The following is a 57,671-nucleotide window of genomic DNA, read 5'->3' as shown; positions in this document are numbered from 1 at the left end:
CTGGTCGTTGACGATGTTCATGCCTTCCCAGGCCACATTGCCTGTGATGCAGCATCGAACAGTGAGATTGTCGTACCGATTATCAAAAACGGCGAACTGTACGGGGTGCTGGATATCGACAGCCCGATCAAAAATCGTTTTGACGACGAAGACCGCGTCTTCCTGGAGAAAGCCGTAAGCCTGCTCACAGAGCAGTTGGAAGCAACCATACCCCTTTAGGAAATGATGAACAAGAGGATCGGAGTCTCATCACACACGATGATGAAGAACCCGTAATAACAAAGAGCGCAGTCCTCTCAGAGGTCTGCGCTCTTTGTTATCCTTTATGATTCACACCCATGTTCTTGCTCGCCCATGTTACTTTATGCATCTAGGATAAATCATGTTCCGCTTTAATCATCATCCCATCCCGCAGGAATTCAGCCAATTTCGGGTGATAACCATCATACATCTGACGGAAATTTTTATGCTCTACATACAGATTGGCCAAATCCCGATAGATCTCAGCGGTGGGTGTATAATAACCTTTGATCCATTCAAGATGCCTGCCAATAATCCGTTGTACTTTTGCACTACCGGGTTCCAATCCATCCTCAATGGCCTGTTGCAAGTCCAGATGAACCTGGTCAATTCTCGCCTGGGAATCCAGATAATCTTCTTTTGACTTCAACTCCTGATGTTCAGGTAATGTGGATGAATTGGAAGATTGGATGTCGGACCTCTGAACACCCTCTGTCTGCACATGGTACATATCATTATTGACTACAGGGTCAGAACCCGATTCATTCAGCAACTGGTGACGCCCCTTATTTACAAAACCGATATACAGCTCATGTTCATCAAGTTCCTGTTCACCTTGCAAATGAGAGATCGTTTTGTCCAGTGTCTGAATCAATCCATGCAGACGGAGTGCCTTCTCCAGCATGTCAATCCGATGCTGCTTCATGATGCGTATGACATCCTGGGGATTATCCCGGAGCATCGGGGCAATCTCATTCTCCTTCATACCCACTTCCTTACAGAAAAGGATTTGCTGGAGTCTTAGCAATTCCTGCTTTTCATAATAGATGTCCTCATCTACATCCCCAAAGGCCGGATTCAGAAGACCTGTCTCTGCATACTGGCTCAGTTCGTTCAGACTTACGCCTGACATTCCCGATACGTCCACCATGGAATACGCCATTTGAATACACCTCCTGCCTGTCCTGCAACTCCAGAGTTCAGGCTTAATTCATACTGCATTTTATTTGAATAGTGAGAGAATATAAGACTTTCGGCAATGCTGTACCGCTTCATTCCGCTCGTGCTCTGGATGGGTACATCATGCTTCGGTGATATGAACGGCGTTTAGTCAGTTATGTTGCGGTATGTTAACTATGTTATACCCGTCTCATCAGATGTGAACCCGCAGTCAGTGAAGAATCCGCATGTATTTTTGAAACTTTTTCCATGATCTTCATATAAAAAAAACCTGTGCCATTATTCTGGCACAGGAGGTGTGTGGTTATGTTTTCATTGGCATACGGTATATTGAGTAAAGAATGGAAGAAAATCACCCTTTATTAAACATAACAAACTTCAATTCCGTCATTTCCTCTACAGCATATTTTACGCCTTCACGCCCAATCCCACTTTGTTTCACCCCGCCATAGGGCATGTGATCCACTCGGAACGTCGGAATATCGTTAATCATAACTCCGCCTGCTTCGATCTGATCGACAGCATGGAGGGCGGTATGGATATCGTTTGTAAATACGCCCGCCTGAAGCCCGTATATCGAATCGTTAACATGTTCAATACCCTCTTCAACGGAATCTATCGTATTGATCACAACGATGGGTGCAAACACTTCCTGACAGGATACCTTGGCATCATGCGGAACGTTAATCAGTACCGTTGGACGCAGAATGCCTCCTTCAGCTTGACCGCCTGCTACCACCTCAGCTCCTGCCTGTTTGGCTTCTTCAATCCAATCGAGTGTACGCTGTACATCCTTGGAAGTAATCAGCGCAGAGACCACCGTATCCGGGCTCAGCGGGTCTCCGACCACCACTTGTTTGGCAGCTTCAGCGAAACGCCGGATGAATTCTTCCGTGATGTCACGATGTACGTAGATTCGCTGTAGCGAGATACATACCTGTCCCTGATACGTGAAAGCTCCGGTCACACATCGAGGAATCACTTTGTCCAGATCTGCGTCCTTATCCACGATCACCGCTGCATTCGACCCTAGCTCCAATGTCACGCGTTTGAGTCCTGCTTTGCTACGAATGCTCGTCCCTACCGCTGGACTGCCTGTAAACGTAATATGAGCAACACGGGGGTGCTCCACAAGCACATCACCAATCGTTTTGCCATCACCGCTCACCACGTTCAGTACACCATCCGGCAACCCGGCTTCCTGAAGCAGATTAGCGATGTAATAGGAAGACAGAGGCGTCTGCTCCGCAGGTTTGAGAACAATCGTATTGCCTGCTGCCAGCGCTGGACCTACCTTGTGGGCTACCAGGTTCATTGGAAAATTAAACGGTGTAATCGCACCGATGACACCTAGAGGTTGCCGCATCGTATATCCGATGCGCCCTTCTCCACCTTTGGCTGCATCCATCGGAACCGTCTCTCCGGTCAGCCGCTTGGCTTCCTCAGCGGCAAAACGATATGTTTCCACCGTCCGGTCAACCTCTGCCAGTGCTGCGGTAATTGGCTTTGCCGCTTCAAGCGCAATGATTCGCGCTGCTTCTTCTTTGCGTTCTTCAAGCATGGAGGACAACTTGTACAGAATATCTGCACGCTGATGTGCAGGCATCTGGCGCATTGCCTTCCCGGCTTGAACCGCAGCTGCAACGGCAGCCTCCGCTTCCTCGGCTGAAGCCGAAGAGACTTCTGCCAGCGTTTCCCCGGAGTATGGTGCTTGAAGTGTTTTATAATCTACGGATTCAGTCGGTTTGCCCCCGATAAACAGATGTTGTTTTTTCATATGCTGCATCCTCCATCCTTTTAGAGCCTATTGAACTTAATCTATTTATACACTATTTCCGTGCCATCAACCCACTACGGTGTTCGGCAATCATAGCTTCTAACGTTCCTGAAGAGCCATTGTGGCGATCTTGAGCTATTGCATTATAATGGATTTCACATCCTATTTAACCATCAGGACGGGGCATTCTGCATGTTTTAACACGCCATGACTGACACTACCCACGATCATCTCTGCGAGCATGCCTTTCCCGCCGGTACCCATCACGATCATTCCACAATCTCGTTCGCGCCCCACACGGCAGATCTCATTAACGGGATCACCTGCGCATGATCCGAACCATCAACAGCAACCAATATATGTTTCAGCATTGCAATTCCTCCTGTGAATTAGTGAGATGTAATGGCGGAATCGATATCCCGCAGATGATGACGGCGTACCAGCAGTACCACGACACCAATCAGAACCATTAATGCGCCAAAATAAAACGGTGTTTCTGGCAGGAACCACTCGGACAATTTACCTGCAAGCCATGGAGCAAGTGCACCACCCAGGAAACGAACAAAGCTGTATGCAGCAGAAGCAACAGAACGCTCCACAGGTGCAGCTTCCATAACAGCCGTTGTAATCAATGTGTTGTTAATTCCAAGGAAAATCCCGGCTACAATAACTGCAACAATAACGGTAGTTGGTGAACCCATCACCGTACCTACTGCCATAACAACCAGATCAATCGCGAACAATGTAAGCATGACACTCATGGACGGTACTGATCCGAATCGACGTTGCAATCTTGGTGCCACGAATACAGACGTAATCGCCAGCATCAGTCCCCAGCCAAAGAATACATATCCCAAGCCGTGCTCATCCAGATTCATGACATATGGTGAATAAGCCATCAAGGTAAAGAAACCAAAGTTATACAGGAATGCGGTAATCGCCAATGTTTTCAATGAAGGATAACTTAATGCTTTGAACGGATCGGACAAAGAACTGCGTGTTTTCGGTTTGGCCATCTTGGGCAACATAAATGTAATGCTGATAAAGGCAATCGCCATCAGGACAGCCACCCCATAGAACGGGCCACGCCAAGAGATGGAACCTAGTTCACCACCAAGCAGCGGTCCAACCGCAATCCCAAGACCAAGTGCTGCTTCGTACAAAATAATCGCTTTGGCTGTCCCCGACGTGGACAGTCCCACAATGGCAGATAACGCCGTTGCGATGAACAAGGCATTACCAAGCCCCCAACCGCCACGGTAACCAACCAGTGCACCTACCGTGTCTGAGGTACCGCCGAGGAATGAGAAGATAATAATCAACAATATACCGCTGAGCAACGTCCACTTCACACCAATCCGGCTGGATACGACACCTGTAATCAGCATCGCTACCCCGGTTACAGCGTTATAACTGGTAAATAGCAGTGACACTTGGCTTTTGGATGCATGCAGCTGATCTGCAATTGCGGGCAGAATCGGGTCAACCAGACCCAGACCCATAAAGGATATGATACATGCAAAGGCAACCGCCCATACCGCTCGCGGCTGGGATAACAGGCCCCCACGTGATGACGGCAATTCGTCCGGTAATGATGGCTCTCTTTTCATACGTAATTCCTCCTGTGAATAATTTATGTGGTGAAACATTTTATTTGAAAATAGCAGTGAAAACGATGAAAATATTGCGTTCATTTTCATGAATATAGGTAACAAAACGGCACAAATGACACCGAAACATCCGGTGTTTGTACAGGATCGCCACAGGTACTATGGTGCTCACTCCATGTAGCGATTATGTGTATACAGTTTTGTTTATTAAATATTGGATGCTAATTGGGTTAGCCGTCTTCATCACCCTGCGGATCATGTGCCTGTAACTTCTGAATACCACTCCGAACGCGTTCACGCAGCTCTTCCAGTTCAGTCTGTACGGCATGTATGCTCTGAAGTTTCTCCTCAATCAGTTGCAACTGACCATCCAGCGTTGTTTCCATCGTGGTAAGCTTCTCGATCCGTTCTCTTACTTCGGTCGTCTGCTGGTAGTCAAAACGTTGTTCATTCAAGGCATCTGCCGTTGCCACATAGGTATGTAGCTCCTGAAGGGAGAATCCAAGTACCTCTTTGGCGCGAACCACCTTCTTCAGATAATCGATATCCTCCCGAGTGTACAACCGCGTACCGCCATCTGTCCGCTGAGGTGAAGGCATGACACCAATCTCTTCATAATACCGAATGGTTCGCTTGGTCAAACCGCATTCCTTGGCTACGTCGTCGATTTTATATAAACTCATTTCCCTCACCTCTTCCATATGTCTATAATGTTATGTACATAATTATATATAATATTAACGTTAACGTCAACGTTAGATTTCAGGTATGAAGCCTTAGCAAGTTAAAATCCTCTTACAATTTTCTATCTCGACAAAAAAAGACCCGCTTCACACGCAGGTCTTCCTCTGTACACTATTCATTCAAATTACCTTAAACGTTCTGCTCATTCTGTTGCTGTTGAGCACGCTGCATTTGCTTCAATCGGCCTTCCACTCTGGTAAACAGTCTGAACGTATAGAACCCTGTAACAACCAGACTCAGTACCAAAGCTCGTACATCTGTAAGCCAGAAACCGATAATGCCGAATATCGTAATAATCACACCAAATTGCATCATCAGATTGGCGCTATAACTTTGTGCTTCGTCCCACAACTCGGGATTACTCATTGCACGCGGAGTCCGATACCCATATATCCCGTTAATCATTTTCGGTGGTTTTTTGAACACCATGAACCCCAGAATGAAATAACACACTCCGATGATGATCCCAACTATTGCTCCTGTCAAAACGTTCTCCCCTTCACTGTTGTCTTCCATAGACCTGCTTACACTGAGACTCCTCCGATAAATAGAATAACCTGCCGATGTAGCTTCACTTCTTCAGGTTATTTCTGTCCTCTCCGTTCTCGTGTACATGTCTGGTTAGACTTATCTACATAAAAATATAAAAACGGCTCTACGTATATACGAAGAGCCGCCTGGATCGTTTCGTAAACTTAGATATTCTTCACTCGAAGTACACGCATGGCGTTCAGTACAGCCAGCACTGTGACACCCACATCGGAGAATACCGCTTCCCACATGGTAGCTATGCCGAACACACCGAGTAGCAGGAAGATCGCTTTAACCCCCAAAGCAAACGCGATATTTTGCCATACAATCATTCGTGTACGCTTAGCAATGCGGATTGCACTCGCTAGTTTCGACGGTTCATCGGTCATGATGACCACATCTGCCGCTTCAATCGCAGCATCTGAACCAAGTCCACCCATGGCCACGCCCACATCGGCGCGCGCCAGTACAGGTGTATCGTTGATGCCGTCACCGACAAACACCATTTTCTCCTTCGGAGATTTGGCAGCTTCCAGTTTCTCCAGCCGCTCCACTTTGTCCTGTGGCAGCAATTCAGCATAGACCTCATCCACACCCAGCTCGCGTCCTACCGCTTCACCTACGGCTTTGGCATCACCTGTCAGCATGACCGTTTTGCGGATGCCGAGTTTCTTCAGCGCCTGAATAGCAGCGGCTGCATCATCCTTCACTTCATCAGCAATAATTAGATGACCAACATACGTGCCAGCTTCAGCCACGTGGACAATCGTTCCGGCTGTTTCTGGTGTGGTATAGGATATACCCGCCTGCTCCATTAATTTGGCGTTGCCTGCAAGCACTTCCCGACCATCCACACTCACCTTGATCCCGTGTCCGGCAACTTCGTCATAACCTTCCACACCTTGCGTGGGAATGCCCTTGGCCCAAGCTGCGCGAATGGATTCAGCGATTGGATGATTGGAATTGGCTTCAGCAATAGCTGCCAGCTTCATCAGTTCATCTTCCGTACGTCCACCTTCGGGACGAATGGCTGTTACTTTGAATACACCTTTGGTTAGTGTACCCGTTTTATCAAAAACAACAATTTTCACATCGTTCAACGCTTCAAGGTAGTTACTGCCTTTAACGAGAATCCCGTTACGTGAAGCTGCTCCGATACCACCAAAGAATCCAAGTGGAATAGAGACCACCAGCGCACAGGGGCATGAGATAACCAGGAAGACCAATGCACGATAGATCCAGTCAGCAAATGTTGCACCACTAAGTATCAACGGCGGAACAAATGCAATCACGGCTGCAAGGATAACAACAACCGGTGTGTAATAACGGGCGAATTTACTAATAAAATGTTCTGTTTTCGCTTTCCGGCTGCTTGCGTTCTGCACCAGGTCCAAAATTTTGGATACCGTTGATTCACCAAACGTTTTGGTCACTTCAATCGTCAACATACCATTCTTGTTCACAAATCCACTCAGTACATCATTTCCGGGCTCCAGCTCACGAGGTACCGATTCACCTGTCAGAGCAGAAGTGTCCACCATGGAGCGGCCAGCTCTAACGATACCATCCAGCGGTACTCGCTCTCCTGCTTTCACGACAATACGATCACCAATCCGTACGTCTTCCGGAGATACACGTTGGGTTTCGTCACCCGAACCCGTCAGGATATTGGCGTAATCCGGGCGAATGTCCATCAGTGACTGAATCGACTTGCGTGACCGATTAACAGCCATACCCTGAAACAGCTCCCCGAGCTGATAAAAGAGCATAACCGCTACCCCTTCCGGATACTCTCCAATCGCAAAGGCACCCAAGGTAGCGACGGACATCAGGAAGTATTCATCGAACACCTGGCCGCGGATGATGTTTTTGGACGCCTGGAGCACAATATCTCCCCCGGCAATCAGATAAGCGAGTGCATAGAGAGCAAATTGCGCCCAGCCCTCCAGCGGCGACCAGATTGCGGCTGCGAGCAGCACAGAACCTGCAGCAAGACGAGCAAGTAATACTTTTGTCTGTCCTGCACCATGTTCATGCGAATGGCCTGCATGGGCATCATCATGCGTATGGCTGTGATCATGTCCAGCATGACTTCCATGCTCATGCACATGACCATGTGTGTGTTCCTCTGAATCTGAGTGATCATGAGTATGCGAGTGTTTGCCATATGAATGTGAATGTCCATGATCATGTCCGGTATGGTCATGACTGTGATTATGCGCACCAGCTGCACTCCCTGTATGGGTGTGCACATGTCCGTTCACGTGTTTTCCTTTTTCCGAAATGCGAATATGCGGCTCCAGCCGAAGCACTTTGCGCTTTGCTTCTTCCACTACCTGTTCATCCATATCGGAAGTGGTGTGTAGCGATAATGTTTTGGTAACAAAATTGACAGAGCATTCGCTAATGCCTTTAATTTTTTTAACGCCATTCTCAATCTTCAAAGCGCAGTTCGCACAATCCAGTCCCTCAAGCAGCAGTTCCCTTTTCACCTGTTCCTGTCCGGTTCCCATGTGAATTCTCCCCTTTGCAGTACAAAAACGATGTTATATTTCAATTACATTCAATATATGAGCACTCATTCATATGTTTGGTTAACCCTATTATATGCACGCCTAAACATGAGTGTCAACAATCGTTGTTGATTTTTCATACAGATTATGCTAATAGTAATCATTTCGCTTTAGGCGGGTTTTGGATATAATAGAGCTATAGTTGTTAACATAGGCGGTGATAGGAAATGGAACAACCGGTTAAAGCACCAAGCGAATGTGATGCAGCCTGCTCAGGCACTGAAGCCGACGTGCAGACGATTCGCACTTCACTCATAGATCGGGAGACGTCTTCCGAGATGGCAGATTGGTTCAAGGCATTCAGCGACCCCACACGTCTACGTATTATTGATGCGCTGTTACAGAAGGAATTATGTGTTCATGACCTGACGGTTCTGCTCGACATGGGACAGTCGGCCATTTCACACCAGCTGCGTTCACTCCGCAACATGCGGATCGTCAAGCGACGCAAGGAAGGCAAGACCGTGTACTACTCTCTGGATGATGCTCATATTGAGCAGATTTTCCTGCAAACGCTCCAACATATTAAACACAGCTAGGCAGCAGCCAAGCTTGTTCATGCAGAAGAACCCCCGCCTCTCGGCTGTATGCCGATGGACGGGGGTTCTTCTTGGTAAGGGTACCGTTTTATACAGGATACAGAGTGACTAGATCTTCTGATTAACTATCCATTGGAGCTTGCCACTTTAGTCATAAAAGATTGTTTTTGTTCGGATCATACAGGCCGGATCTGTCCTTGAACCAGTTGAAGATATGCGATACACATACTTTCAGCACCGCGTATCCTGGAACAGCGAGCAGAATACCCACGACTCCAAACAGATTACCCGAAGTCAGAATGACAAAGATAATCGTGATGGGATGAATCTTCAGCGTTTTGCCCATGATCTGTGGTGAGATGAATTTACCCTCGATTAACTGCACGATTGTCCATACGGCAACCATCTTCAGCAGCATCACCGGCGAAGTAACCAGGGCCACGATCAACGCAGGGGTAATTGCAATTGCTGGTCCCAGATAAGGAACAACACTCGTGAACGATGCGATAATCGCAAGAATCAGTGCATAATCCAGCCCAATGACCATATAACCGATATAGAGCAGAATACCGATGCAGAAGCTGACGATAATCTGTCCACGAATGAATGAACTGATCTGGTGATTGATGTCTTCCAGCACATGCATTGCGCCCGTACGGCTCTTGATCGGCAGGAAAGACAGAATTTTCGCTGGCAGCTTCTTGCCGTCTTTCAGCAGATAGAACAGAATGAACGGAACCGTTACGATGGACAGCACGGTCTCCGTGAAAGCTCCGAGGAATCCGCCCAATTTGGTCCAGGTCGAGTTCAGAATTTCAGTAGCCTTTTGGGAGATTGTTCCCCACCAGTCCTGCGAATTCAGATTCACCGTCTCCTGGAACTGACCGAACAGTTGGCTGCCCGTGAGTTCCTCAAACTGCTGTTTTACCGTCTCGCTGTATGTTGGGAAATTTTCGATCAGCCCCATAATCTGGTTCCGCACAACCGGAATGACTGCCAACACTACAACGGTCAGAATGCCTCCGATGGCAAGATACAGGATCAGAATGGACCAGCCACGCTTGATTTTCCATCTTTCCATCACATCCACAATCGGATTCAGCAGATAGTAGAGTATGCCTGACAGAATAATAGGTAGCACAATGGTTTTGATGAGTACTGCGAGCGGATGAAGAACAAAAGATACTTTGGTCAGAACCATCACGTTCAGTCCCACCAACAGCAGAATCAGCAGAAATAGGACAAACTTGTTGTTAAGAAAAAATCGCTTGAACCGCTCCGGCCAAACGCGGGGTTGCTCAGGTTGCTCCATAGGCGTGTCGTCCTCTCTTATGACCCTTAATCAAAACTTAACTATAAAGCTAGATAAATGCCCATACACACGAATAAAAAAATACCTTGTACAAGCCAACATATGTATAACACTCTGGATTTATACGTATGGTGCTGATTAACCGTTTCAAATTAAACCGGTAAAGTCATTTTACCCCAAAATGAGTCTTCTGCCCCACACGAATCATTTGCAAATTCTCCCTATTCAAAAACGGCTCGCCTCACTGGGAGACGAACCGTAAATTTATAGCTATACCCTACGATTAAGCCAGTTTTAACGCTGAAAATGGAAGATTAAGCTTTTCCCGCCAATTGTGCAATCAACTCATAGGAATGCAGACGTGCCTTATGATCATAGATCATCGACGTAATAATCAGCTCATCTGCCTGTGTCTGCCGAATGAAGGATTCCAACTGCCCACGTACGGTTTCTGGTGAACCATTAACAGCTGCCTTCAGCGTCTGCTCTACACCAGCTTTCTCACGATCCGTCCATTTGCCTTCCATCTCTGCCGGAGGCTGTACCAATCCCGTTGTGCCACGAATAATGTTCAGGAACTGCTGTTGCATCGTTGTACCCAGCCATGCTGCTTCCTCGTCTGTATCCGCAACAACAGCGTTGACACCAACAATCACATGTGGCTCCTTCAAGCTATCAGATGGTTGGAAGTTGTTTCGATACGTCTCTAATGCAATCCGGGTGTAATCGGGCGAGAAGTGGCTGGCAAAAGCAAACGGCAATCCCAGCTGACCTGCCAGACGTGCACTGAAATCACTGGACCCCAAGAGGTAAATTGGAATATTCAATCCTTCTCCAGGAACTGCGCGAACAGGCGCATGATAAGATGTCGCCGAAGCATCAAAGTATGCTCTAAGTTCTGCCAATAACTCAGGGAAATCTTCCCCACTGTTCAGATCTTTGCGTAGTGCAAGCGATGTACGACGGTCACTACCTGGTGCGCGACCCAGTCCCAGGTCAATTCTGCCAGGATACAAGGATTCCAGTGTGCCGAACTGCTCAGCGATGACAAGCGGTGCATGGTTAGGCAACATGATGCCTCCTGAACCCAGACGAATCGTTTTGGTTCCACCAGCCAGATATCCAATAACAACCGAAGTTGCGGATGAAGCAATACCCGGCATGTTGTGATGTTCAGCTACCCAGTAACGGTGATATCCCCAACGCTCAGCATGCTGTGCCAGATCGAGACTGTTGCGCAGTGCATCAGCAGGTGTTGCACCTACTACGACAGGAGCCAGATCCAAGATGGAAAGCTTAACGTCGTTAATGTGTTCTTTATGGGATGAAGCCGTATTTTCTGTAGTCATTATCGTTTAATCTCCTCGATGATTATATTTTTGTATATCCAGATATATAGATTAATTAAATCGCAACTGGATATAGTGATGTGATGATAAACTAGCCGTTTACATCCGGACGGAATCCCTGCGTGCATGTGCATCCTAGCTTCCGTTCCGGCATCCGGCTTATAACTCGTTCTGCACGTACTCGGCAAACTGACGGATTGTCTCCTCGTTGCGCCGATAATACGTCCATTGTCCTCTTCGCTCGGAGAGCAGCAATCCTGCCTTGAGCATAGTCAGCAGATAACTGGATATAACCGACTGAGCCAGTCCAGCCTTCACTTGAATCGTGCCAACACAGATTCCGTTCTTGCCACCATCCGGATGCTGTGATAGTTCCAGCGGTGGAAAGTGTTGCTCCGGGTTTTTGAGCCACAACAAGATTTGTCTACGTGTCTCGTTCGATAATGCTTTGAATATAAGTATAGGTTCCATGGGTACGATTATACCCCCTTTCATCCATTTTGCAAACACATGAACAAACAAACCGACTCTTGATCGAGTCGGTCTGGTATCATATGGAATCCTTATAGGGAACCAACATCTATATTAGAATTTGGTCGTTACCGTCTGTTTAACCTGATCCAACATCGCTTGATATGCGGGTGCATCCAGGTATCCAATACTACCAAAGAGCAGATGATCTACGGTTTCAATACCTACAAAATCGAAGATACCTACGTCTGAAGTTATTTTCAATCCAGCAGTCATGCCGATCTGGTCATATATTTCATTTGGTGTACCATGGGTGTTGATAATGAGGCCTTTTTTGCCTGTCAGCAATTTCTCGATTCCTGCTTCACCTGCTGCATACGCAAAACCATAGGCGAATACACGGTCAACGTACCCTTTCAGAATGGCAGGAAGACCTGTCCACCAGATCGGATAGATGAATGTAATGGCTTCTGCATCTGTAACAAACTGTTGCTCTGTAGCGATATCCTGTGGTGTCTGTCCTGCGCGCATGGAAGCTGTATCTGCTTCAGTCAGTACGGGTTGGAATCCAAGCTTATATAAGTCACGAACGACTACTTCATGGCCTTGAGCTTCGAGAGCTTCTACAGCAGTATTGAGGATTGCGTTATTCAAGCTGTCTGTGTGCGGGTGAGCATATACGATAAGATGTTTCATAGTGTGAATCCCTCCAGGTTTGGTTTGAGTTAGGTTGCGAAAATGGGGTTACATTGATACGTTCCACATACATAGACATCTATGCATTTGGTTAAAAAAATATTTGGGTTCCTCTGCCTCCACCCCATCCAAATCTGGAAGGGTTGCAGACAGAAGAGTTCATTCATTATAACTTTCGGACAATCATGGACAGCAAGCTCTCCAATTGCTCCGACTGTTCATCGGACAAGCCACTATAGATGATGTCATTAATCTGCTCTGATACCTGATGGAAGATCGGTTCAAGACGCTTCCCCTGATCAGTAAGGCGAATCATCGTCACCCGGCTATCTTCGGCACTCTTGCTGCGTTCAACATAGCCAAGCTTCTCCAGCTTGTTGACCAGTACTGTTACCGTTGGTTGCGTGCGTTGGACACGTTCAGCCAACATCTTGATCGACAGCGTCTCTTCCCGGTACAAGAACATTAATACATCCCCATGAGAAGGAACAATCCCTGTTACCTCATGCTGTTCCAATTCGTGTACAATCCGTTTGTTGACATGGTCCCTGATTCTTGCAATCAGTGCAATTGCGTTGTATTTAGGCATGACCTCATTATACATAGACATCTATGTATTTTCAAGTTCTTTTTTATAAAAAGAAAAACAGCCCTTTCCATGCTTCTAACAGGTGGAAAATATCGGGCTGTTTCGATTCTGCTCTGATCCTGATCTGTAATGTAAGATCTTAGATAATCATTTTTGAATTCATGCTGGATTCACGCTGAATTCAGTTAATCCATTGCGTGATTTTCTCAACGGATTGTCGGGACTTCTCACGTTGGGGCTCCTCTACCCGATAACCGAAGGCTGCCATCATAGAGACGCCCCATGCGCCATTTTCCAGCAAACCCTCTTCTTCCATAATACGGTGGACGTCCTCACGGCTGAAACCTTCGATTGGACAAGAATCAATCTCGATCTGAGCTGCCGCCGTCATCATGTTGCCAAGTGCAATATAAGTTTGTTTAGATGCCCAGTCAAATAATGATCTTGGATTATCCAGAATTTTCTGATTATTTTGGAACTTTCCATAAGCCTCACTTGTTAGCTCAAATACGTTATTTGGCATTCCCTTTGTTTCCTTCAACATGTACTCCGCATAAGGAGAATTATAACTGGCATCTGATCGGGCCAAAATAACAACAAAATGGCTTGCTGTAGCCAATTGCTTTTGAGCGCCGGAAGAGACTTCGGACAGACGCTTACGCAGGTTCGGATTTTGTACAATCAGAAACTTCCACGGTTCAAGACCAATGGAACTTGGAGATAATCTGCCTGTTTCCAATATAAATTGGAAATCCTCATCCGAGATTTTACGGGTATCATCAAATATCTTTGTTGCATGCCGGAAATGATATGCCTTTAAGATGTCTTCCTTTGTCTTTGACTTTGTTGTAACTTCCATGCAGCTCCACGTCCTTTTATATATTTTTTTATGTTGAACAATAATGTTAAAGTGACTTCATCTCAAGTATTAGTTTAGGACCTATGCGTATAAATTAAAAGTACGCACATTATTGTTTCTTAGTTTATAAAAGTAAGTATTGGATGAAGACAGCAATAATCCACTAGGCACTTACATGGCGCCTAGTGGATTATCTGCGACTCTCTCCTTTTAAATCTTGAAATCTTGAACCAGCTTATTCAGATTTAATGCACTCTCCTTGACTTGATCAGATTGTTTAACTACTTCCACAGATTGCGCAGCAGAGGCAACCATATGTCCTGCGATTTCCTGACTGGATGCGGCGGATTGTTCACTTGCTGATGCAATCTCATGAATGGAGCCCACTAGTATTTTGATATTGGCAGTCACTTGTTGTGAGGTTGCATTGAGATCTTTAACGGCATTGGCATGATCAAGAGAATCGACATAATACTGTTCAGCTGTATCCTCCAATAATTTATAATCTTTGCCAACCTGATTGAACATAAAGGATAGCAATTCTTTGGCATTCGAGGACAGATTGGTTACAGACTGCATAACTTCTTCCGTGACCTGCTGAATTTGATCGGCAGCCTGTCTGGAATCATCAGCCAACTTTCGAATCTCGCTTGCTACAACCGCAAAACCTCTGCCTGCTTCTCCAGCTCTTGCAGCTTCAATGGATGCATTGAGTGCAAGCAGATTAGTCTGCGCCGTAACATCCAAAATAGATTGAGATAATATACCAATCTGATCTACAGCAGTTGCACGTTCCAGCGCTTCTGACATCTTCTTACTCGTATGATCGTACATGTCTATGGCTGCTCGGCTCGATTCGCGGGCTTCCTGCTTCAACTTTTCAGCCTTCGTGCTGGTCACATACGCGGACTCTGCTTGTTTAGATGTCTGTTCCGATATATATTCGGCTCCCTGTTGCATCTCAGCAGCCGAATGATTCATATTTTCCGTATGGGCTGAAGCCTCTTCCATTGCAGCAGAGAGCTCTTCAACTGTAGCTGATACTTCACGAATTCGTTCATTCAGACCAGCCATATTCTGGTTGGTAAGATCGCTAACCTGGTTGATATGATGAGATTCCTGAACTACACCACGAATGACATTTGTTGTGGAATCGGTCATTGTACGAATAGCTCGTGCGATGACACTTATCTCATTATTTCCCTGTGTTAGGTGCGGATCCAAGGATGCCGTTAAGTTGCCTTTTGTTATTTCTTCACAATAACGGGTAATTGCTTTCATTCGTTGACGTATACTGCGAATCATTACAAATGAAATCAGAATGAGCGCTGCAAGGGAAAGCAAAAGAACCGAACCGAGCACCAATGCTCGCTGCTGAATTACTTCCTGTGTATCCGCATAGAGCTTGGCTGACTCTTCTTCGTTATGCGCACTCAAAAGGGTGATCGTCTCCACAATCGCTGTACTGCTTTTGTTAATTCTTCCTCTCTCTTCACTATCGTAGGTGCCCGACATCTTTTTGCTATCCATGATTTGCTCAATATCCTGATAATATGTATCCATCTTTGCTACCAAATCTGCAAATATCTCTTTTTCTTTGGTATCCAATGTTCTTGCTGAAAATTCATTCAAGCCATCCGTGATACTCTTCTTACCTTTTTGAACCTGATCGTACTGTTTGTCGGTGTACTCTGCATTATCAAGAACCTTTGTATAATTGGCGCGCATATTATAGAAATTACTTTTCAATTCAAGAACATTGGTTTGATGCTGGAAACGGTCATTGTAGAGGATACCTTGTCCCGTTTTTGCTTCGTTCATTCCCAAAATTCCAATCAGAAAGACAGTAAACAAGCCGATTAGACTAATCACAGTCATGATGACCATCGTTGTTGTTAATTTCATATTTTTGAGTTTATTTCCTTTCTTATATTTTGGCTTAGACTGAATTGACATGATTATTCCCCCACTTTAAATAGTAGATAGCCTTATATATCTTATATCTATATCGTATGTATCCATATTGTTTGTTAGCATTTCAGGAAAATTGACTTTATTCTTTTAATGAGAAAAGTAATGGGAGACAACAGAAAAGCCGCCAGAATATAATCCAGCGGCTTTTCTGTGAATATGAAACGATATCTATGCGACCTATAGTTGCTCCATCCACTCATTTTCAGAAATGACGGTATATCCTTCTTGTCTCAACAATGCTGAGGTGACACCTTCTCCAGTTACCTTTTGATTGGCAAAATTCCCATCATAGATCTTCTGTGTACCACAGGACGGACTAAACTCCTTCAGTACCACACACGATACATTCAATTCTCGCGCCCATTCGAGCGTCTGATAGGCTCCCTTGATATACAGCTCTGTGACGTCCTTGCCACTTTTCTCGATCACTTTTGCAGTGCCTGCCAGCACGTCCTTGCCTGTGCCACCGATAATTTCAGCCGGTTCTCGCGGAGTGGAGAATCCACCAAGCAGCTCCGGGCATACCATCTTAGCCTGGTCCTGCTTCACAAGCTCCTGAATCTTCTCATCCAGGCTCGCTGTTCCATTGTAACGGCAAGCTACCCCCGCCAGACATGAACTCACCAAATATTTCATCGTTATCTCCTTATACTCATTCCATCTATGAAGTAAATTGTAACATATAAGATCAAGCCCTATAACTCACCTCTGGTAATCATCTTGATCCGTCCATCTTCCCTGTATTCAACCTGAAAAACATCCGTGCTCGACTCCAGTTCAAATGTGACCATGCCTGGATGGTCAGGATTACGGTGAAGTTTATACGCTTGAAGATCCATTTTAAATATTTTTTTAATTATAGGTTCTACTCCTTCTCTAAGAAGAGACTCCTGTATGTTATATAGTTCCTGATAATAAGCCTCTATTTCTTCCCAGTCTGCAAAGTCTTGCTCATAATGATTAGCATCCCCAACCGTATAACCCAAGCCCTCTTTTCCTTCGGTCATCTGGACAAAGTAGTTATCTTTAAAGGAAAAGGAGACTGTATCTTTGCCGAGTTCATCATCTTTGCTTCGGCTTGCTCTTACCAGATCAAGATTGGCTTTACCAGACAGAGCCTCAATTGCGTTTCTGGCATCCGCCAGCGCTGCCTGTGATATTTGATCAGGTCTAAGGTCGCCTGTGATCGATACAGCCTTGTCCTGCTGCCATACAATCTCCCCATAACCATGGCCAGTCTCATTCTCTAACGCTAATGTCGTATGTGATATCGGCTCCAATTCCCCTTGCTTCATACTCACAAAACGTTTGACTGATGCAGGTTTAAGCGTTGGAGTGCTGCCTATACTTTGCAAAAGCGTTGGAACTTGACGCAGATAACGGTGCTCCAACTCGCTTGGCTGCATCTCACGTCTCATCTGTACTTCACGCAGATTTCCTGTTGTCGCATCGAGCCATATCTGCGCATACTCCTTCTCGCTTTCATTTCCAGCCTCTACATATATTCTGCCGGACACAGGCAGGTCTTCCACTTTCATAATCTTCAGCTGTTTACCCAGATCATCTCGCATCGTAGTCGCAACATTTCTTTTCATTTTGTCGGTTAGCAGATTTGTGTTCAAACCATCGGATAACTGTAACGTTGCTGTCGGATAGACCTGCTCGATTACGGGTTTCACCAGCTGTCCATCATTCCAGATCCATAGGAACAATCCAGCCGCAATAACCAACGCACCTGTGCCGGCAACAAGAGGTCCTTTTCTAGGGCGACGCTTGTGGGACACGTTGTTCACTTTCAGTCTAAACGGCCTGGATGGCCTGGAACTGTCCTCTGACCTATCTCCCTTGCTCCCCTCTTCCGACTTCTTCATCCACTCCACCTGTTGAAGCACCTTTCGCTTGTGATCCTCCGTAAAAGGAGACGAAGCAAACGGTCCCTTCCGGATTTCCTTCTCCCATTGCTCATCCTTGTGTCTCATTTGCTTCGCTCCTCCCATTGTTTCCGTACCTTATCCTTACCTCGGGATAGTCTGGATTTTACTGTGCCTAAGCTGATTTTCAATATCTCAGCAATCTCACTCGTCGTAAGCTCATATTTCAGATTCAGCAAAAGGATCTCCCGGAACTTCTTCGGCAACGCCAGAACAATATCCCAGATTTCATGGATATGCTCCTTACGCATCACTTCCATCTCGGCCGAAGGATGTGCAGGCTGCTCTGCAATCATGACTCTTTGGCTTGAATCCCCACGCTCTGTCTCAATGGGTAACGTCTCTCCCCACAGGCTACTACGAAAAAATCTGGATTTTCGATATGTAAAAGTCGTGTTCCTAGTAATCGTCAACAGCCATGTTTTCAGTGAGCAATCCCCACGATAAAGAGCGATCCCCGAGTACGCCCGAATAAATACCTCCTGTGACAATTCATCTGCCTGTTCGGCACTTTTGGTCAGGAAATAAGCGTAATTCCACACGTCATTTCCGTAGTCATCCATTATGCTGCTAAGTGTGTAATTGTCTATGGTCTGAGCTTGTGCCAGTAATTGATCATCCAACTGTTGTTCACCTCACTTAATATGACTGAGTCTAATGTGATTTGGTTCCCTGTTTTGGACATTATTTCTTATTATTGTAGCAAAATAAAAAACAGCATGTTCAACATCGCTGAACACGCTGATTCCTTCAAGTTTGCTTGTTAGAAATCTCTATCAGGAAGCTTATAAGCGAACGCACCACTTCATCAGTTAATTCTGCCCTCTGGTCTAACGTATCATTTTCTTCGTTATACTTTAACCGCAGCAATCATCAGAAACATCGGTCTCCGATTCTCGTCTCGCATGCCTGGGACCTGTTCAATCATCTCCGGTGATGGTTTGGATTCAGCCACCTTTTGAATAGCAAACCCCGCCTTAATCAGTTCATTGAGATGTGTTGCCAGTGTGCGATGATATTTGACCACATCCTGATTCAGAAAGTTCGCCACACGTTTCCCTTCATCGTGGTAATCATCCACGGGCCAGTGAAGAATCTCACCTGTGGGTCCGTAATGCCAATCCTGGGCAGCACGAGCGGTGAAGATGGGATGTTCGGAAGATAGTACAAATGTGCCCCCTTCTACGAGAAAATCATTGATCTTAGCGTACACCGTGTCTAACCGTTCAATATAATGCAAAGCAAGTGAACTGATCACAACGTCGAATTGTCCCGGTGCAAAATCAATATCTTCAATCGCCAGCTGCTCGTACCGGATCTGTGGATCGTCCGTCATTTCACGAGCACGCTGAAGCATATTTTCAGACAAATCTACTCCGATCACTGAACTCGCTTGCTGCTCCCGCGCATACCGGCAGTGCCAGCCAAAACCACATCCCAAATCCAGCACACGTTTGTCCTTCAAATCAGGCAATAGAGTCTGCAGTTCATGCCACTCCCCCGCTGCATCCAGCCCTTGAACGGAACGTGCCATCTTACTATAGTTATTGAAAAATTCAGATTCATCGTATTTATTTTGTTTCATCAAGAGAATCCTCCCGCTTTATAAATATCAACCTACTCTACCACATAAACGATATTTAAACGCAAAAGTTGCCAAGAGAATTCACGACGTGTTATCATACAGAACGAACGTTCAGTATTTTTAAATACAGAATGAACATTCAGTCTACTAACGGAGGTCATTATGAATACGAATTGGACGCATCCCTTGGAAGGGCAATCTGTAGGTAAAGCTTTTATAAGCTACCTCGTGCCTTCTGTATTGGGGATGCTGGTAGTTGCTTTTAATTTTATTATCGACGGCATTATGGTTGGACACAAACTGGGTTCTACCGCGATGGCGGGAATCGGCATTGCCTCACCTGTTTACACACTTTTTGTTGCTATGTCGCTGTGGATCGGTATGGGCGGGGCAACCTTGTACTCCAACGCTATGGGTAGAAAAGATATCACATCAGCCAAACAAATTTTTACCAAATCCATTATGCTGATTATGCTAGTTACGATAGCCATTGGATATACTGCATTTACGTTCAAAGACAAGCTGGTATACTCCCTCGGTGCTAACGCCGAGACCTTCCCGTTTGCTTCGGATTATATGAATATCATGTTATTGTTCGGATTCGTTTTCACCATTGAGAATGCACTCTCTATCTTTGTACGAAACGATGGTAATCCCAACACGTCCATGTACGCTCAGATTACGTTTGCTATAGCCAATATCATCATCAATTATATAACATTGTATGTACTCGAATGGGGTGTACGCGGTGTGGCCCTCGGTACAATTGTATCAGCGTCTCTTGCGTTACTTGTCCTGTTCACTCACTTTTTCAAAAAAACAAATAATCTCACGTTCACCCGGTTCAAATGGAACAACAAACTGCTGGCTTCCCTGCTGCTCATTGGTTTCCCCAGCTTTCTGGCTGAACTCGGCATGTCGGTCTTCTCTGTCTCTCACAATATCTCCATGGACCGCATTGCGGGCACGGATGGTGTAGCATCCTTTACCGTATTGAACTATATTCATGGTGTGGTACTGTTAGCGTTCCTGGGTCTGGCGTCTGCTGCCCAACCTCTGATCAGCTATTATCACGGTGCCAATCAGATTAAACGGGTACAACAAACAATACGGTTAGCCACCAAAACGGCTCTCGCATGCGGTCTATTGTTACTGGTTGTTGTTCAGATCGGTGCGCCTTATTTCGTGCAAATCTTTGGAAACTTCAGTAGTGGCGTAACGGATAATGCCGTTTACGGATTACGTATATTTACATTTGCCTATGTGTTTATGGGTGTTAACTTTGTCATGAGCACCTATTTCCAATCTGTAGGCAATGCCAAAATGGCCATTTGGATCACAGCTGCGCGTGAAATGATTATCATGATTGCGTTGATTGCGATTCTCCCTTCATTCTTTGGTGTCACGGGTGTGTGGCTTGCCGTACCGCTGTCCGAAATGCTGGTTCTCGCAACCATAGCCGTATACTATAGAAAACGATCCCTTACGGATCGAATAAACGCGCTGCGCCCTGAATAACGTTAACAGATAATAACAGCAACAGATAGCAAATAAATGGAACGTAAATGGAATGTAGGTAGACTTCATAAATAATCTAACAAACAAATAAACAAAGCCCCGCACGATCAATATAGATCGGTCTGGGCTTTTGTTTTATCCTAAATTAGATGTCATTAGATGCGTATATCAAATCGGCCATTACTATCTGTTGTTGCGTTTGCAATCTCCTTAGGGGTAGCTACGCCCATTCCATTGGATGGTGGTTGGGCAGATAGCGCCTCCTTCGTAGCAGTTGTACCGGCTCCTTGAGAGCTTTGCTGTGCAATCTGTGCCTCAATCTGCTTAATTTGCTGTTCAAGCTGTTTGGTCTTTGTCTCCTTGGTTCGCTCATCGTCCTTGCTAGATTGCACTTTCTCCAGTTGAGCCTCAAGCTTCGTCTTTTGTTTCTCCAAGCTACTTGAATTGTCCGAGCTCGAAGATGTCGATATGTATGATGTAGTGGAGCTGGCTGTAGAAGATATATTCATTATGGTTCTCCTCCTCTTTACTTGGCTTCACTATACCCTATCCCACTGAAACGTACGTTAAATTCAACTGAAAGGTTGCTGAACGAGCTAAAAATCTGAAGTTAATCATATGGAAGTATGTATATCAGTATTAATCCGTAGTCTAATTATTAATACTGAGGGTCTTCATATAAATGATTATATTGATGCTGTCTTATCTATATAGTTAGTTTGTTTCTCGGCAGAAAATAGTAACACAAAAAAGACACACTCGATATCATCAAGTGTGTCTTCCTATTGCTTGGCGGCGTCCTACTCTCCCAGGACCCTGCGGTCCAAGTACCATCGGCGCTAGAGGGCTTAACGGTCGTGTTCGGGATGGGTACGTGTGGAACCCCTCCGCCATCGCCACCAAACGCGTAGCTTACATTTCAGAGTGTTGTTCTCTGAAAACTAGATTCGAAACGAAACATGCGATTTACAACTTGCTATTGGATAAGCCCTCGACCGATTAGTACTGGTCAGCTCCATGCATTGCTGCACTTCCACCCCCAGCCTATCTACCTCGTCGTCTTCAAGGGGTCTTACATACTGGGAAATCTCATCTTGAGGGGGGCTTCACGCTTAGATGCTTTCAGCGTTTATCCCGTCCGTACATAGCTACCCAGCGGTGCTCCTGGCGGAACAACTGGTACACCAGCGGTACGTCCATCCCGGTCCTCTCGTACTAAGGACAGCTCCTCTCAAATTTCCTACGCCCACGACAGATAGGGACCGAACTGTCTCACGACGTTCTGAACCCAGCTCGCGTACCGCTTTAATGGGCGAACAGCCCAACCCTTGGGACCTACTTCAGCCCCAGGATGCGATGAGCCGACATCGAGGTGCCAAACCTCCCCGTCGATGTGGACTCTTGGGGGAGATAAGCCTGTTATCCCCAGGGTAGCTTTTATCCGTTGAGCGATGGCCCTTCCATGCGGTACCACCGGATCACTAAGCCCGACTTTCGTCCCTGCTCGACTTGTAGGTCTCGCAGTCAAGCTCCCTTATGCCTTTGCACTCTTCGAATGATTTCCAACCATTCTGAGGGAACCTTTGGGCGCCTCCGTTACTCTTTAGGAGGCGACCGCCCCAGTCAAACTGCCCACCTGACACTGTCCCCGCACCGGATTACGGTACCAGGTTAGAACCTAGATACGATCAGGGTGGTATCCCAACGTTGCCTCCATGCAAGCTGGCGCTCACACTTCAAAGGCTCCCACCTATCCTGTACAGATCGTACCCAAATTCAATATCAAGCTGCAGTAAAGCTCCATGGGGTCTTTCCGTCTTGTCGCGGGTAACCTGCATCTTCACAGGTATTAAAATTTCACCGGATCTCTCGTTGAGACAGCGCCCAAGTCGTTACGCCATTCGTGCGGGTCAGAATTTACCTGACAAGGAATTTCGCTACCTTAGGACCGTTATAGTTACGGCCGCCGTTTACTGGGGCTTCGGTTCACAGCTTCGGGATTACTCCCTAACCACTCCCCTTAACCTTCCAGCACCGGGCAGGCGTCAGCCCGTATACTTCGCCTTACGGCTTCGCACAGACCTGTGTTTTTGCTAAACAGTCGCTTGGGCCTTTTCACTGCGGCCCCCTCGTGCTATTCACACTACCGGGGCACCCCTTCTCCCGAAGTTACGGGGTCATTTTGCCGAGTTCCTTAACGAGAGTTCTTCCGCGCGCCTTAGAATACTCTTCTCGCCTACCTGTGTCGGTTTGCGGTACGGGCACCATCACCTGGCTAGAGGCTTTTCTTGGCAGTGTGAGATCATGACCTTCGCTACTATAATTTTCGCTCCCCATCACAGCTCAGCCTTACAATGTGCGGATTTGCCTACACATCAGCCTCACTGCTTAGACGGACATCCATCAGTCCGCGTCACTACCCTACTGCGTCCCCCCATTGCTCATAACGGCTTACGGTGGTACAGGAATTTCGACCTGTTGTCCTTCGACTACGCCTTTCGGCCTCGCCTTAGGTCCCGACTTACCCTGAGCGGACGAGCCTTCCTCAGGAACCCTTAGGCTTTCGGCGGATCAGATTCTCACTGATCTTTTCGTTACTCATACCGGCATTCTCACTTGTATAATGTCCAGCGCTCCTTACGGTACACCTTCAACCCTTATACAACGCTCCCCTACCCCTGATGCAAAGCATCAAGCCATAGCTTCGGTGGTGTGTTTAGCCCCGTTACATTTTCGGCGCAGAGTCACTCGACCAGTGAGCTATTACGCACTCTTTAAATGATGGCTGCTTCTAAGCCAACATCCTGGTTGTCTGTGCAACTCCACATCCTTTCCCACTTAACACACACTTGGGGACCTTAGCTGATGGTCTGGGCTGTTTCCCTTTTGACAATGGATCTTAGCACTCACTGTCTGACTCCCGGAAGTAAGTCTATGGCATTCGGAGTTTGACTGAGCTTGGTAACCCTTGCGGGCCCCGCACCCAATCAGTGCTCTACCTCCACGACTCTGTTTTCCGAGGCTAGCCCTAAAGCTATTTCGGGGAGAACCAGCTATCTCCGAGTTCGATTGGAATTTCTCCGCTACCCCCACCTCATCCCCGCATTTTTCAACATGCGTGGGTTCGGGCCTCCAGTGCGTGTTACCGCACCTTCACCCTGGACAGGGGTAGATCACCCGGTTTCGGGTCTACGTCCACGTACTAAGTCGCCCTATTCAGACTCGCTTTCGCTGCGGCTCCGGCTCTTCACCTTAACCTTGCACGGGAACGTAACTCGCCGGTTCATTCTACAAAAGGCACGCCATCACCCCTAAAACGGGCTCTGACTTTTTGTAAGCACACGGTTTCAGGTTCTATTTCACTCCCCTTCCGGGGTGCTTTTCACCTTTCCCTCACGGTACTGCTTCACTATCGGTCGCTAGGAAGTATTTAGCCTTGGCAGATGGTCCTGCCGGATTCATACGGGGTTTCACGTGCCCCGCACTACTCGGGATCCGTCTCGGAGGGAACCAACTTTCAACTACAGGGCTTTTACCTTCTTTGGCGGGCCTTTCCAGACCTCTTCGCTTAACCGGTTCCTTTGTAACTCCATGTGAGACGTCCCACAACCCCAAAGAGCAAGCTCTCTGGTTTGGGCTTCTCCGCGTTCGCTCGCCGCTACTGACGGAATCACTATTGTTTTCTCTTCCTCAGGGTACTTAGATGTTTCAGTTCCCCTGGTATGCCTCTACATAACCTATGTATTCAGTTATGAGTAACTGGAAATTACCCCAGCTGGGTTTCCCCATTCGGACACCCCCGGATCAAAGCTTGCTTACAGCTCCCCGAGGCAGTTTCGTTGTTCGCCACGTCCTTCATCGGCTCCTAGCGCCTAGGCATCCTCCGTGTGCTCTTAGTAGCTTAACCATTTTGTTCCGGTTTCGGTCGCTCGCTTCCCTTGTTTTGCTTGCGCAAAGCCAAAAGTCGCTCTCACCCGATACCATCACAAAAGCAATTTAACTACCTTTATACACTTGACTTGTTTGCACAAGTTCAGCTAAAAAGGAATGTTCTAATTCGCGTTTGTTTCGTTTCGATATCTAGTTTTCAAAGAACAAGCTCCATGCAAAAGCAAGCTGTTTTGAGAGTTTGAGCTCTCAAAACTGAGCAACGAGTGAGTGTTTTGCAGCTAAGCTGCAGTTTTGAATGTTTCCACTCGGGAAACGATTCTCCATAGAAAGGAGGTGATCCAGCCGCACCTTCCGATACGGCTACCTTGTTACGACTTCACCCCAATCATCTATCCCACCTTCGGCGGCTGGCTCCTTGCGGTTACCCCACCGACTTCGGGTGTTATAAACTCTCGTGGTGTGACGGGCGGTGTGTACAAGACCCGGGAACGTATTCACCGCGGCATGCTGATCCGCGATTACTAGCAATTCCGACTTCATGCAGGCGAGTTGCAGCCTGCAATCCGAACTGAGACCGGCTTTGTTGGGATTGGCTCCATCTCGCGATTTCGCAGCCCGTTGTACCGGCCATTGTAGTACGTGTGTAGCCCAGGTCATAAGGGGCATGATGATTTGACGTCATCCCCACCTTCCTCCGGTTTGTCACCGGCAGTCTATCTAGAGTGCCCACCCGAAGTGCTGGCAACTAAATATAAGGGTTGCGCTCGTTGCGGGACTTAACCCAACATCTCACGACACGAGCTGACGACAACCATGCACCACCTGTCTCCTCTGTCCCGAAGGAAAGGTACATCTCTGTACCGGTCAGAGGGATGTCAAGACCTGGTAAGGTTCTTCGCGTTGCTTCGAATTAAACCACATACTCCACTGCTTGTGCGGGTCCCCGTCAATTCCTTTGAGTTTCAGTCTTGCGACCGTACTCCCCAGGCGGAGTGCTTAATGTGTTAACTTCGGCACCAAGGGTATCGAAACCCCTAACACCTAGCACTCATCGTTTACGGCGTGGACTACCAGGGTATCTAATCCTGTTTGCTCCCCACGCTTTCGCGCCTCAGCGTCAGTTACAGCCCAGAGAGTCGCCTTCGCCACTGGTGTTCCTCCACATATCTACGCATTTCACCGCTACACGTGGAATTCCACTCTCCTCTTCTGCACTCAAGTCACCCAGTTTCCAGTGCGATCCGGGGTTGAGCCCCGGGATTAAACACCAGACTTAAATGACCGCCTGCGCGCGCTTTACGCCCAATAATTCCGGACAACGCTTGCCCCCTACGTATTACCGCGGCTGCTGGCACGTAGTTAGCCGGGGCTTTCTTCTCAGGTACCGTCACCTTGAGAGCAGTTACTCTCCCAAGCGTTCTTCCCTGGCAACAGAGCTTTACGATCCGAAAACCTTCATCACTCACGCGGCATTGCTCCGTCAGGCTTTCGCCCATTGCGGAAGATTCCCTACTGCTGCCTCCCGTAGGAGTCTGGGCCGTGTCTCAGTCCCAGTGTGGCCGATCACCCTCTCAGGTCGGCTACGCATCGTCGCCTTGGTGAGCCGTTACCCCACCAACTAGCTAATGCGCCGCAGGCCCATCCCCAAGTGACAGATTGCTCCGTCTTTCCAGTTTCCTTCAGGCGAAGAAAACAACTATTCGGTATTAGCTACCGTTTCCGGTAGTTGTCCCAAACTTGAGGGCAGGTTGCCTACGTGTTACTCACCCGTCCGCCGCTAAGTATCAAGGAAGCAAGCTTCCTATCAACTCCGCTCGACTTGCATGTATTAGGCATGCCGCCAGCGTTCGTCCTGAGCCAGGATCAAACTCTCCAATAAAGTATTGAAAAGAGCGATAAGCTCATTTTGAATCTGACGAGATTAAAAATCTCATTTGTGCTCCAGTCGATTCAAGCCAAGGCTTGTCTCTAACTTTCGCGTTCATTCTGCAAGCAGAATGTTTACTCACTCGTTGTTCAGTTTTCAAAGATCAAACTTATTTTTGTTACCGAATGTCGTTCTCTTCAGCAACTCTTATATAATATCATGTCCGAACCAACTTTGCAAGCTCTTTTTTTAAGTTTCTTTCGAAGCTTATTTCATTTGCTTGCCGCACCGTGTATCTCGTGTTTTTTTGGCCGGAAATAGAATATACCATGTAGAACATACACTTGTAAAGAGTTAATTTCAAAACATATCAAATCCACGATCTAACCATATTAAGGACCTTTAATCTAGAATGAACTCTTAAGTTCAATTGTATTATCCTACAGCTTGATCTTCTTTATTTAATCTGTCTTTGTTCTATATATAAGAAGGTAACCCTCTCAACTCTTATATTCGAGACAAAAGGGTTACCTTCTATAGTAATCTATATTTATTTACGTTCTACTTTATATCCTTTATCCTCAAGCAGTTTCACGATACCGTGATCACCCAAGTAATGTGCCGCGCCAACAACAATGAAATATTCCTCACTTTTGCCGTTTTTCAAGTAACCATCGATTTTGTCCGCCATACCAATGTTACGATCAACCAGCATCGCTTTGTTATATTCCTCGTTAGTGGAGAAGCTGTTTGTCAGTTCAAGCAGTTGCTCGTCATTACCCGTTTTCCACATCTCAGCCATTTCTTTCACACTGTTATCCAACACGTCGAAGTTTTCGATTGTCGCTTTCAGTGTTTCCTCTTGTGTTTCTTTGGAAAAGTCGTTAAACATGCCAAGTTGAGATTGATAACTCTCTAACTCAATAACTGGAAGTTTGCGCTCGATCGCTTTCTGGATGAAATACAGATCCACTCCTGCTGACGCTTCGTATCCTGCCGTTGTGGACTTCAAACTTGCAAGTGTGCTCTCTACTACCCAAGGCTTAAATGCATCCAAGGCGTTAGACTCCAGACCATTTTTCTTCAATACATCACCCAGCTTAGTATACGTTTCACTGGAAATGTGGTCTTTCAGTGTTGTTCCATCCTGATACGAACCCAGACTTAGAACCAGCTTTTGCTGCTCTTCGTCAGCGGCTTTGCTAATATCAATCTCTACCCCGAGATAATCAGCTTCCGCAAAGGCTTCTTCAAACTCCGGACGCAATGGATAGAAGCTCTCATCCGCAATATGCATGGACCCTACCAAATAGACCGTGTTGCCATTGCTTTCAACTTCCCACATGAAGCCACGTCCACCAGTTTGCGCAGTTTCAGTTGCTCCCCCTTTGGATACCAACAGCACGGTGCGCGTTGCAGCATCCCAGCGAACTTCATAACCTGCAGCATCGCCGACGATGCGGATTGGCGCATACGTTACACCGTTGATTCGTGTAAGCTTACTTTTGAGTGTAATCGTTTTGCCATCTACTTCAGCCGTGATCGTATCATCTGTCGCAGTTGTTAGCTTCACGTCCATGGCATCCAGCGTAGTCCGCAGTGGAACTAATGTCGTACCTTTATCCAGGATTGGTGCTCCTGTGGCATATTTCACAGCTTGATCATTAACCTTGACGGAAGTTCCTTGTGGAGCAGCCATAGCTGGTACTGAAGATGCGAGCAAACCTACCGAGATTGTGAGAGATAAGAGCATGCGTTTCCAATTCTTCATATTATGTAATCTCCTTTATTGAATATAGTTGCCAATCCAACATTTAATAGAATGGACATACTTAGATACTACGGTTAAAGATGGGAATTGGTGCCACTCCACAAACGGAGCAGCACTTTATCCCTGCATTACACTCATTAGATAAGAAACAATACATACGAAACCGTCATATATGTTCAATGTTAGATATTCGCAAAATCCAAGCTATTCCATGATAAATAGATACTGATCATTGCCAGGAAAAAGAACGCTACAGCAATCTTCCGATTACCCCCCAGCTTCACTCCATATGCAACGAAGAAAATAGCGATAGCTAATTTAGCGATGCTTTGGTAATAGACCTGCTCTGAAAAGGCTGAACTACTGAATACAATGGAAAGTAGCAGTGTAGTCAGGATCAATGCTTTAAACCACAGAGGTTCCCTCAAAAACTGTATATAGAACCCTTTTAACTGCTGCATGATCGTCAACCCTCTCCTGAACTCGATTTAATATAACACCACCGACACAGCACACCACTAACCACCACATCACACACCTTATGTGTGTTGTCATAATTAGTGAGAATAATCAGCAATAAAGGCTTGTACATCAACACATATTTTCATAAAAAAAGAGAAAAATTTACCATTAACTTTTAAATTCTTCAGTAATTTTCACAATTAGTGAGAAAAAACGAAAAAAATTTTCTCTATATTTATGCATACTAATGGATAAAGATTTCAGAAGAATCTTTATCATATTTTAACACAGCAAAAGACTGTTATCTAATATTAGATAACAGTCTCAATTAAGATATTATATTTATTTTTAAGTTTCGCATTCTATATTAGAGTCTACTAATGAATCACAATCTTTGATTCGTAATTCCATTAGAACACTCCAATAATAGACATCCTCTAAATCCTTGAGCCATACAGAATCATTTTGTTCATACATTAATAAAACGATCTATCTTATTAATGCCTCGATAAATGCTCTCAAGGAGGCTATTTAGCTCGGACATGATGCAGATCGGCTGGAATAATAATTTCGGTATGATTCAATAATGATCATTTTCTTGTTAGGAGAAAACATAAAAATTATTCAATCGCTACTACTACATGCTTCGATGAATGCATCACAAAAATATGTTGTAGTAATCCAATCATAATTAGTCCCCAAATAAACCTTTCCATAGTTTTTTCTTAGAAATGTACTCAAATCCTCAGACATTGAATCGTAATTATTTTGCAAATCAGAGATAAGATCCTTTATTTTATCTAATCCTTCTGTTGGCATAATATAATCAACCAGTCCTAACCTGAATAATTTGTTATGTAGAATTAGATGAAATTCTTCCTTTTTTATTAGAGTATGCTCTTCTAAATCTTCATAAAATTCATCTGAACTCATGTCAAAGTATGGATGAATTGGAACACAAACTGATCTGATATATTTGAGAACTTTTGCATCGTTTGGACTCAACTGTTTTAGCACATCAATAAAAGAGGGTATTAACTCATGATTTTTTTCGGAGCTAACTGTATCATTTAGTAGGTTAGACCACATATTTTGTATCGATTCCTCTTCTTCAAGAGAAGCAATCTCAAGTAAAGGAACTATATTTTTCAATGCAACTTGAGTAGGTTTAATATTATGTTTACGGCAATACTCAGCAGCACTATTAAGCATTGTAATTTGTCTATTAAATCTGTAGGATCGAACCTGATCATGTAAGATGCTTCCAGCTTCTAAAGCTGCAGGACTGATGATACTTCCCATAAAAGAGACTGCTTTATTTACTAATTCTAGGGGTAGACCGATAGTATCTGATATTTGTTTCATTAAACCATTATTATTGTTGTTTTCCATTATTACACCTCTTCGTATTTATTCGGATGATGTGGCAACTTGCCAATTTTACATTTCTCAGTCAGCGTATAACCCTCAATTATCAGAGCAAATTTTCATAATTATAGGATTTTTGTAATTTTCACGATTAGTGAAATAATTAAAAAAGCATTTTGGTGTTTAATTGCATTAGGACGAATGCGATTAAGTAAGATTTCTCTGAATATTATCTCTTAATCACGCGCCTACACATCTCAGCCGTAAGATCTGTACTAGCATGGAATGCCTAATTATTTGTTTCTCACAATCATAAAAATGATTTCTCACTAAACAGTTATCTTTGATAATTCCAGTCCTATCCGTTATAAAGATCAAGATCATTGATGAATCTATAAGTTTGGTAACAGCAACAGATCTGATTAAAAGCAAACCAGAACTATCGCCTTTTTTTGTTATACTGCATTCGAATCAATTTTATTTCACTACTTTGAAGTCAATGCCTCAATTCTATACCTAACCTTTGTTTTATCTTCCTGATTTCCACTTGTCATAACGACACTAATCTGATCGCCCTCTTCGAGAACTTCCAACTTCTTTTGAACCTTTTCAACATTTTTAATTGATAGCGGTGGATACACCACTTCTATAGAAATACGTATTCTTATATTAAGAAGGGTAAACTCTAGATGCCCCTCACCTCTTATATTGTTTTCCTTACCAATTGTCTCCTCTAATTTTTCAAGTGTATCATATTTAGCAGAAAACTCTTGAAAATCGATATCTTCTTCAAGATTTTCTAAAGATATTACTTTTTTCAAATATTCGATGTAAAACACATCCTCATCAGAAAACACGTCAGAAAAGAAAAATTTCTCTTCGAGATAATCCTCAATATCACTTAGCATGGACAAAATATTGTACATGCGTTTACTGTTGGTATAGATATTTTGTTCATCAGTGAAGTATGCAGAAAAGACGCCTTCTTCATCTTCAATTGTTACGAGCTCCATCTCTCTCTTTTGTTGGGCAATTCGAAAGAAATTTAAATACATCAAGTGGGATTTAACACAGTTTCCTCGAAAAAGCGGGATTTTCAAATTAAATTGATTAATGGGATTTGTTGTTGAGTAAAAAAAATCATATTCGAGCATCCGATCATTTTGATTCTTATTACTAATTCTGATCTCTGTATCACTTATCACTTCAACGATTTGAATTTTTACATTTTCATCAATACAAATTTTGTCTATCATTAATCTACATTGAAGTACTGGAAATGGGATCGGGTTTACTATCAATGATAAGGATTTATTAGGACCAGATGTCTGCTTCCCTATTTTATTCTCACCTGCAAAATGTTCAAATGTTTCAATTTCAAACTCAAGAGGAGTTTGTTTTAGTGTCCCGTACTGAATTAGATCAACAAAATTCTTAAAGTGCTGATATTCTTTAGGAATTTTAATAAGGACTTCGAGGCGCATTTCTAGCCCAGTTAATACTTCTTGATTTCTTGGTTTCTTAAGTATGATAGCCTCATTGTTGTCAATAATGATTTCATTGGTCCAATCAGGATCCATCGATCCTGTATTAATTACCGACTTTAATGCATTTGTTATCTGTTTTTCTGCAGCTGTAATATTATTATCAAATAAAAGATCTTCAATTTCTCTATTAAACAAAACCCCTGTGCTAGTTTTTTTATTCATCATTTCTTTAACCATATTCTCCAAATTCTTAGAACTGATTTGAGAGTCCTTTTGTAGAGAATGAATCTCATCGAGTTGATGTTCTATCCGTCCTAATTTAGAAATGATCTCTAAATCAGATGCTTCCCAATTCTTAAGTTTATATTCTTCAATTTTTTCGATGAACACCAAAAAAAACAAAGGGATTTTTTCACCTTCACCGCTGTAGCGCTCCATATATGGCTCAAGGTTTAATTTCTTCTTTACCTCAGACAATGGAGGTGTTCCATAAGTAATCCAACTGAATAATTCCTCCCTGTTCCGATGATCTTCAATTAACTCCTTAGTTAAATTATTACTTAACTGAGTAATAGCTTTTGCATCAGTTATCGATGCTTTAAACATATTTTTTACACTTATTTCAAAGTTGTCTTTAACCAGCAAATCCTTCAGATCACGAAAAGACTTTGAATTAGTCACTGCTGATTCTAAATACTTTATATAAGATTTTGCCGCCACTTTAGAAATTAACCCAACAAACTCCATATGATCACCCCAAAATAAAGTTTAATCAATATTTCTTATAGAGTACCATCCTATATATTCACAAATCTCCCATTGGTAAACCTTAGCATTCTATATCGCTTAATCCAATCAATCTGTTTAAAGAAACATTACTTCAGAAGCTACTTAGGTCATGTTCCTAAACCTTCTTTTAACCTGACGGCTAGGTACATCAAGTTTACTTCGGAAGTCCTCAGATCCATTTAACTCTATTTTTAATCTTTCTAAAAATATGATGACATCGTCTACTAATAGTGAACTAGATTCAATTCTACGTAAAAACATTAATGTAAGCTCTCTCACTTCTTTTAAGGCAATATCCTTTCTGTTTTTTGATGCATACTTGCATAGGTAATGTAAATCAACGTTCACCTTAGTTATCTTTATAAAGGAATTGTTACTATTTGCTGTTCTCAAATCTCTCATCATTTTTAAAACAACACCTAGCGAATAATAAATCTCTATGAGTTTCTTTAATCTTTTCTTCTCCCGTTTCTCCCTATAAATTTGTCCTACAGTATCGAATATAATGAAAGTTAAAAATGCTTCCTTGATTTTAGGTAAGAACTCTATGTACATGTTGTATTGATTTAATGTGTATTCCTGACCCATCATCTTACTCACCCAGTGCATAGGGTTATAAAAAACATTTGAAAAGATTCCTGATGTAAAACCATCTAGAATTGAAAATACATACAATATTCCTGCCAACCAATATAACTCTAATCTAAATTGGAAAAGGATATATACAATTATAAATAATATTACTGCTGAAAAGTAAAAGCTACCATTCAAAATTTCATTGCTTAAATTAGAAATCGACTTCATATATGTAATTAATTCTTCTATGGTTAAGTTATTATCAACCAAATAGTCCATATAGGCCGTATTTTCTTCAAGCTTTGAGAGAAATAAAATCTCATCTGTTAAAAGCTCATGAAATATGGCTTGGCCGTTATCTGGCAATCCTTTATCCATAACAATAAACGTTTCTGTGATGGTATCCCCTATCTCTGTTTTAGCATCAATTGCAGGTGAGAAAAAGACATCCTCACTATATTTGTCTTCGGTAGCATATCTGTAAAAGGCACCCGGATCCACTTTGTTAATTATCTCGAATAGTAACACGGATATACCCACACATAATGGAAAGTACAATACAAACATACATAATAGAATTACATTCTTAATCAAAAACGTATTCCTCAAACGTGACTTTTTCATTTAATCCCCTCTCTTTTTTACAATTCATAAATACATTTAAATTTTTTTCACAGGGATGAACCTTTTATTTAAAGCTGCTACTTGAATACCATTTTTCATCCATCCCCGCTCGCCCTGCATACTCTTTAACAATATTTTCAACACTTTTTCCGGATGATGGGGAATTACTGATATGCCCATGCTTATTTATAGACCGAAATAAAGGCCCTGTAAGGAGCCCCGATATCTCCAACCACTCCTTGAGAGCTAACACAGGACATTTCCTCTTTTCCATGGATAGAATCACATATTCTTGTTTAAGATCATATGTCCGACTGTTCCCTCTTTTTCGTTTGTAGTGAACCTTCGCATATTTTTTAGAAGAAACTAAATCTAAATTCTCCACATTAAGTGAGACCATTTCCTCCCTAAACAATTTACCATGATAACCCAAAAGCAATAAAGCCTTATCTCGCACTCCTTTCAAGCTATCCGGAATTCTATCGAGCATTTTATTAAGATCATTTTTGCTAATACGCTTTTTGCTCTCCTTATCGGTATTATAAGCAATTTTGGCTCCTTCAATAAGAGGCTGGACCAGTTTTGTATCAGGTGGAAGATAACCTTTCGCCAGATGAGCATATCTAATAGCATCGATTCTCCTATTAATCGTACTAGCTTTATATCCTTCCAAAACCATTGTCGCAATATAAATAGACAACACCTTCTCATTGGAAGGATACGCGTTATATCCATAGGTAGAGCACCATGTAAGAAGCGGCTCTCGTCAAAGATTTAACGATCTCATCATTGAAATGAGACCTTGGAAAATGATGCGTCTCTTTTTTCTCACTAAGATATAATTCAATTTCACCTCTGACTGAATCGAAACACCTCATGTTTAGATCTTCTTTCAGTCTGAATTTTTTGTCACTAAAAATGGATTGGTCTACACTGAAAAGTAACTCATTAAGCTGTCTATCCCTACTAGACATGAAGGAGTAGACTTTCTCTAATGAGTGTCTGAATCCTTCCTCGTTCCGTTGATTTCCTTTCAAATAAGAGAGATTTTGAAATTTATTTTGATAATCGATATTAACGAGCCTAAAAAATAATTCTACAAACTCTCTATAATGAAACGGAATACGTATTTATTAAAGTTTAGATATTTTGATATTTGCTTCGTAAACATAGCTTGAAAGAAAACATTATGATTATCCTTCGGTTGTTCGATAACGGTATAAGGTAGCATTTTCAATTCCATTCCGCATTTACATTGTCCTATTCCAGGAGATAAACTTATAATTTTCCTTCCACAATAGCATTGTTGTTGCATGATGCAATGATGAATATGACAAATTGTATATCCCACACACCTCCAGACACATTTATAGTACATATTATCTGATAAGCATTGCGGGCACACCTTTGGATAAACCGAAGGAAAATATACTATTGGAAAAGCATTACAAAATAAAACGATTTATAGTGTCATGCCCTTTAGCAAATAATATTTATTTGAAGCACTTGCTGTTGTTTAGAATCTATGTAAACAACAGTACGATTACTAAAAACGTTTTTTTATCTTCGCCCTCAACTTCAACTAGTTGAAATTTAATTATGAATCAATGTAATCTTACGTTCGAAAATTTAACTAACAACATCCTATTGAGGTCTCTAACTAACTTCAAAATTTACACTTCTTATTATCCACTACCGATATATCACCTTTTTCACACAACAAGACATCACACCTAATAATGCAAAAAGAAACCCAATCCTTTATTAAAATGTACCCTATAAGATGGACACTTTGAAAAAAGCCCATCTTATAGGGTATTTTGTTTATAATGAAAAAAAAGAGGTTGGAGCGGAAATGTTATGACGAAAAGATTGCTGACAAAGAAAGAACAAGAACTGCTAAAACGGAATCCAAATGTAATTGCTGTTAGTGAAAAGGCGATTACGTACACAGATGAATTTAAGCGCCATTTCATTGCTCAAAATGAACAGGGGAAACTGCCACGAGATATTTTTGAGGCAGCGGGCTTAGATGCCCTATGTATTGGTTTGGAGCGTGTTCGTTCTTGCGCAAAACGTTGGCGTGCTTCGTATCGTGAAGCAGGTGTAGAGGGCTTACAGGATACACGTAAAACGAATTCAGGTCGCCCTTCGGAACGTGAATTAACATTAGAACAAAAGATTGAACGATTAGAAGCAAAAAATCAATTGTTACGAGCGGAAAATGAACTGCTAAAAAAACTCGATCTACTCGAAAGGCAGATGTTGAAGAAGAAATAAAAGTGGCACCAGAGCTGAAGTTTGAACTCATTTATCGGACGAGCAGAACGTATAAAATGAAACGGTTAATCAGCTATCTATGCGCTGTTATGGAAGTATCACGTTCTGGATACTACAATTACTTCTCTAAAAAATCAGTGCAGAAGCGTGTAGCTAAAGCCAAAACAGATGAGATTGTAAAGGGAATTATTTTAAAGGCGTATCATTTTCGTGGACGAAAAAAAGGAGCACGCCAAATCAAAATGACGTTAGAAAATCAGTACAAAGTGACGTACAACTTGAAGCGGATTCGCCGGATCATGAAGAAATTTGAGATCATCTGTCCCATTCGAAAGGCTAATCCAGCCCGTAGAATGGCAAAAGCAACGAAAGAACATCGCACATGTCCAAACGAATTACAGCGCAATTTTAAGCCAGGCGAGGCGGGAAAGGTGTTATTAACCGATATCACATATTTAACGTACAAAGGCAATAAACGTGCGTATTTATCGACGATTAAAGACGCACAGACGAATGAAATTTTAGCGTATGAAGTTTCTTCTTCGTTAAGTATAGGAATTGCGCTAAACACGCTTCGTAAATTACAGAAGCATCGCCATTTAACCAAAGATGCGTTGATCCATTCCGATCAAGGCTTTCATTATACGAATCCACAATTCCAATCCGTAGTGAAGAAAATGGGATTAAGACAATCCATGTCACGTCGAGGAAATTGTTGGGATAATGCTCCCCAAGAATCGTTCTTTGGGCATTTTAAGGATGAAACGAATATCAAAGAATGCGAAACATTAGAAGAAGTAAAACGAGAAATTAAGAGTTATATGACGTACTACAATCATTATCGAGGGCAATGGAATTTGAAAAAGCTGCCGCCTGTAAAATACAGACAGCAGCTTCAACAAGTTGCCTAGTTTTTTTCAAAATGTCCTTTACAAAGGGTACACTTTATATCAGAACAGGCTTCTTATTGCGTTTCCCGGCAAAGTCTCATGCTCAGTTGATGCCATCGTGCTTTATTGAGAAGTTTGGTGCGTTCTTTTCGTTTTTCTTGGCTGCCCTTTCCAGGACAAATATGTCCCAATCCGTAGGACGTACTCGACTGGCCCGGTGCTAAATTTTTTTAGATATAGCGGACTAAACCATAATTGAATACCGTACACAGAAAGCGCAATAATCGCTCCGAAGAACACTCCAGCGTGGCCAAACAGCCCCAATCCGTATCCGTAATAAATCGTTGTACAGATTACACTCTGCATTAGGTAATTCGTCAATGAGAGACGACCAACCGCCTCAAACTTAACGAACAGGCTGGCGCGGCTGTTTACCGTATAAAGCAGAGCAAATACGTAAATGTAGCCTAGTGCAAGCAATGTCCCTCCGAGAGTCGTTCCAATGCCGATGCCGGGCCATTCTTTCGCACCGAGTTGCGGTCCCAGCACACCGTAAGCTTTGAGCATCAAACCTACTGGAATCAGAAACGAGGCACGACGAATATACATAGGTCGCATCGCTTGTGGATCATTAAACGTGCCGATTCTGGCAGCACGCATGCCAAGCAGGAACATTGGTATTGTCATAAGAGGAGCTAACATCAAAGCCAACAGTAGGTATACTGCATCCAACTCCCCACCGAATGGATCGGCGTTATTACTAAAATCCCTAATCTCTGCGTAGCTACCATTTCCATAAACATCCTGACTCTGTTTGATGTAATTCTCCATATGTGTGGATAAATTAGCAAGCGGGTCCATCGGATTGGAAGCCGGAAGGCCCAGCAACCCAACTCCAGTGAGTAGCATTAACGCCCAGATTAATAGCGTTTTCGGTTTCCTATTAAGGAATATAAGCAAGAAGAAACCGAGTACACCGTAAATCGTCAGGATGTCCCCTTCCCAAAGATATGTTATGTGCAGTATTCCAATACCCAACAACAGTAGGAATCGGCGGGCCAAATGACATTTTGGTCGTAACTCTCGTGATTTTAGACTTTCCGATAGCTTAATCATTCCAAAGCCAAACATAAATGCAAAAATCGGCATAAAACTACCCACCACAGTGATAAGAAGGAACGAGTGAACCGCACGGTCTGCTCCAACGATCTCTAACAGTTGGGGTTCACTCTGGCCGAACATTCCATATTGGAAAGCCAGCATATTCGCCAACACGATGCCGGCCAGACTAAATCCGCGCAGCCCATCAATTAGTTGGACGCGCTTTTTTGATGTGTTCAATTAATCACCTCTGTCTTTAGCATAATACTAAGTCCTAAATATAGCATTTTGCTGAATGTAGATTTTTTAAATCCTAATGGATTAAGAGTAAGGATTTAACTCTTCAACGCAAAAACTCGATCTTAAACGATCGAGTAGGATACTTTAAGCTAGCATTTCTTTGTATAAGAAGCATTTGAGGAGTAATCCTAGTATAAAGTCAGGTTGCTCCTACATTTCGGTTAATTTAGAAATGACTTAAGTTCCTTTTCGAACTGATTTCCAAATTCCCTAATCGCTTCTTTAGATGCTTTCAATGTGAATAATTGACCCAAATCCATAAAGATAATTAAATACAAATCTGTTTTATATTCATGCATCCATTTCATTTCCATATTCTCTTCAAAATGACTAAAGTAACCCTTCCACTTTTCTTCAGGAAACTCCTTCAGCATAGGAAGAAAACTATTTAGGACCATGTTGGTCCAACCAAATTTTACTTCTCTAATCAACTCAGAGTTAATGTAGTACTTATAATTAAAATAACTACCTTCACCTGGGAGCGGATTATGTTTAACAATAGATAATTCAATAAAGTTACCAGGATAATTCTGATCTTTTAATATAGGCATGTTTACCTCCATAATTATAAAAGTGGAGAGAGAATTATCTCCTCTCTCCACTTTTCTTTTTATTATAACTTATATTATTTAAACTTAAAACCGCCTTTGATCCAACGGCCTTCTGTAATACGATTTTGAACTGTACTAACACTATCTAATTTATAAGTAGTGATAATTGTATTCAATGCGTTATCAATAACAATTACCACTTTATTATTTCTATCTAGCATAATACGAGAGTTGGAGTAGTTAGTATCATAATATTTCTCTACTGCAAACATTCCCGATGATTTTTCAGACAATACATTATCCATTTGCAAACCAGATATACCACGCTCAATTGCTCGCTCAACTGCATGTGCACTTACCTCGGTAACAACGTTTCTAACAGTTGCTTTAACTGTTACCTTAGCTCCTTTGGCAACATTCTTAAATATTAAAGTAGCCAGTCTTACAATTCCTCCAACTATAAAAGGTTGTGCATTGAAAGAGTCTGGTCGTACAATTTCACCTCTAGAAATTGCCTCAAAAGCTGCACGCATCTCCTGATCATGTTGATCTTCAACGTAATTACTCTCTACTGTTTGTCCAAAGTTAATTTGCTCTTCTACAGTAGAGTTATCTGCAGATGCTGCACCAATTGTTACTGTATTGATCGCTATTACCATAGAAAGAACAGCAGCTATTCGTTTTGTCCACTTCATTCTCTTCTCACTCTTCTCTTTATAATTTTACTTACAATCCATTATATGTATACTGGCCAGCAACAAAATTTATTTTAAATTTTTCCAAATAAATTGTCAATATGTGTATTGATTTACATGTATTAATTTCAATAAATAATATTATAAAAATTATTGATTTTATACATATAACACTCTTCATAGTACCCTCAGCAAGGTCCTATTCCATAGGTCCGTTGAAAGCCCCTAAAAATAAAATTTTCCAAAGCCATTGATAGCTTCAACAGGAGAAACTTTAGTGATCTTACTTTCATTCAGTCGAAACAGAAAACAAAGGAACAAAGGTTTTATACTCTGCAAAAGTCAATACTGCCGTAGCAGAGGATCCTACTAATGCAACTGCGTGTAAAGTCTTACTCAAAAAATTCTCTCTTCTGCACATGGTGTAATGCATCTGTCTATTTTGCTCGCCTTTTTTTTAAAGTTCTTTCACTTGCTTTGGGAATGGTTTTGTTCTTCCAGAGTAATTCGAAAAGTCCGGAGTTCCTTTCGGAGAAATATTGGGATGGAGGATCAATTGATTTTCAATGAGAAAATTGGTCACTTTTTCTATCTGATCTTCAGATATACTGAATATTTTCATTACTTCACTCCTTCCATTGGACTACAACTTCTAACGAATTCATAAATGACAATAAAGCTCACCACAAAATAATTGGGTGAGCATATTAATAACAGTTTAAACCTCTACTATTTCCCAACCACTGCGTTCTAATTTGGCTATTTGCTCTACACTTACATTAGTTTTATTGAATGCTACCCCAACGAAGTATCTAGGTCTGCTAAAGGCCACGTATGCAAGTTTTAACGACTTATTTATATTCGGATCAGTACACAATACCTGATCAAACTCCCCTGCCATATAATCTAAGACATCAGTTACATCTGTACCAGGTAGCCCATCTCTATGGAAGCTAGATTCAAGTAACAAAGTTGCACAATGAGTTTCGCCTTTAACACCATGTATAGTGTTTAAGTTGATCTGAATACCATCATAATCATAAGTATTGTCTTGAACACCTGCAGTACTTGTTTCAAAACTCAGAATTTTTTGGATTTGCTTTTCTAGTCCACTTATTCTAGACAACACATCCTCGCTAGACACTTCGATTGAGTACCTTTCCTGAAACCAATTAATTAACTCTTTTTCAAAATCATTAAAATTCATAGATTGGAAATTCTTTATATTCTTCATCCATACTACCAAAAAAGTGCGTAAGTTTAAGTTAGACGAAAGCGACCTTTTATCTTCAAATTCTTTAATAAATTCCTTTAAACTATGCGCCCCAGAAGAGGATCTATTATTTATTATCTTTTCGTATAACATGCTGTATAACATTTTTTGAAATTCGTATAAACATTGTTTTTGTAGAGATATTTTAGAGCTTAGTTTGAGTCCTTTTTCATACCCCGCATAAAATTGATTTAAAGCAACATGATGACTAGAAACAGCGCAGATTTTCCCACTATCTAAGGGTATCTCTGAATTTTTTTTACTAATTTGCTTAAGGGTCTCCGCATATTTTGAAAGAACCTGATTACGTCTCTCTTCAGAATATACGAAAGCATGAGGTTTTTGAGAAAATATAGAAGGATTCCCTTGCAATATTGGATAAGGAGCAACGCATGTAGTTCTCAAAACTGCAGCTATTCGATCTCCAAAACGGTTACTTAAAGATATCTGAGGTGACGTTTCCTCATCTGGTTTCCACGCATCAGGTGAATCACCATCTAGGTTATATAGTGATTGATACGGATCACCATAACTTTGTACTGTTATTTCTGAGTTATCTTCAGTGATTTTTGAGATGACCTTCATCTGTGGATCACTTGTATCTTGAGCCTCATCAATAAACATATACTTAAATCTCTGACTGAAAGCGGACCTTATTTTAAGTAAGTTTTCATTTACATACCAATCAGCCAAAGTTACTGTATCCTCATGACGCAAGTTTCCGTTATTAAACATGTCAGCTAATGTTTTCAAGAGACTATCTCTATAGTCGTCACTTTTAGTTTCCAATCCAATTAAATTCAAATCTCCACCCTGTATGATTTCTAACATGATTTTAGAGAGTGTTGCTTTACCTGGTGGGTTGTTTCCAGCTTTGTACCAAATAGGCCTATGCACTTCCATGAAACGCTTTCCGAATCTGTCTCTATAGTCTTCATCTTCCAATAAATTAAACTTTCTATCCTTAATAAGTAAACCGTATGCCTTAATTGAAAAGAAACGATTAAAAAATTCATGAATAGTGCCAATAAAATGAGGATATTCAACATCAGAGATTCCTGTTTTTTTTAAACTAGAACGTATTTCATCTACACCAACATTTGTATGTGTAATTATACAAATACCTTGATTAGGACTTTCTTGTTTCAGTTTCTTCATAATGATAGCCAGCTTAGCTATCAGCACAGTTGTCTTCCCACTTCCTGGACAAGCAATAAAATCATTATTGCCTTGAAATCTAATAACATTTTTCTGCTGATCATTAAACTCAAAGCCAGAGCCAAGTAACTGTTCTTGAACCAGCAAAATTTCTTCATCACTTATCCTCATTGGTTATGCTCTCCTTCAGTCACATGATAGATCGCATTTCTAAGATAAGCTAAGTGGCTGTCTTTCAAGAAAATTTCCTTTATCGCTGCATCTCTTTTTAAAATCCGTGCTAAAGCTTGTGCGGTCGAGGCTTTGGATATATTCTTTTTTAATAATGGCTTATATATCTCAAATGCTTTCGACTCTTCATCTTCCAATTCTTCGATGCTTTCAATCAACGCACTTAATTTTCTTTGATTTAAACTTGAATCTGGTTCTTTATATCTGATCTGATGCATTGCTTCAAGTAACTGATTACGTAAGCCACTCAGGGCAACTTCATATTCTAATGTCCAATTTGGAGCAACATATGTTTTAATGTTAGCCTGTAAATTTTCATATTCTTCTGAAATGCTCTTAATTCTTGCTTCTCTAAGAGAAACAATAGTATCTACGTTAACCACTTTAGTAGTAGTTCCCACTATTTCATTAAAATCATCACTTGAAATTTTAGGCTTGTAAACTTGTAATTGTTCCTTTAAAGCTCCTTTGGTTTCATACACATGATTAATAAGTCCTTCTAATTCGCTTGATTCTACATCAAGTTTCTCAGAGATAGTTAAATAATTAACATCATCTATTATATAGATCTGTTTGTCTTTAAACTCTTTATCACTATCTTGTTGCCTGTCAGTATAATAAGCCATTGGCCTAACATCTACATCAGTAACTATAGAAACGGGAATCCGGAGTTCTAATTCTGGAAACTCAGTAAACCATTTTTCTGATCTAGAAAAGATTTTTGCATATCTTTTGAAAGCAGTATTTCCTATATTTACTACAGAAACTCCGTATTTATGTAGTGGCCTATCTATAAGTTCAGCCATTACAGGTAATAGTAAGTTCTCTGCGTCACCTTCAACAAATATTATACCTTTTGCAAAGAATAGATTAGCTTTGGTTGAATCCAAAAAACGCTCCAAGAACTCATAATCGTCTTTATCCAAGCTTGTATTTTCTGAATTCATTGGATAAGCTACACCATCATAAAGTAACAAAGTATGCTCTAGTTGAGTGGAAGCTGCCAAAGAAGTACTGTGGGTAGTAAGGAAAAACTGCCCCCCTGTATCTCCATCCTCTGCGAGTTTTGTTTGTAAGTACTTTACGAGTCTTAATTGTGCTTGTGGGTGAAGGTGAGCCTCAATTTCTTCAATGAGCGTGATGTTAGGGCCAATTAAAGAGATATCCTCATGTAAAAGTAATTCTGCAGCGATAAACAATAAATTTAAGCTCCCTAACCCTGATGGAATCTCATCAAGCAAAAGACTTAGTTTTTTTAGAATTTCGTTTAGTTTTACTGGTGAAATTTTAAACTTAGAATCATACTTTTTGTCATCCCCCGTGGGAATATGAAAAAATTCATCTAAATAATTTTTAAGTTGACTTTTAATAGTTTGATCCGGATTTTCCGTATAAGGAAGTGCAAAATAATCTTCAACTTCTTTATTTGCTTTTTCAAAAGAAAGTTCTAATTGATGTTTCTCTGTAGCGTCTACTTTCCTGAATGCCTGATGATTCTTCAAAATTTGAGCTAACCTAGATCGCATTCCTGGTTTTAACTCATTCTCGGCATCTCTCAAAGGTTTTAAATATGTAGTCTTAAGCAGCTCACGTGCAATACCTTCCAATCTACTTGAAACATTCTCTGATCCTGCTTTAACACTTCTCTCAATTCTTTCTGATCTTCCTAGTTCGCTAGGTATTTTAACAGCGGTAAGTCTGATCTGAAGTTCATATTCTCCGTTAGCATCAAAAGACAACCATTCAAGATATACACCAGCCTCTTCTTCTTTTAAATCTGAAAAAATACAATCAATCTTTAGTTCTGTCGCACTAATACCGTCTCTATTCACATGGAAATCTTCATCTGAAATTCTATAGTTATCGTCGCTTGATGTTCCTAATGTTAATTTAATCGCATCAATAATTGCACTTTTACCAGAATCGTTTTCTCCTATGAGCAAATTAAAGTTTCTATTGAATTGAACAATGATTCCTGGGTCACTATTGGAACCTACCCCATACTTCCTAAAATTCCAAATCCGTAATTCTTTTAAATACATGCTAATCCCCCTAACGGTCTATGGCCAATATATACCTATCATAATTCCTTATTCCTATATAATCTATATTTTTCTGTAAAATCAAGATACATCTATCATAGATGTTTTTAAACTTGCTTTTCTATATAAGTAAAATAGGGACTGTTTTAAACAGCCCCTATTTTACTTATATTTTTTTACTATACAATAATAAAATCCCATTTTCACCAATAAACATCACATACACTCAGAGACCCTTTGAACAATTGAAAAGAATGCATCGTGATGAATAAATATTCATTTCTCATAAATTATGAAAAAGTTTTCTCATAAATTATGAAAACATTATCACTAATTATGACAACGCACAACTGTGCGTTGTCATAATTAGTGAGAAAAACTCATCAAAAAATGCTTATTTATCAATACAAACTTTCATAATGAGTGAGAGAAATTTATTATTCCATTTGAATTGTTCAATGATTTTCATAATGAGTGAGAAAAAGCGCAAAACTCCCTTTGCATCTTTATTCATGATAATGGATAATGTTTTTGCGATATCTAATCTTAATTATACAGCAAAAAAACCACTATCTAGTATTAGATAACAGTTTCAGTTTAACATACTCTATTCATTTAAAATAAAATCGTTTCGCCTTCTACTTTTCTAAAGAAACATAAATACTTAATCCAGATTATATATTATCAAACATACTCAGGTCCATAAGCTAGTTTAACTCCGACTTTTCATTGAATTATTTAAGATATTCAAATACTGTTAAACTTAAAATTTAGTAGATTCAATCTTCTTAAAAGCAACAATTATTAGGCTGACCACAAAAGAATAAAAAAGAAGCATCCTTCGAAATTATATCGCCAGGAAATTTTAACTCCATCATAGAGTGAGTCAAAAAAAACTTGAATGTACAGGCTAATTTAGCGTAGCGAGTGGCCAGACGACGATAATTTTTCACTTTATTGAAAAATTATTCTACTAAATGCCGTTCTCTGTATATAACTCCATCATAGTTGAATTCTCTCGGCGATTCTTCTGCTTGGAATCACTGAAATTGCTTCTTGCTCATTTAAAGCGCTCGAATCGCATTGGTATCATACGCTCGATCGGCCAATACTTGCTTCATCGTCAGTTCCATAGCTTGAAGAAGTTCATAGCCCTTAACGGAGTCATGAACTTATACCGCCCGTTGATTCGAAACGAAGCAACTTGCCTAACGCATCAACAACGGCTTGTATTTTGGTGCTTAATCTATCAGGAACTCCGATCGCGTGGGAACAAATCTTGGACTCGCTACCATTGTTGGGGTATCTTAAGTATGGTCATAAAAATTAACTTTTATACACATAAAAAGGACGGTTCAAGATAGATACTATCCCCAGCACTCTATTTTCGCCGTCATTTATGATACAGTTCACCTCTCATGACCCTGCCTGTTAACTTAATGAAAAAGCTGTAAACTTCAGTTAGATATTTATCTAATCGTTAATCGGAACCACCCGTCCAACGGGTGGTTTGCTCTTGGGGTATAACCCCCTGTTGCCAAACTGCGCCTAAAGACGCTAGCCTGACAGCAGGGCTGTTCAGGCTCAGTGTTATTTGTCACTTTCACTCACCAGTTAAACTGGTTTTACTTCTTTTTGCTCCGATTACTGCTGAATGGATCTTCGTATTCTTTTACACTCAGCTTATCTAACGCTTGATCATGTGCTTCTTGTTCACGAATATACTTTCTTACCGTTGCTTCATTTAGACCCACTGTACTCACATAGTACCCTTCTGCCCAAAACTTTCGATTGCCGTATTTATACTTTGAGCTGAGCATGCTTCTCGAATATCATTAGTGAACTTTTTCCCTTTAGATATCCCATGAACGTGGAGACTGCCATTTTCGGTGGAATCGCTACCAACATGTGAACATGATCGGGCATCATATGACCTTCTATAATTTCTACTCCCTTGTACTTACACAGACGTTTGAAAATTTCGATTAAATCTTTTCTCACTTGATTATAGATTTCTTTCCGTCTATACTTTAGCTCTGCTAACCATAGAACTGTATAATTCTCAAAAATCATCCCCTTTAGTTTAGTACACGGACTTAGTTTAAACTCAGTGTAGAGGCTCCGTAATCCTCAATATGCACTTTCACACCAAAGGTTACTGGAATTGCGGTGAATGTTTCCTCCCAATTATCTTTCACTTTTTCCCATACGGACGGATACTGAATGCGTAGGACTTTGCCCAGATCGGCCACCTCAACATGCATTTTTTTAAGCTTGTCCATTGTATTCTTTACGAGAGCTGTCGCCTCTTCTTCCACGATAGCGGAATATTGATCTAGTTTGCGTTTGTTCAGTTTCTTGATGTTGGATGAGTAGACTTCAGAGAGACGACCTTGCGAGTTGATGTCAACATGAAATGAGATATCATCCCCTTGCACCGTTGCTTTGATTTTACTTTTGAGCGATTTAATCTCATATACGAACTGCTGATCCAAATCATGCTCCTTCACTTTATATATCCCCCCTTGAATGTCTCCTTTTATCCATTGTAAGCCCTCGACCTGGGATTCATTTAAGTATCCAACGTATTTTTGGGTCTTCCCTTTCATTACCCCTGCACCTTTGAGCTTTATACCACCTGGTTCAACACTGACATTTGGCAGAAGATAGCTAGATTCCGATTTTATCGGACCAATCAGATTTGCAAGCGTAACGGGTTTAATCAGCCGGGAGATGCGACCACGATTGTCAGACAGCTCTTTGAGCAGGAAAGCGGGGATTTCTCCGGAAGCATTTTCTTTCAGGATATCACTGGCCGTTCCTGGCGTCACATATACCTGTAGACTAAGCCGAATATCATTATCTGCTAAATAAAAATCCAATAATTCATCCATCTTGATTTCTTGCAATAACCTGGAACTGATCACAATCGTCTTCAAATGAAAGCCCGCTGGTGAATGGTTTGAAAGATAAGTCTCCCTTGTCATCTCCATAATTGAATCCCCAGTCTCCACTTTGTTATAAAACTTTTTCCCATGAGAGTTGTTAGACTTAGCTCCAGCATCGGGCAGAATATATTGCACTGTTCTTTGAATCTTCTGTCTTGTAGGGTAGCCAATTTGGTCAGGGGTCCTTCTGTTTTCAGGTTGTACTATGTCGTAGGCAATTCCTGCCTCAAGATACCGGTCTTCAATAGGTAAACTACTCCAGCATCCGGTCAGTAATATACCTGCTCCAGCCATCAACAGGGCTATTGTGAAATTTCGGGAATTAATCATGTTGATTTTGACCTCCAGCCCGAAATGAGAAGTAATATCAGAGAAAGACCAGAGAATATAAAGAGGTTCGCTTTTCCTATGTATCTCCCCATTTCAAATAATTCGTTGATATCCCGCGGGATGCGGGACACAATCAGCATAATGGGCAACAAAATACAAAGACTTCGTGTATAAGGAATCTTCATCACATGGGATAGTCCCAATGCTGCACAATAAAACGCGATACTAAATGTGGCGAAAATTTCCATCATCCAGATCGACAAGAGCAAGGATTCGAATCGTTCCAACGGTAGATTCTCTACTTCTACGCTACGTGTGAGGTCGAAAAAAGGCCAAACACGGGTCACAACCCCTTCCGCAGTGAATGAACCAATGCACAGTACAGTTGCTGTCGTGTAGAGAATAAAGGCTGTGCCGATTCCCCACCCCATGATACGGACTGCTTTTTCAGGCTTTTCCATTTTGGCTAAAATGAATAACATGATTTCGCTCCCACTAAATGCCAAAGTAGTCGCACCCATACCATGAAAGACGGGCGACAAACCCTTGGATAAAAAAGGACGCAATGAACTAACGTCAAAATTTTTCAGCCCCAGCAACAATATTAGAATGTAGATAGAAATCGTAATCGGAACAATGCTTTGGCAGACTTTTGCGATCACATTCGTACCCTCCAAACACAAGTACAAGGAAACCCAGATAAATAAGGCCTGAATCGCCCACCATGGTGTACCTTCTAGTAGAAAAAACGATGTCACTTCCTCCATCGCCCGCATTTCATAACTTCCCAAATGAATGTAATACGCGATTACAACCAGACCAATGATTTTACCAACCCATGTACCAACAATCTGCTGTACATATTCATAGAAGTTCAATCCTGGAAATTTTCGGCTTAGCAGTATCATCATCCACGACAGAACCAACATTACACATCCTCCGAGAGTAACGGATAACCATGCATCTGCACTCTTAACGACATATACGACTTCTCTGGGCAAAGTAAAGAGCTCAACCCCAACAATAAAAATAATGGCCATACTTATGCTTTGTAATGTTGTAAGCTTGTTTGAATCATTCAGCCCAGATGCCATCATGGTTCCCCCTCATTGTAATTGTTTAGTTTAGCTCTTGCGTTTCCGGTCCTTGGTCTGTAACAGCCATGGTCTATACCGCATGAACTGTAGCGGAGCACGAATCAAGTAATCTTTCCATCCCTTAATGGAGGGCGAGACAGTCATCTCTAAATAGGGAACGCCAAAGCTTTTCAATTTCAACATATGGATGACCAAAAACAGAAAAGCCATGATCACGCCATATAATCCGAACATCGAAGCGACGAACATGATAGGGAAACGTAATAAACGCATGGCAATTCCGGCACTGTACATAGGTGTAGCAAAAGAAGAAATGGCAGTCAACGCAACGATAATAACTAGTATAGGACTTACAATCCCAGCATCTACTGCAGCTTGTCCAACAATCAGCCCCCCCACAATACCCATGGCTGGACCAATTGGCTTCGGTAAACGCAGTCCCGCCTCTCGCAAAATCTCAATCGCAAGTTCCATAATCAGTGCTTCAACTAAAGTGGAGAAAGGCACACCCTGCCTCGTCCCGATGATTGAAATCACCAAACTAGTAGGAATAAGTCCCGGATGAAACGAGATAAATGAAATATAGATGGCTGGGGCAAATAGCGAAATCAAGGTCGCTACAAAGCGTAAGAAACGTATAAACGAACTGGGAATCCAACGTTCATAATAGTCTTCAGGTGATTGTAACATCATGGCAAAGGTCACTGGCATTAACAGGGAATATGTTGATCCATCCAAAAGAATCGCTACCCTTCCTTCCAGTAATGCCCCCATGACCCTGTCCGGTCGTTCCGTGTTTTGAATCTGAGCAAATGGGCTGAGGAAATTATCTTCAATTAATTGTTCAACATAACCTGACTCCAATACTTCATCTACATCGATTGCACGTACACGCCGTTTGACTTCCTCGACCAGTTCGTGATTAGCGATATCCCGAAAATAAATGATCATCAATTCTCTCTCGACTCGAGTACCAACCTTGAAAGAGACCATCGCAAGTTCATTGCTTTCCCCGTGTCTACGCAGCATTGCCGTATTGTCACTTAACACTTCCGTGAAGCCAATCCTTGGGCCCCGTAGAACCGATTCCGAGACAGGCTCCTCAATCGATCTTGATTTTCCCTTTGACGTTCCCAGAATTAGTGCCCCTGAAACCCCTTCTAGCAAAAGGATCACTGAACCAAACAAAACCTTGCGTAAGCTCGGAACGACCTCCTTTACAAATTCAGTCTCAGATACTAACAATAGCTGTTGATCCAGCAAAGTTACCAGCTGTTCAGGAGTCAACGTATCCTGATTTAGCGGTTTACTTGCCCACTCCAGCATCGGTTTCATCACATTTTGATCCAGCATCATCTTATCGGTTAAACCATCCACAAAGTACAGGACGGCACGACAATCTATGTTGCTTAGATAAAATGTCCGCTCATTAATATCATCCATATCCAGAGCAACCTGTTTAAATCGTTTTATATTAGCTATATAATTATCTGTAAATAGTAAATCTTTATTAGCTGTAGCGGTTGAGACAGGGCTGGGATCAACCGACTGCTCTTGTGCAGGGGGACTCTCCATTCTCTGCTTTCGCTGGCCCAACCTTGCATCTGTATGCTTGAGCTGACGAAAGAGGCCCATAATGAACAGAGGTACTACCGTTAAGCATACTATGCCCAACCAGTCACCTCGCTCAGGTACATGATCCAGTATTTGTTTCCACATCATCAATCAGTTCTCCTTACAATACGTCCTGTTTCCAAGTAGAATGATCAATATTCTAAATTTTATGCATCACTTCCCAAATGTTGAATACTCTTCATGGTATTGGCCTAATAAGTCATGTGGTTGATAATGTAGTACATGATGCCCTGTGTATACACTTTCAAGCCGTCCACTATGATCTTGTGTTTTTGAAATCCCTGACTCTTGTAAACTAGCGTGCTTATTGGATTGGCAGAGCGTTAATTACTGAATAGGTTACCGTTTTAAATGCTTAGGAGGAGATGGTCTTTAAGTTATCATACGAGTCCAAGGCCATTTGGGAGTTATCGATACAGTTCTTGTCTTGGATCAGACAAAAACTGTATCGATAAACAACAAATAAGCCGCAAATAGCGACTTTTTATTAGGAATATGTTCTCTGTCCCTCGATAGAAGAATACGAATTTTGTCCCCCATTATTCCATCAACAATATGTTGTGATTCCCTAATAGCGACGATTTCTAAACCTCGCATTCTTTTGATTCGGCTTTAATCTCACCCTTATAATCATTAGATTACTCACCTGTAAGCTTGGGCGAATTGTTCATCGGTTCGACTCCACTTACCTACGTACCGATCGCATTAGGGTTCGCTTCAAGCTTGCTCCTCATGCATAGTGTATTTTTTGTGCTCAAGGATTAAATATGCTAATTCCTCTAATCTCTTTGCTATAGTTCTTTGCAACTCATCTAAAGGGAAATCTTTAGATTGCACATATTTAGTTAAAGTTTCAGGACTGACAGGCTGGAAATATATATCAGTATATCTGTAAGCCCGTGCCTCTTTGTCTACTTCAGTAATTTTTGGTTAAATGCATTAGTCAAAATGTCTATCATTTTCTGAATATAATGCTCATCCAACTCTCTCCATCTCCCTTTGCTTTAGAATATAAATATTCTCTGATAATGAGAACTTTATATACACTCACTCAAAAGTATGTTAAATCTTAGAGAAAATAAATACACTCTTCACTGGGTTTGAGGAGCCTTTTTTCGCTTAATGGTAAGTCCATGCATTCTAGCAGCATTAGAATATACTGTCTTTATCCCGACAATAGGAGGTCGATTCAATGACAACATTTCTTGATGCAAGAACATCGCAAAACGCTAGTTTAGCCAACTCCCGTAAAATCTCCCTGCTTTTCTCAAATTCCATAAAAAAAGATCGAGATAACTCCTCTCGACCTCTTTCTACTCCCTATTCAATTATAAGATTCCTTGCACAATCCTACTTTCATTTCACTTCATACACCCTTTATCCTCCAGCAACTTCACGATACTATAATAGAAGACCCAAAAAAAGATCTCCGTCACTGTAGTTTTAGTGACGGAGATCTTTTTTTGGGGAAATTATAAACTTGAGCCTGTCTTAATCTCACTTAAGGGCATCTTTCACTGCCTCTTCGCCCCCTGCTGTGTCACTTTCTCTTGACTTACTCCGGCACGCATGCGAAAAGGTTCCTTTCTTAGAACTTAAATTCGGCAAATCTATACCTTTCCGAGTAATGAGACTCGTCCTAGTTAAGAGGAATGTCTGCATACTTCCGTATATTTTGTGGAGTAACTCCAAATGCTCGTTTAAACATACGATCAAAATATGCAATACTATCAAATCCAACTTTAAACGATATATCGGTAATTGTGAGTTCAGTATGAAGTAATAGTTCTTTTGCCTTATTCAATCTATATTGAATTAAATAATTGATAGGCGAAGTAGCTGTTCCATCTTTAAAACAACGTAGTGCTTCACTTTTACTGACTCTAGCTGCAGATGCAATATCGATCAGTTGTATTTTATTGCTATAGTTTTCATATATAAATTCAAGCATTAATCGAAGTCTTGATTGAGTCATGATTGCATTTGTAGACTTTGATATCTGATTACAGGCATTGTTATGCAAGTAAATATTTCTCCAGATGGATGAGAGTAAGATATTCAAATCTAATTCTTTTGTTGCTTCCTCGGAATTAATCAAATGATATGCCTTTTCCAACAATTCTAGTATCGTCTTTTGCCATAGAACATCGCTCCTCAATTTAACAAAGGCAGTCTGCGATCGTAAAATAGGCCATACGAATTTCTGATAAAACATATGATTACCTGCTGAGATCATTTCTGGAGCAAAGACCAAATTGGGAATCAGAGCTTGTTGCTCTGCTGTATAACCGTGAATAACTCGAGTATTTATAAAGACCCCCTCCCCAGGATACAGTTTTACTTTCTCATCCCCGATCCAATAATCCACCACACCTTTCCAAACTGTAGCTAATTCTAATTCATCATGCCAATGACGATTTACCGTTTGATGAGCATAATGTTGAGTTTGGTCCAAATAATACTTAATGGGAAAACCAGAAGAACTGTGGGAAGTTACCTCTCTAAGAGAACTGTCTATTGGGACGACTGTTTGCATTGTTGAACCTCCCTAATTTGCGATATTGTACAAAAAAAGTATGTAATAATATAAGAAATAAAATGATTAATACGATATATTATAACTTATGTAACTGAAGGGGAGAACTCTTATAAAGGTAATGGGGAGTAATTTATGGACAAATCGAGTAATCAAATCAATGTTCTCAATATGAGCAAATGGAAGAACTCCATGTTACTTTTATTTGCTTTGCAGGGTATGGCTTTCTCGTCATGGACTTCTAGAACACCTGAGGTGAGAGATATTCTCCAGGCCTCTACTTCAACAATGGGATGGATCATACTAGGCATTGCATTAGGCTCTATCGCTGGTCTCATATCCGCAAGCTACTTCATTAAGAGAGTCGGAGCTAAAAAAACGATATTTTGTAGCAGTATTGTGGTTTCCGCTGGACTGTTTGTCTCTGGTTTAAGCACTCTGCTTGCAATGAATGTTTTGGTATTTTTAGGGTTATTCATTTTTGGAGTCGGGTACGGAATTGTCGATGTAGCTATGAATGTGGAAGGTGCAGCCCTTGAAAGGAGTGCAAAAAAAACATTCCTCCCTGCACTCCATGCTTCTTTTAGCGCAGGAACATTAATAGGCGTCGGAATAGGATCAATAGCCATTATCTTAGACATTCCCATCTTCACTCACATTATCGCCGTCTGTTTCATTTTGTTGATTACACTCTATTGCGTCATAGATCATCTCCCAAGTCACACAGGTAAAATAAAGCATACGGGCGAGGAAATTACCTCTCAACCAAAAGTTAACCTATTTAAGGATACCAGACTTCTGTTTGTAGGTATCATTGTTATGGGTATGGCTTTGGCCGAAGGTGCAGCAAATGACTGGATTCCGATTCTTTTTGTTGATGCGTATGACGTTACACACTTGGCAGGCTCTATCTTCTATGGCATTTTCTTAGGCGCTATGCTGATCGGACGAATAATGGGCGGTAATTTACTAGATCACTTTGGACGAGTTCTCGTACTAGCAATATCTTCACTTCTTGCAATAGTTGGCTTAAGCATAGTTATTTTCAACACTGATCCGTATTGGGGTTCAATCGGTGTCTTCTGTTGGGGAATCGGGGCTTCACTAGGCTTTCCTGTGGGCTTATCTGCTGCAGGTGATAATCCTAATGGTGCAACAGAAAGAGTAGCATTCGTTTCTACCTTGGGGTATCTGGCATTCTTGGTCGGCCCTCCTGTCATTGGAATTCTAGGTGAATCCTATGGTCTTCTAAAATCGATGCTCATCGTATTGGTTGCTGTATTCATTGCAGGTATCTTTGCACCCGCTGCCAAAAAACAGTCATAATTTATCATGATTGTTTTTTGGCACTAGGATTCCTCAGGGGTGAGAGTCAGACATAGAATCATCAACTTTTTGAGAGGTGTCAATCCCGATCATTTAAGCCTGAAACAACAAAATATGGAATATTCATATGAAAACACATCTGAATATTCATGTATTCTATTCTATTTATTAGTGCTAAACTACAAAAAAATCGAAAGGAGATACTATTTTGAATAAGATAAAGCGTGTGAGTATCCTCCGTAAGTTGACTATTTTCTCCTTAAGTTTTGTAACCGCTTTAACGTTTGTGAGTCCCTCTTCTTTTGCATCTACAGAGCAGACCCCCTCAGTGAATCACCTTCCTCCAGGGGGCGACAACTGGAACACACTCCGTGATATTGAAATTAAAGAAAACGCATGGGGTAGTGGAACAACCGTTACCAACGAAGTCTATAAAGAACAAAATGCTCGTAAAGTTGTAACGAACGATTATTGGTCAGACCACTTAGTAATTAATGGCTGGCAATCCTTCGATTTTAGCCCTTATGAGAATGGAACGCTAGAATTCGATGTTGTCGGAGCAGAAGGAGATGAAGAATTCCGGATTGGATTCCGGGATGTTGTTCACGAAAGAGTAGACGGTAATGGTGAATTCTACAAAGATAACGACCAGAATCCTGAAGAAACAAATATCGATGGCCAAGTGCAACTTAGCGAATACACTTCTCTCACTACAGAGTGGCAGCATGTATCCATCCCACTCAAAGATATATTCAACAGTGATTCCCTCTTCGATGAAAGTAAGATTCAATTATTAAAACTTTCCGGAGATAATACGCCCATTACCTTCTGGATTTCAAATATTAAAGTGACCTCACCGGATGTAGAACCAAGCTATGCTCCAATAAAGGTTAATCAGGTTGGTTACCTTAGCTATGGTAATAAGTATGCAAATATAAGCGGTTACTACAATGAATTGTCCACAGATATTGGCACACCCTTTCAGGTTAAACGAACCTCTGATCATAGTATTGCTTACTCAGGGGAACTATCCCTCGTAGCCGCTTATGACGAATTATCCGGGGAAAAAGTATTCGAAGCTAACTTCTCGGACCTAAACGAACCAGGGAAATACTATATAACGGTCGACGGGATAGATGAGTCATCTACGACTTTCGAAATTGGAATGAACGTATATGAAGAATTGTTGAAAGATGTACAGAAATTCTTTTATTTCCAAAGGGCGAATGTCGATCTGCTTCCGGAACACGCAGGAAAGTTCGCACGAACCGGATTACATAAGGTAGATGCCAATCTTCCTCTTCAGTCCGACCCTAACCAGCTTAAAGATGTTTCAGGCGGATGGTGGGATGCAGGAGATACCGGAAAATATGTAACCGCAGCTGCAACTGCAGTATCTGATTTGCTCTGGGCCTATGAAAGATTTCCGGAGCAATTTACAGACGGTCAGTTGAACATACCAGAAAGCGGAAATAACATCCCTGATTTAATAGATGAAATCAAATTTGAAACCGATTTCTTTCTGAAAATGCAGGATGAGCAATCAGGCGGATTCTATTCATATATCGTCAGAGAACCTGCGCCGGAGCGTTATATCATTGATGGCACCGAAGAGGAAAGTATCATCCCTACAGCCCAAACTGCTGCAACCATCGGAGCTCTCGCACACGCTTATACGGTATTTAAGGATATTCCGGGTATGGAGCAATACGCCGATACTCTACTCGACTCTGCTGTGAGAGGCTGGACTTATCTCGAAGCGCATCCGGAATTCATCGCTCAGCCAGATGGTCCTTATAATGACGATGATGATCTCAATGATCGCTTCTATGCTGCTTCCGCATTGTACAGAGCTACAGGCGAAGAAATCTATAACGATTTTGTAGTGGTCAACCATAAAGCATTTGCAAACAAATTCAATACGACTGATTTCTCTCACGGAATCGGAAGTATGGAATTAATCGGCTTCTATCATTATTTGAGTGGTCCTGCACCAAGTCAAGAGGTCAAGGACTGGTTCATTCCTAAATACAAGGATTGGAGCAGAATCGTCATCGATACAGCTATAAATCAGGCAATTTGGCATAACTCCACTAACAAGGGATTTTACTGGGGAGCTAACTCGAATGTTGCAGGTGTTGCCGTGAGCCTGGATATTGGAAACCGAATTATTGACAATTACGATGAGCGCATGCTTCAGGTCGCCAGCGGCAACTTGAACTATCTACTCGGAATTAACCCATTACAGCTCAGCTTCATTACGGGTCATGGAGAGAACCGGGTTCACACAACTCATCATGTCATCTATATGAGTGACTTTATTAAAGAGATGCCCAACGGCTATATGCCGGGAGGTCCGAACAATAATGGCAAATACAATTTCCCAGCCAAAGCATACAATCAGGCAACCGTAGACTGGGAGAGCAATGAACAAGCGCTGAACTATAACTCACCACTGATTTATTTGACCGCTTTGTTGAACAATGTGGATAATAATACATTCCCTGAAAGTATTCAGTTGGACAGCAAAGTCGGAACATTGTCGGTTGGTGAAACATCCAACATAATGGCAACGGTCAAGCCAAGCAATTCTACTTTTAAAAAGTTGCAAGTCACTTCAAGTGATACAAGCATTGCCAAGGTCAGCCATGTCAATTACAAAACAGAAACGGGTGTCACTGAATTTACTGTAACAGCTGTAAATGTAGGGAAAACAGTAGTAACCGTACAATCATTGGATGGAAGAGTACAGGCGAATTACGTAATAGAGATTGTCCGTGGCAATAGCTCTTCTAATCCATATCCATTTCCCAACCCTAACCCAGATACTGGCACAGGTACACTTCCCACTTCTACACCGGCGAAACCCGGAAGCAACACTTCTCAGACGATAAACGGTTTGGGAATCAAGACAGATCAGAATGGAATAGTGGCATTAACCCACGAAAACTTGGAGAATGCTGCAAGAAAAGCTGTAAACGGGAAGATTACGATTGGGGTGGAGACTTTAAGAGGACTAGAGAAAGTCGAGGTACATTTGCCTGGAGATTGGATTCGAACGGTTGAAACCTCTTCTATTAAATCTGTTTCTATTCAATCGCTAGGAACTACCGTTGAATTGGATTCAACTTATATTAAAGGTTTATTTGAGAAGAATGCCAAACAACTATCGGTTAGTATAGCGG

General features: G+C 41.9%; 43 protein-coding genes, 3 rRNA genes and 1 pseudogene (2 of these 47 only partly in view). 6 read left to right on the top strand and 41 right to left on the bottom strand.

Annotated features, from left to right (window positions below; genetic code table 11):
- On the top strand, positions 1–219 hold the 3' end of the coding sequence (locus AC4E8D_RS03490; protein WP_036614172.1) for a GAF domain-containing protein. Its footprint begins 279 nt before the window's first position; only the last 219 of its 498 coding nucleotides appear in the window; its start codon lies beyond the left edge, outside the window; it ends in the stop codon at positions 217–219.
- 151 nt (positions 220–370) lie between these two features.
- Here AC4E8D_RS03490 and AC4E8D_RS03485 read toward each other — a convergent pair whose 3' ends face one another.
- The 8 genes from AC4E8D_RS03485 to AC4E8D_RS03450 form a co-directional block, all read right to left on the bottom strand.
- Complete coding sequence (locus AC4E8D_RS03485) at positions 371–1,183, bottom strand: MerR family transcriptional regulator (protein WP_221825645.1); 813 nt, start codon at positions 1,181–1,183, stop codon at positions 371–373.
- Positions 1,141–1,296 (bottom strand): hypothetical protein, encoded by a 156-nt coding sequence (locus AC4E8D_RS03480; RefSeq protein ID WP_490205863.1) that lies wholly within the window; start codon positions 1,294–1,296, stop codon positions 1,141–1,143. Before AC4E8D_RS03480 ends, AC4E8D_RS03485 begins: the two co-directional genes overlap by 43 nt.
- 256 nt (positions 1,297–1,552) lie before the next feature.
- On the bottom strand, positions 1,553–2,977 hold the full coding sequence (locus AC4E8D_RS03475; protein WP_221825647.1) for an aldehyde dehydrogenase family protein: 1,425 nt from the start codon (positions 2,975–2,977) through the stop codon (positions 1,553–1,555).
- A 162-nt stretch (positions 2,978–3,139) separates the two neighbouring features.
- Positions 3,140–3,250 (bottom strand): universal stress protein, encoded by a 111-nt coding sequence (locus AC4E8D_RS03470; RefSeq protein ID WP_260633054.1) that lies wholly within the window; start codon positions 3,248–3,250, stop codon positions 3,140–3,142.
- 116 nt (positions 3,251–3,366) lie between these two features.
- Positions 3,367–4,587 carry an MFS transporter gene (locus tag AC4E8D_RS03465; RefSeq protein ID WP_062837652.1) on the bottom strand — a complete coding sequence of 407 codons (1,221 nt, stop codon included), beginning with the start codon at positions 4,585–4,587 and terminating at the stop codon, positions 3,367–3,369.
- A gap of 230 nt (positions 4,588–4,817) precedes the next feature.
- A complete protein-coding gene (locus tag AC4E8D_RS03460) occupies positions 4,818–5,270 on the bottom strand; it encodes a MerR family transcriptional regulator (protein WP_221825653.1) in 453 nt (150 codons plus the stop codon).
- A 190-nt stretch (positions 5,271–5,460) separates the two neighbouring features.
- On the bottom strand, positions 5,461–5,847 hold the full coding sequence (locus AC4E8D_RS03455) for an SdpI family protein (protein ID WP_490205862.1): 387 nt from the start codon (positions 5,845–5,847) through the stop codon (positions 5,461–5,463).
- 179 nt (positions 5,848–6,026) lie between these two features.
- A complete protein-coding gene (locus AC4E8D_RS03450; RefSeq protein WP_221825657.1) occupies positions 6,027–8,375 on the bottom strand; it encodes a heavy metal translocating P-type ATPase in 2,349 nt (782 codons plus the stop codon).
- Between the two features lie 227 nt (positions 8,376–8,602).
- Here AC4E8D_RS03450 and AC4E8D_RS03445 point away from each other — a divergent pair, with 227 nt between their 5' ends.
- A complete protein-coding gene (locus tag AC4E8D_RS03445) occupies positions 8,603–8,974 on the top strand; it encodes an ArsR/SmtB family transcription factor (protein ID WP_036614212.1) in 372 nt (123 codons plus the stop codon).
- A gap of 151 nt (positions 8,975–9,125) precedes the next feature.
- Here AC4E8D_RS03445 and AC4E8D_RS03440 read toward each other — a convergent pair whose 3' ends face one another.
- The 11 genes from AC4E8D_RS03440 to AC4E8D_RS03390 form a co-directional block, all read right to left on the bottom strand.
- Positions 9,126–10,286: an AI-2E family transporter gene (locus tag AC4E8D_RS03440; protein WP_047841385.1), complete on the bottom strand. Its 1,161-nt coding sequence runs from the start codon at positions 10,284–10,286 to the stop codon at positions 9,126–9,128.
- A gap of 314 nt (positions 10,287–10,600) precedes the next feature.
- Positions 10,601–11,635, bottom strand: a complete 1,035-nt coding sequence (locus tag AC4E8D_RS03435; RefSeq protein WP_051449565.1) for an LLM class flavin-dependent oxidoreductase — start codon at positions 11,633–11,635, stop codon at positions 10,601–10,603.
- Positions 11,636–11,794: 159 nt separating this feature from the next.
- Entirely contained in the window at positions 11,795–12,106 is a 312-nt protein-coding gene (locus AC4E8D_RS03430; RefSeq protein ID WP_036668255.1) for an ArsR/SmtB family transcription factor, read from the bottom strand.
- A gap of 114 nt (positions 12,107–12,220) precedes the next feature.
- Positions 12,221–12,802 (bottom strand): NAD(P)H-dependent oxidoreductase, encoded by a 582-nt coding sequence (locus AC4E8D_RS03425; RefSeq protein ID WP_221825658.1) that lies wholly within the window; start codon positions 12,800–12,802, stop codon positions 12,221–12,223.
- A gap of 166 nt (positions 12,803–12,968) precedes the next feature.
- Positions 12,969–13,412, bottom strand: coding sequence for a MarR family winged helix-turn-helix transcriptional regulator (locus tag AC4E8D_RS03420; RefSeq protein ID WP_313771532.1), 444 nt, complete (start codon positions 13,410–13,412; stop codon positions 12,969–12,971).
- A gap of 160 nt (positions 13,413–13,572) precedes the next feature.
- Complete coding sequence (locus tag AC4E8D_RS03415) at positions 13,573–14,250, bottom strand: NAD(P)H-dependent oxidoreductase (RefSeq protein ID WP_339306708.1); 678 nt, start codon at positions 14,248–14,250, stop codon at positions 13,573–13,575.
- Positions 14,251–14,460: 210 nt separating this feature from the next.
- Complete coding sequence (locus tag AC4E8D_RS03410) at positions 14,461–16,206, bottom strand: methyl-accepting chemotaxis protein (RefSeq protein WP_449005445.1); 1,746 nt, start codon at positions 16,204–16,206, stop codon at positions 14,461–14,463.
- A gap of 195 nt (positions 16,207–16,401) precedes the next feature.
- Complete coding sequence (locus tag AC4E8D_RS03405) at positions 16,402–16,860, bottom strand: 2-thiouracil desulfurase family protein (protein WP_221825664.1); 459 nt, start codon at positions 16,858–16,860, stop codon at positions 16,402–16,404.
- 59 nt (positions 16,861–16,919) lie between these two features.
- Positions 16,920–18,203 (bottom strand): hypothetical protein, encoded by a 1,284-nt coding sequence (locus tag AC4E8D_RS03400; protein WP_221825666.1) that lies wholly within the window; start codon positions 18,201–18,203, stop codon positions 16,920–16,922.
- On the bottom strand, positions 18,200–18,778 hold the full coding sequence (locus tag AC4E8D_RS03395; protein ID WP_221825667.1) for an RNA polymerase sigma factor: 579 nt from the start codon (positions 18,776–18,778) through the stop codon (positions 18,200–18,202). The genes AC4E8D_RS03400 and AC4E8D_RS03395 overlap by 4 nt, the downstream gene beginning before the upstream one ends.
- 227 nt (positions 18,779–19,005) lie before the next feature.
- Positions 19,006–19,740, bottom strand: coding sequence for a class I SAM-dependent methyltransferase (locus AC4E8D_RS03390; RefSeq protein ID WP_221825669.1), 735 nt, complete (start codon positions 19,738–19,740; stop codon positions 19,006–19,008).
- Positions 19,741–19,902: 162 nt separating this feature from the next.
- On the opposite strand from AC4E8D_RS03390, the gene AC4E8D_RS03385 reads away from it, so the two are divergent.
- Positions 19,903–21,258: an MATE family efflux transporter gene (locus tag AC4E8D_RS03385; protein WP_221825670.1), complete on the top strand. Its 1,356-nt coding sequence runs from the start codon at positions 19,903–19,905 to the stop codon at positions 21,256–21,258.
- Positions 21,259–21,413: 155 nt separating this feature from the next.
- Here the strand turns inward: AC4E8D_RS03385 and AC4E8D_RS03380 are convergent, their stop codons facing one another.
- From AC4E8D_RS03380 to AC4E8D_RS03330, 11 genes are all read right to left on the bottom strand, one after another.
- A complete protein-coding gene (locus AC4E8D_RS03380) occupies positions 21,414–21,767 on the bottom strand; it encodes a FlxA-like family protein (RefSeq protein ID WP_221825673.1) in 354 nt (117 codons plus the stop codon).
- 278 nt (positions 21,768–22,045) lie between these two features.
- Positions 22,046–22,162 (bottom strand): 5S ribosomal RNA (rrf, locus tag AC4E8D_RS03375).
- A gap of 75 nt (positions 22,163–22,237) precedes the next feature.
- A 23S ribosomal RNA gene (locus AC4E8D_RS03370) occupies positions 22,238–25,165 on the bottom strand.
- A gap of 310 nt (positions 25,166–25,475) precedes the next feature.
- Positions 25,476–27,028, bottom strand: a 16S ribosomal RNA gene (locus AC4E8D_RS03365).
- The 16S, 23S and 5S rRNA genes sit together here, the layout of an rRNA operon.
- Positions 27,029–27,566: 538 nt before the next feature.
- Positions 27,567–28,787, bottom strand: a complete 1,221-nt coding sequence (locus AC4E8D_RS03360) for a TraB/GumN family protein (protein ID WP_221825695.1) — start codon at positions 28,785–28,787, stop codon at positions 27,567–27,569.
- A 182-nt stretch (positions 28,788–28,969) separates the two neighbouring features.
- A complete protein-coding gene (locus AC4E8D_RS03355) occupies positions 28,970–29,248 on the bottom strand; it encodes a hypothetical protein (RefSeq protein ID WP_221825693.1) in 279 nt (92 codons plus the stop codon).
- A 625-nt stretch (positions 29,249–29,873) separates the two neighbouring features.
- Positions 29,874–30,641 (bottom strand): Abi-alpha family protein, encoded by a 768-nt coding sequence (locus AC4E8D_RS03350; RefSeq protein WP_490205861.1) that lies wholly within the window; start codon positions 30,639–30,641, stop codon positions 29,874–29,876.
- A gap of 461 nt (positions 30,642–31,102) precedes the next feature.
- Positions 31,103–32,851, bottom strand: coding sequence for a hypothetical protein (locus tag AC4E8D_RS03345; protein WP_490205860.1), 1,749 nt, complete (start codon positions 32,849–32,851; stop codon positions 31,103–31,105).
- A gap of 144 nt (positions 32,852–32,995) precedes the next feature.
- On the bottom strand, positions 32,996–34,036 hold the full coding sequence (locus AC4E8D_RS03340; protein ID WP_490205859.1) for a hypothetical protein: 1,041 nt from the start codon (positions 34,034–34,036) through the stop codon (positions 32,996–32,998).
- A gap of 121 nt (positions 34,037–34,157) precedes the next feature.
- On the bottom strand, positions 34,158–34,793 hold the full coding sequence (locus tag AC4E8D_RS03335) for a site-specific integrase (RefSeq protein WP_490205858.1): 636 nt from the start codon (positions 34,791–34,793) through the stop codon (positions 34,158–34,160).
- Between the two features lie 396 nt (positions 34,794–35,189).
- Complete coding sequence (locus AC4E8D_RS03330) at positions 35,190–35,498, bottom strand: hypothetical protein (protein WP_490205857.1); 309 nt, start codon at positions 35,496–35,498, stop codon at positions 35,190–35,192.
- A 455-nt stretch (positions 35,499–35,953) separates the two neighbouring features.
- On the opposite strand from AC4E8D_RS03330, the gene AC4E8D_RS03325 reads away from it, so the two are divergent.
- Positions 35,954–37,284, top strand: a protein-coding gene (locus AC4E8D_RS03325) for an IS3 family transposase (protein ID WP_490204968.1) whose coding sequence is annotated in 2 segments (ribosomal slippage) — positions 35,954–36,335 and positions 36,335–37,284 — 1,332 coding nt in all. Because the reading frame shifts where the segments join, the coding sequence is not laid out codon by codon here.
- Between the two features lie 102 nt (positions 37,285–37,386).
- Here the strand turns inward: AC4E8D_RS03325 and AC4E8D_RS03320 are convergent.
- The 11 genes and pseudogenes from AC4E8D_RS03320 to AC4E8D_RS03270 form a co-directional block, all read right to left on the bottom strand.
- Positions 37,387–38,604 (bottom strand): DUF418 domain-containing protein, encoded by a 1,218-nt coding sequence (locus tag AC4E8D_RS03320; protein WP_490205856.1) that lies wholly within the window; start codon positions 38,602–38,604, stop codon positions 37,387–37,389.
- 221 nt (positions 38,605–38,825) lie between these two features.
- Positions 38,826–39,215 carry a hypothetical protein gene (locus AC4E8D_RS03315; protein WP_490205855.1) on the bottom strand — a complete coding sequence of 130 codons (390 nt, stop codon included), beginning with the start codon at positions 39,213–39,215 and terminating at the stop codon, positions 38,826–38,828.
- A 74-nt stretch (positions 39,216–39,289) separates the two neighbouring features.
- The gene (locus AC4E8D_RS03310; RefSeq protein WP_490205854.1) at positions 39,290–39,910 is read right to left on the bottom strand and encodes a DUF4258 domain-containing protein; all 621 of its coding nucleotides are present in this window, start codon (positions 39,908–39,910) and stop codon (positions 39,290–39,292) included.
- 457 nt (positions 39,911–40,367) lie between these two features.
- Entirely contained in the window at positions 40,368–40,532 is a 165-nt protein-coding gene (locus tag AC4E8D_RS03305) for a hypothetical protein (RefSeq protein ID WP_490205853.1), read from the bottom strand.
- Positions 40,533–40,628: 96 nt separating this feature from the next.
- Positions 40,629–42,512, bottom strand: a complete 1,884-nt coding sequence (locus AC4E8D_RS03300) for a UvrD-helicase domain-containing protein (protein WP_490205852.1) — start codon at positions 42,510–42,512, stop codon at positions 40,629–40,631.
- A complete protein-coding gene (locus AC4E8D_RS03295) occupies positions 42,509–44,614 on the bottom strand; it encodes an AAA family ATPase (protein ID WP_490205851.1) in 2,106 nt (701 codons plus the stop codon). Before AC4E8D_RS03295 ends, AC4E8D_RS03300 begins: the two co-directional genes overlap by 4 nt.
- Positions 44,615–46,239: 1,625 nt before the next feature.
- Positions 46,240–46,645 (bottom strand): annotated as a pseudogene (tnpA, locus tag AC4E8D_RS03290) (IS200/IS605 family transposase); the annotation flags it as partial.
- 65 nt (positions 46,646–46,710) lie between these two features.
- Positions 46,711–47,892 carry a Ger(x)C family spore germination protein gene (locus AC4E8D_RS03285; protein WP_490205850.1) on the bottom strand — a complete coding sequence of 394 codons (1,182 nt, stop codon included), beginning with the start codon at positions 47,890–47,892 and terminating at the stop codon, positions 46,711–46,713.
- Positions 47,889–48,989 (bottom strand): GerAB/ArcD/ProY family transporter, encoded by a 1,101-nt coding sequence (locus AC4E8D_RS03280; protein ID WP_490205849.1) that lies wholly within the window; start codon positions 48,987–48,989, stop codon positions 47,889–47,891. Before AC4E8D_RS03280 ends, AC4E8D_RS03285 begins: the two co-directional genes overlap by 4 nt.
- A gap of 27 nt (positions 48,990–49,016) precedes the next feature.
- The gene (locus AC4E8D_RS03275) at positions 49,017–50,708 is read right to left on the bottom strand and encodes a spore germination protein (protein WP_490206462.1); all 1,692 of its coding nucleotides are present in this window, start codon (positions 50,706–50,708) and stop codon (positions 49,017–49,019) included.
- A gap of 1,555 nt (positions 50,709–52,263) precedes the next feature.
- Positions 52,264–53,160, bottom strand: a complete 897-nt coding sequence (locus tag AC4E8D_RS03270) for an AraC family transcriptional regulator (RefSeq protein ID WP_490205848.1) — start codon at positions 53,158–53,160, stop codon at positions 52,264–52,266.
- Between the two features lie 135 nt (positions 53,161–53,295).
- Between AC4E8D_RS03270 and AC4E8D_RS03265 the strand changes: the two genes are divergently transcribed.
- Both AC4E8D_RS03265 and AC4E8D_RS03260 read left to right on the top strand, forming a co-directional pair.
- The gene (locus tag AC4E8D_RS03265) at positions 53,296–54,486 is read left to right on the top strand and encodes an MFS transporter (RefSeq protein WP_490205847.1); all 1,191 of its coding nucleotides are present in this window, start codon (positions 53,296–53,298) and stop codon (positions 54,484–54,486) included.
- A gap of 208 nt (positions 54,487–54,694) precedes the next feature.
- Positions 54,695–57,671, top strand: the 5' portion of a protein-coding gene (locus AC4E8D_RS03260) for a glycoside hydrolase family 9 protein (protein WP_490205846.1). The gene runs 845 nt beyond the window's last position; 2,977 of the gene's 3,822 nt are visible here — the first part of the coding sequence; it begins with the start codon at positions 54,695–54,697; its stop codon lies off the right edge, out of view.

Source organism: Paenibacillus sp. SRL342, assembly GCF_984798905.1.
Note: the sequence above shows the minus strand (reverse complement) of the source record. Positions and strands in the feature narration are given on the sequence as shown.

What these genes read in the sequence shown, in the direction of transcription:
- AC4E8D_RS03415 (WP_339306708.1), bottom strand. Translation starts at nt 14,250, where the DNA reads ATGGAAGTTACAACAAAGTCAAAGACAAAGGAAGACATCTTAAAGGCA.
- AC4E8D_RS03270 (WP_490205848.1), bottom strand. Translation starts at nt 53,160, where the DNA reads ATGCAAACAGTCGTCCCAATAGACAGTTCTCTTAGAGAGGTAACTTCC.
- AC4E8D_RS03460 (WP_221825653.1), bottom strand. Translation starts at nt 5,270, where the DNA reads ATGAGTTTATATAAAATCGACGACGTAGCCAAGGAATGCGGTTTGACC.
- AC4E8D_RS03450 (WP_221825657.1), bottom strand. Translation starts at nt 8,375, where the DNA reads ATGGGAACCGGACAGGAACAGGTGAAAAGGGAACTGCTGCTTGAGGGA.
- AC4E8D_RS03420 (WP_313771532.1), bottom strand. Translation starts at nt 13,412, where the DNA reads ATGTCTATGTATAATGAGGTCATGCCTAAATACAACGCAATTGCACTG.
- AC4E8D_RS03280 (WP_490205849.1), bottom strand. Translation starts at nt 48,989, where the DNA reads ATGATGGCATCTGGGCTGAATGATTCAAACAAGCTTACAACATTACAA.
- AC4E8D_RS03390 (WP_221825669.1), bottom strand. Translation starts at nt 19,740, where the DNA reads ATGAAACAAAATAAATACGATGAATCTGAATTTTTCAATAACTATAGT.
- AC4E8D_RS03295 (WP_490205851.1), bottom strand. Translation starts at nt 44,614, where the DNA reads ATGTATTTAAAAGAATTACGGATTTGGAATTTTAGGAAGTATGGGGTA.
- AC4E8D_RS03275 (WP_490206462.1), bottom strand. Translation starts at nt 50,708, where the DNA reads ATGTGGAAACAAATACTGGATCATGTACCTGAGCGAGGTGACTGGTTG.
- AC4E8D_RS03355 (WP_221825693.1), bottom strand. Translation starts at nt 29,248, where the DNA reads ATGCAGCAGTTAAAAGGGTTCTATATACAGTTTTTGAGGGAACCTCTG.
- AC4E8D_RS03380 (WP_221825673.1), bottom strand. Translation starts at nt 21,767, where the DNA reads ATGAATATATCTTCTACAGCCAGCTCCACTACATCATACATATCGACA.
- AC4E8D_RS03400 (WP_221825666.1), bottom strand. Translation starts at nt 18,203, where the DNA reads ATGAGACACAAGGATGAGCAATGGGAGAAGGAAATCCGGAAGGGACCG.
- AC4E8D_RS03315 (WP_490205855.1), bottom strand. Translation starts at nt 39,215, where the DNA reads ATGCCTATATTAAAAGATCAGAATTATCCTGGTAACTTTATTGAATTA.
- AC4E8D_RS03480 (WP_490205863.1), bottom strand. Translation starts at nt 1,296, where the DNA reads ATGAAGCGGTACAGCATTGCCGAAAGTCTTATATTCTCTCACTATTCA.
- AC4E8D_RS03305 (WP_490205853.1), bottom strand. Translation starts at nt 40,532, where the DNA reads ATGAAAATATTCAGTATATCTGAAGATCAGATAGAAAAAGTGACCAAT.
- AC4E8D_RS03360 (WP_221825695.1), bottom strand. Translation starts at nt 28,787, where the DNA reads ATGAAGAATTGGAAACGCATGCTCTTATCTCTCACAATCTCGGTAGGT.
- AC4E8D_RS03350 (WP_490205861.1), bottom strand. Translation starts at nt 30,641, where the DNA reads ATGGAAAACAACAATAATAATGGTTTAATGAAACAAATATCAGATACT.
- AC4E8D_RS03455 (WP_490205862.1), bottom strand. Translation starts at nt 5,847, where the DNA reads ATGGAAGACAACAGTGAAGGGGAGAACGTTTTGACAGGAGCAATAGTT.
- AC4E8D_RS03430 (WP_036668255.1), bottom strand. Translation starts at nt 12,106, where the DNA reads ATGGAACCTATACTTATATTCAAAGCATTATCGAACGAGACACGTAGA.
- AC4E8D_RS03265 (WP_490205847.1), top strand. Translation starts at nt 53,296, where the DNA reads ATGGACAAATCGAGTAATCAAATCAATGTTCTCAATATGAGCAAATGG.
- AC4E8D_RS03470 (WP_260633054.1), bottom strand. Translation starts at nt 3,250, where the DNA reads ATGATCGTGATGGGTACCGGCGGGAAAGGCATGCTCGCAGAGATGATC.
- AC4E8D_RS03285 (WP_490205850.1), bottom strand. Translation starts at nt 47,892, where the DNA reads ATGATTAATTCCCGAAATTTCACAATAGCCCTGTTGATGGCTGGAGCA.
- AC4E8D_RS03385 (WP_221825670.1), top strand. Translation starts at nt 19,903, where the DNA reads ATGAATACGAATTGGACGCATCCCTTGGAAGGGCAATCTGTAGGTAAA.
- AC4E8D_RS03475 (WP_221825647.1), bottom strand. Translation starts at nt 2,977, where the DNA reads ATGAAAAAACAACATCTGTTTATCGGGGGCAAACCGACTGAATCCGTA.
- AC4E8D_RS03300 (WP_490205852.1), bottom strand. Translation starts at nt 42,512, where the DNA reads ATGAGGATAAGTGATGAAGAAATTTTGCTGGTTCAAGAACAGTTACTT.
- AC4E8D_RS03465 (WP_062837652.1), bottom strand. Translation starts at nt 4,587, where the DNA reads ATGAAAAGAGAGCCATCATTACCGGACGAATTGCCGTCATCACGTGGG.
- AC4E8D_RS03405 (WP_221825664.1), bottom strand. Translation starts at nt 16,860, where the DNA reads ATGAAATATTTGGTGAGTTCATGTCTGGCGGGGGTAGCTTGCCGTTAC.
- AC4E8D_RS03435 (WP_051449565.1), bottom strand. Translation starts at nt 11,635, where the DNA reads ATGACTACAGAAAATACGGCTTCATCCCATAAAGAACACATTAACGAC.
- AC4E8D_RS03310 (WP_490205854.1), bottom strand. Translation starts at nt 39,910, where the DNA reads ATGAAGTGGACAAAACGAATAGCTGCTGTTCTTTCTATGGTAATAGCG.
- AC4E8D_RS03410 (WP_449005445.1), bottom strand. Translation starts at nt 16,206, where the DNA reads ATGTCAATTCAGTCTAAGCCAAAATATAAGAAAGGAAATAAACTCAAA.
- AC4E8D_RS03440 (WP_047841385.1), bottom strand. Translation starts at nt 10,286, where the DNA reads ATGGAGCAACCTGAGCAACCCCGCGTTTGGCCGGAGCGGTTCAAGCGA.
- AC4E8D_RS03345 (WP_490205860.1), bottom strand. Translation starts at nt 32,851, where the DNA reads ATGGAGTTTGTTGGGTTAATTTCTAAAGTGGCGGCAAAATCTTATATA.
- AC4E8D_RS03425 (WP_221825658.1), bottom strand. Translation starts at nt 12,802, where the DNA reads ATGAAACATCTTATCGTATATGCTCACCCGCACACAGACAGCTTGAAT.
- AC4E8D_RS03485 (WP_221825645.1), bottom strand. Translation starts at nt 1,183, where the DNA reads ATGGCGTATTCCATGGTGGACGTATCGGGAATGTCAGGCGTAAGTCTG.
- AC4E8D_RS03340 (WP_490205859.1), bottom strand. Translation starts at nt 34,036, where the DNA reads ATGTTTGTATTGTACTTTCCATTATGTGTGGGTATATCCGTGTTACTA.
- AC4E8D_RS03445 (WP_036614212.1), top strand. Translation starts at nt 8,603, where the DNA reads ATGGAACAACCGGTTAAAGCACCAAGCGAATGTGATGCAGCCTGCTCA.